The sequence below is a fragment of the Archangium lipolyticum genome (assembly GCF_024623785.1).
Lineage (GTDB): Bacteria > Myxococcota > Myxococcia > Myxococcales > Myxococcaceae > Archangium > Archangium lipolyticum.
Window position 1 is genome coordinate 1 of sequence record NZ_JANKBZ010000047.1, and the last position, 57,671, is coordinate 57,671.

General features: G+C 68.4%; 45 protein-coding genes and 6 tRNA genes (1 of these 51 running past the window's edge). 45 read left to right on the forward strand and 6 right to left on the reverse strand.

All coding sequences use genetic code 11. From position 1 onward, the window contains the following. Positions 1-166: 166 nt before the first annotated feature. From NR810_RS48370 to NR810_RS48400, 7 genes are all read left to right on the forward strand, one after another. The gene (locus NR810_RS48370; RefSeq protein ID WP_257462640.1) at positions 167-868 is read left to right on the forward strand and encodes a pilus assembly FimT family protein; all 702 of its coding nucleotides are present in this window, start codon (positions 167-169) and stop codon (positions 866-868) included. 15 nt (positions 869-883) lie between these two features. Continuing rightward, the gene (locus NR810_RS48375) at positions 884-1,501 is read left to right on the forward strand and encodes a type IV pilus modification PilV family protein (protein ID WP_257462641.1); all 618 of its coding nucleotides are present in this window, start codon (positions 884-886) and stop codon (positions 1,499-1,501) included. 10 nt (positions 1,502-1,511) lie between these two features. Beyond that, positions 1,512-2,705 carry a PilW family protein gene (locus NR810_RS48380; RefSeq protein ID WP_257462642.1) on the forward strand — a complete coding sequence of 398 codons (1,194 nt, stop codon included), beginning with the start codon at positions 1,512-1,514 and terminating at the stop codon, positions 2,703-2,705. A gap of 6 nt (positions 2,706-2,711) precedes the next feature. Then, on the forward strand, positions 2,712-3,218 hold the full coding sequence (locus NR810_RS48385) for a hypothetical protein (RefSeq protein WP_257462643.1): 507 nt from the start codon (positions 2,712-2,714) through the stop codon (positions 3,216-3,218). Positions 3,219-3,229: 11 nt separating this feature from the next. Further along, complete coding sequence (locus NR810_RS48390; protein WP_257462644.1) at positions 3,230-7,795, forward strand: pilus assembly protein; 4,566 nt, start codon at positions 3,230-3,232, stop codon at positions 7,793-7,795. A 148-nt stretch (positions 7,796-7,943) separates the two neighbouring features. Next, a complete protein-coding gene (locus tag NR810_RS48395) occupies positions 7,944-9,146 on the forward strand; it encodes a metallopeptidase family protein (protein WP_306819134.1) in 1,203 nt (400 codons plus the stop codon). 11 nt (positions 9,147-9,157) lie between these two features. Beyond that, positions 9,158-10,342, forward strand: coding sequence for a class I SAM-dependent rRNA methyltransferase (locus tag NR810_RS48400; protein ID WP_257462646.1), 1,185 nt, complete (start codon positions 9,158-9,160; stop codon positions 10,340-10,342). A gap of 21 nt (positions 10,343-10,363) precedes the next feature. Here the strand turns inward: NR810_RS48400 and NR810_RS48405 are convergent, their stop codons facing one another. Both NR810_RS48405 and NR810_RS48410 read right to left on the reverse strand, forming a co-directional pair. After that, positions 10,364-10,858 (reverse strand): caib/baif family protein, encoded by a 495-nt coding sequence (locus NR810_RS48405; protein ID WP_257462647.1) that lies wholly within the window; start codon positions 10,856-10,858, stop codon positions 10,364-10,366. After that, positions 10,852-11,472 (reverse strand): hypothetical protein, encoded by a 621-nt coding sequence (locus tag NR810_RS48410; RefSeq protein WP_257462648.1) that lies wholly within the window; start codon positions 11,470-11,472, stop codon positions 10,852-10,854. The genes NR810_RS48405 and NR810_RS48410 overlap by 7 nt, the downstream gene beginning before the upstream one ends. Before the next feature lie 34 nt (positions 11,473-11,506). Here NR810_RS48410 and NR810_RS48415 point away from each other — a divergent pair, with 34 nt between their 5' ends. The 5 genes from NR810_RS48415 to ftsH all read left to right on the forward strand — a co-directional run bounded on the left by NR810_RS48415 (position 11,507) and on the right by ftsH (position 18,214). Continuing rightward, positions 11,507-13,630 carry an ATP-dependent helicase gene (locus tag NR810_RS48415; protein ID WP_257462649.1) on the forward strand — a complete coding sequence of 708 codons (2,124 nt, stop codon included), beginning with the start codon at positions 11,507-11,509 and terminating at the stop codon, positions 13,628-13,630. Positions 13,631-13,773: 143 nt separating this feature from the next. Then, complete coding sequence (rplM, locus tag NR810_RS48420; RefSeq protein WP_204220898.1) at positions 13,774-14,220, forward strand: 50S ribosomal protein L13; 447 nt, start codon at positions 13,774-13,776, stop codon at positions 14,218-14,220. A 50-nt stretch (positions 14,221-14,270) separates the two neighbouring features. Continuing rightward, positions 14,271-14,672: a 30S ribosomal protein S9 gene (gene rpsI / locus NR810_RS48425; RefSeq protein WP_257462651.1), complete on the forward strand. Its 402-nt coding sequence runs from the start codon at positions 14,271-14,273 to the stop codon at positions 14,670-14,672. Positions 14,673-14,826: 154 nt separating this feature from the next. Beyond that, positions 14,827-16,224 (forward strand): type IV pilus twitching motility protein PilT, encoded by a 1,398-nt coding sequence (locus NR810_RS48430; RefSeq protein ID WP_257462652.1) that lies wholly within the window; start codon positions 14,827-14,829, stop codon positions 16,222-16,224. Positions 16,225-16,378: 154 nt separating this feature from the next. Continuing rightward, positions 16,379-18,214: an ATP-dependent zinc metalloprotease FtsH gene (gene ftsH, locus NR810_RS48435; protein WP_257462653.1), complete on the forward strand. Its 1,836-nt coding sequence runs from the start codon at positions 16,379-16,381 to the stop codon at positions 18,212-18,214. Positions 18,215-18,226: 12 nt separating this feature from the next. Here the strand turns inward: ftsH and NR810_RS48440 are convergent, their stop codons facing one another. Continuing rightward, complete coding sequence (locus NR810_RS48440) at positions 18,227-18,967, reverse strand: hypothetical protein (RefSeq protein WP_257462655.1); 741 nt, start codon at positions 18,965-18,967, stop codon at positions 18,227-18,229. A gap of 34 nt (positions 18,968-19,001) precedes the next feature. Between NR810_RS48440 and NR810_RS48445 the strand changes: the two genes are divergently transcribed. The 23 genes from NR810_RS48445 (at position 19,002) to NR810_RS48555 (ending at position 42,766) form a co-directional block, all read left to right on the forward strand. Further along, entirely contained in the window at positions 19,002-19,508 is a 507-nt protein-coding gene (locus NR810_RS48445; RefSeq protein ID WP_257462657.1) for a regulatory protein RecX, read from the forward strand. A 12-nt stretch (positions 19,509-19,520) separates the two neighbouring features. Continuing rightward, the gene (locus NR810_RS48450) at positions 19,521-20,300 is read left to right on the forward strand and encodes an outer membrane protein assembly factor BamD (protein ID WP_257462658.1); all 780 of its coding nucleotides are present in this window, start codon (positions 19,521-19,523) and stop codon (positions 20,298-20,300) included. Next, positions 20,297-21,016, forward strand: a complete 720-nt coding sequence (locus NR810_RS48455) for a hypothetical protein (protein WP_257462660.1) — start codon at positions 20,297-20,299, stop codon at positions 21,014-21,016. The genes NR810_RS48450 and NR810_RS48455 overlap by 4 nt, the downstream gene beginning before the upstream one ends. Before the next feature lie 112 nt (positions 21,017-21,128). Beyond that, the gene (locus tag NR810_RS48460) at positions 21,129-22,076 is read left to right on the forward strand and encodes a DUF4388 domain-containing protein (RefSeq protein WP_257462661.1); all 948 of its coding nucleotides are present in this window, start codon (positions 21,129-21,131) and stop codon (positions 22,074-22,076) included. A gap of 114 nt (positions 22,077-22,190) precedes the next feature. Further along, complete coding sequence (gene selD, locus NR810_RS48465; RefSeq protein WP_257462662.1) at positions 22,191-23,243, forward strand: selenide, water dikinase SelD; 1,053 nt, start codon at positions 22,191-22,193, stop codon at positions 23,241-23,243. A gap of 75 nt (positions 23,244-23,318) precedes the next feature. Next, positions 23,319-24,128, forward strand: a complete 810-nt coding sequence (locus NR810_RS48470) for an N-acetylmuramoyl-L-alanine amidase family protein (protein ID WP_257462663.1) — start codon at positions 23,319-23,321, stop codon at positions 24,126-24,128. An 83-nt stretch (positions 24,129-24,211) separates the two neighbouring features. After that, positions 24,212-24,928: a ribonuclease PH gene (gene rph / locus NR810_RS48475; RefSeq protein WP_257462664.1), complete on the forward strand. Its 717-nt coding sequence runs from the start codon at positions 24,212-24,214 to the stop codon at positions 24,926-24,928. 4 nt (positions 24,929-24,932) lie between these two features. Then, a complete protein-coding gene (rdgB, locus tag NR810_RS48480; protein WP_257462665.1) occupies positions 24,933-25,541 on the forward strand; it encodes an RdgB/HAM1 family non-canonical purine NTP pyrophosphatase in 609 nt (202 codons plus the stop codon). 64 nt (positions 25,542-25,605) lie between these two features. Then, a tRNA-Pro gene (locus NR810_RS48485) sits at positions 25,606-25,679 on the forward strand. 31 nt (positions 25,680-25,710) lie between these two features. Next, positions 25,711-25,784, forward strand: a tRNA-Arg gene (locus NR810_RS48490). Between the two features lie 290 nt (positions 25,785-26,074). Next, positions 26,075-27,097, forward strand: coding sequence for a 2,3-diaminopropionate biosynthesis protein SbnA (sbnA, locus tag NR810_RS48495; RefSeq protein ID WP_257462666.1), 1,023 nt, complete (start codon positions 26,075-26,077; stop codon positions 27,095-27,097). A gap of 16 nt (positions 27,098-27,113) precedes the next feature. Beyond that, positions 27,114-28,133, forward strand: coding sequence for a 2,3-diaminopropionate biosynthesis protein SbnB (sbnB, locus tag NR810_RS48500; protein WP_257462667.1), 1,020 nt, complete (start codon positions 27,114-27,116; stop codon positions 28,131-28,133). Beyond that, positions 28,115-30,001: an IucA/IucC family protein gene (locus NR810_RS48505; protein WP_257462669.1), complete on the forward strand. Its 1,887-nt coding sequence runs from the start codon at positions 28,115-28,117 to the stop codon at positions 29,999-30,001. The genes sbnB and NR810_RS48505 overlap by 19 nt, the downstream gene beginning before the upstream one ends. Further along, positions 29,992-31,863, forward strand: a complete 1,872-nt coding sequence (locus NR810_RS48510; protein WP_257462671.1) for an IucA/IucC family protein — start codon at positions 29,992-29,994, stop codon at positions 31,861-31,863. The genes NR810_RS48505 and NR810_RS48510 overlap by 10 nt, the downstream gene beginning before the upstream one ends. After that, positions 31,860-32,669 (forward strand): HpcH/HpaI aldolase family protein, encoded by an 810-nt coding sequence (locus NR810_RS48515; protein ID WP_257462672.1) that lies wholly within the window; start codon positions 31,860-31,862, stop codon positions 32,667-32,669. Before NR810_RS48510 ends, NR810_RS48515 begins: the two co-directional genes overlap by 4 nt. Then, positions 32,666-33,865, forward strand: coding sequence for a type III PLP-dependent enzyme (locus NR810_RS48520; RefSeq protein ID WP_257462674.1), 1,200 nt, complete (start codon positions 32,666-32,668; stop codon positions 33,863-33,865). The genes NR810_RS48515 and NR810_RS48520 overlap by 4 nt, the downstream gene beginning before the upstream one ends. Further along, positions 33,865-34,638: a ParB N-terminal domain-containing protein gene (locus NR810_RS48525; protein ID WP_257462676.1), complete on the forward strand. Its 774-nt coding sequence runs from the start codon at positions 33,865-33,867 to the stop codon at positions 34,636-34,638. Before NR810_RS48520 ends, NR810_RS48525 begins: the two co-directional genes overlap by 1 nt. After that, complete coding sequence (locus NR810_RS48530) at positions 34,626-36,458, forward strand: IucA/IucC family protein (protein ID WP_257462678.1); 1,833 nt, start codon at positions 34,626-34,628, stop codon at positions 36,456-36,458. Before NR810_RS48525 ends, NR810_RS48530 begins: the two co-directional genes overlap by 13 nt. After that, the gene (locus NR810_RS48535) at positions 36,458-37,675 is read left to right on the forward strand and encodes an MFS transporter (RefSeq protein ID WP_257462679.1); all 1,218 of its coding nucleotides are present in this window, start codon (positions 36,458-36,460) and stop codon (positions 37,673-37,675) included. Before NR810_RS48530 ends, NR810_RS48535 begins: the two co-directional genes overlap by 1 nt. Further along, positions 37,672-39,471, forward strand: coding sequence for an IucA/IucC family protein (locus NR810_RS48540; protein ID WP_257462681.1), 1,800 nt, complete (start codon positions 37,672-37,674; stop codon positions 39,469-39,471). Before NR810_RS48535 ends, NR810_RS48540 begins: the two co-directional genes overlap by 4 nt. A gap of 32 nt (positions 39,472-39,503) precedes the next feature. After that, positions 39,504-40,661, forward strand: coding sequence for a type III PLP-dependent enzyme (locus NR810_RS48545; RefSeq protein ID WP_257462682.1), 1,158 nt, complete (start codon positions 39,504-39,506; stop codon positions 40,659-40,661). A gap of 10 nt (positions 40,662-40,671) precedes the next feature. Continuing rightward, positions 40,672-41,502 (forward strand): siderophore-iron reductase FhuF, encoded by an 831-nt coding sequence (gene fhuF / locus NR810_RS48550; protein WP_257462731.1) that lies wholly within the window; start codon positions 40,672-40,674, stop codon positions 41,500-41,502. A 139-nt stretch (positions 41,503-41,641) separates the two neighbouring features. Continuing rightward, positions 41,642-42,766 carry a PepSY-associated TM helix domain-containing protein gene (locus NR810_RS48555; protein WP_257462684.1) on the forward strand — a complete coding sequence of 375 codons (1,125 nt, stop codon included), beginning with the start codon at positions 41,642-41,644 and terminating at the stop codon, positions 42,764-42,766. A gap of 130 nt (positions 42,767-42,896) precedes the next feature. Here NR810_RS48555 and NR810_RS48560 read toward each other — a convergent pair whose 3' ends face one another. Both NR810_RS48560 and NR810_RS48565 read right to left on the reverse strand, forming a co-directional pair. Beyond that, positions 42,897-45,104 (reverse strand): TonB-dependent receptor, encoded by a 2,208-nt coding sequence (locus tag NR810_RS48560; protein ID WP_257462685.1) that lies wholly within the window; start codon positions 45,102-45,104, stop codon positions 42,897-42,899. A 61-nt stretch (positions 45,105-45,165) separates the two neighbouring features. Further along, the gene (locus tag NR810_RS48565; RefSeq protein ID WP_257462732.1) at positions 45,166-45,384 is read right to left on the reverse strand and encodes a helix-turn-helix domain-containing protein; all 219 of its coding nucleotides are present in this window, start codon (positions 45,382-45,384) and stop codon (positions 45,166-45,168) included. Positions 45,385-45,650: 266 nt separating this feature from the next. Between NR810_RS48565 and NR810_RS48570 the strand changes: the two genes are divergently transcribed. Next, positions 45,651-45,724 (forward strand) — tRNA-His (locus tag NR810_RS48570). A 22-nt stretch (positions 45,725-45,746) separates the two neighbouring features. Continuing rightward, positions 45,747-45,820, forward strand: a tRNA-Arg gene (locus tag NR810_RS48575). A gap of 59 nt (positions 45,821-45,879) precedes the next feature. On the opposite strand, the gene bet is transcribed toward NR810_RS48575, so the two are convergent. Beyond that, positions 45,880-47,058, reverse strand: coding sequence for a phage recombination protein Bet (gene bet / locus NR810_RS48580; RefSeq protein WP_257462686.1), 1,179 nt, complete (start codon positions 47,056-47,058; stop codon positions 45,880-45,882). A 270-nt stretch (positions 47,059-47,328) separates the two neighbouring features. Here bet and NR810_RS48585 point away from each other — a divergent pair. The 8 genes from NR810_RS48585 to NR810_RS48620 form a co-directional block, all read left to right on the forward strand. Continuing rightward, a tRNA-Lys gene (locus NR810_RS48585) sits at positions 47,329-47,401 on the forward strand. Positions 47,402-47,507: 106 nt separating this feature from the next. Continuing rightward, positions 47,508-47,589, forward strand: a tRNA-Leu gene (locus NR810_RS48590). Between the two features lie 125 nt (positions 47,590-47,714). After that, complete coding sequence (tig, locus tag NR810_RS48595; RefSeq protein WP_257462687.1) at positions 47,715-48,995, forward strand: trigger factor; 1,281 nt, start codon at positions 47,715-47,717, stop codon at positions 48,993-48,995. A 35-nt stretch (positions 48,996-49,030) separates the two neighbouring features. Next, positions 49,031-49,648: an ATP-dependent Clp endopeptidase proteolytic subunit ClpP gene (gene clpP, locus NR810_RS48600; RefSeq protein WP_204220885.1), complete on the forward strand. Its 618-nt coding sequence runs from the start codon at positions 49,031-49,033 to the stop codon at positions 49,646-49,648. 207 nt (positions 49,649-49,855) lie between these two features. Further along, a complete protein-coding gene (gene clpX / locus NR810_RS48605; protein ID WP_257462693.1) occupies positions 49,856-51,136 on the forward strand; it encodes an ATP-dependent Clp protease ATP-binding subunit ClpX in 1,281 nt (426 codons plus the stop codon). 220 nt (positions 51,137-51,356) lie between these two features. Next, positions 51,357-53,432, forward strand: a complete 2,076-nt coding sequence (locus NR810_RS48610) for a prolyl oligopeptidase family serine peptidase (RefSeq protein ID WP_257462695.1) — start codon at positions 51,357-51,359, stop codon at positions 53,430-53,432. A gap of 198 nt (positions 53,433-53,630) precedes the next feature. Beyond that, the gene (gene lon / locus NR810_RS48615; protein WP_257462696.1) at positions 53,631-56,081 is read left to right on the forward strand and encodes an endopeptidase La; all 2,451 of its coding nucleotides are present in this window, start codon (positions 53,631-53,633) and stop codon (positions 56,079-56,081) included. A 263-nt stretch (positions 56,082-56,344) separates the two neighbouring features. Then, positions 56,345-57,671, forward strand: the 5' portion of a protein-coding gene (locus NR810_RS48620; protein ID WP_257462697.1) for a peptide ABC transporter substrate-binding protein. 332 nt of this gene lie beyond the right edge of the window; only the first 1,327 of its 1,659 coding nucleotides appear in the window; it begins with the start codon at positions 56,345-56,347; the stop codon falls past the right edge of the window.

Genomic DNA, 57,671 nt, shown 5'->3' on the forward strand with positions numbered 1-57,671 from the left:
CGACGGGCTCGGAATTTTTTGTGATTTTCCCATTCCCGGGCCCAGGTCCGGACATTGGGGTCCATTCTCCACAGGGTGTGTCGGATTTCGCTCTTTTGATGGGCTGGGAATAGTTTGCTTTTCTTGTAAACCGGAGTACCGTGTTCTTCCGTAGAGAGACGGCGGAATGAGCTACCTTGCAAATCCAGCGAAGAGGGAGCGGCGCCGGGGTGGCTTCACCCTCGTCGAGGTGCTGGTCGTGGTGGCCATCATCGGCGTGCTGTCCGTGCTGGCCATGGTGACCTACGAGTCGGTGGGCCGGCGTGGGGCGCTGCAGAACGCCGCGTTCGATCTGCAGGGCGTGTTGAGCACGGCGCGCACGAGGGCCTCGTCGACGGGCTACCCGGTGTGGGTCGTCTTCTATCCGAAGGGTGGACGGGGGACGTTGAACGCGGGCAAGGGCGCGTTCATGGTGGTGGAGGATCGCAACAGCACCTTCACGAGCAATGCGTACCGGCTCTTCTCGCTGCCGTTCAAGGTGGACGTGAAGGGCAACACCGGCACCGTGTCGGCGATCCACTACCTGGAAGACTACAGCAAGAAGGTGCGCTTCGGGGCGCTGACGCCCGGGCGCACGGACCTGTTCGGCGCGCCCTTCTCGGGGCTGCCAGTGCGGACGTGCAGCTTCTGCGCGGACACCGACAGCCCGAGCGGTGCCATCGGTTTCTTCCCGGATGGAGCCGCGCGCTTCGTGGACGGATCTGGCCGGTGGATCACCACCCCCAACCAGTCGCTCACCTTCAGCAGCGTGGAGGGGCAGGCCCAGTACCTGTTCGCCATCTCGGGCCCCTCTGGCTACATGGCCACCTTCTCACCGGACAAGACCTAGAACGGAGAAACCACCGTGGACTCCACTTCCCGCCGCCGTGTCCGCAGCATCCGTGCCTCCCAGCGTGGTGTGTCCCTCATCGAGGGGATGACCGCCTCGGTGGTGCTGCTCATCGGGTTGATGGGGGTGTTCCAGGGTCTCATCGTGGCCAGCCGGCAGAACTCGAGCGCCAACCATGCGACGCGCGCCTCGGGCATCGCCTCGCAGGTGCGCGGAGCGCTGGACACGCTGGGCAGGGATCGGGTGATCGGCGTCCCGGGGCACGCTGGCCTGCTGACCGGCGCGGCCTGCGCTCCCAGCTCGGAGGTCGCCGCGCTCACGGGAGGCCTGGAGAAGCTGAAGCCCGCCACCGGCGAGGTCTGGTCCGTCCACTGCATCTTCGACCTGGACGCCTACGAGCGCTCGGCCACGAGCGCCAACCGGCTGCTGCCCGGCTACGCGGAAGCGGACTTCGACCGCTACCGGCGCGTGCTGGCGATGATCGAGAAGCCGGACGAGGTCACGGGCGTGCCCATCCACCAGGTCATCATCGTGGTGTCGTGGATGGAGATGGCTCAGCGCCGCTACGTCCGGCAGTACGTGAGCTTCTACGACTCCGGTCCCTTCGGGAACGAGACCAACGTCGAGATCTGAGCTGTCAACAATGGCCCATTCCAAATCCCCCCTGGCCCACGCACCGCGCGGCTTCACGCTCGTCGAGCTGCTGGTGGGCGCGGCCACGACGACGATCATCCTCGCGGCCGTGGCCGCCGCCTTCGTGGGAGTGCAGGGGGCCTTCCAGCGGGAGTCGCGCGTCAAGGTGGCGGTGGAGGGGTTGCGCACGGCGACGGGCTTCATCGAGCAGCGGCTGCGCATGGCGGGTTACGGCGTGGAGCCGCGCTTCGCCTTCGACTTCAATGGGGACGCGCTCCCCTCGGGCGCCAAGTCCAACCACGTCCTGGCGTTCGGCGGCTCCGTCCCCAACTCCGTGACGGATGACCTGGCCTTCCGCTACCGGGACGCGGCGTGGATGCGCCGGGGACACCTGGCGGGCACCACCGTCGTGCTGGAGGACACCAAGAGCACGTTCGGCATGAGCTTCAGCAAGGGCCAGCGGCTGCTCGTGTCGTGCGTGGGGGGCAAGGACTACGTGGTGATGAGGGCTGGCGAGTCGGGGGTGTCGGGAGAGGGCAACACGGCCTCCAACTTCATCCTGGACGAGGCCTTGTCGACGGTGCCCATCGACGCCCCGTGTCTGACCCGGGCGGGGAACAACTCCCCCTACCTGATGCTTATCCACGAGCTGCGCATCCGCATCGTGGATCTGGACGGCCGCCCGTTCCTGATGGCCTTCCAGGGACTGGACGAGCTGGACATGTCCAGCGCGGTGCCGCTGGCCGCGGACGTGGAGTCCTTCCAGGTGGCCTACGTGATGAACCGGCCGGCTCCGGGCAGTCCCAACGCGGGGGCGCAGCCCGTGGACTTCAGCTCGCCGGTGTCCAACTGGGTGCTGGGGGACATCGGCAGCGCGGACGCGGACCGCGTCCCGGATCCGGACACCGCGCCGGTGCCCCTCTTCAAGCTGCCCTACGAGGATCCGGCCCGCTACAACCGGCACCCCGCCAACATCCGCGCCGTGCGCTTGAGCATCGGCATCCGCTCGACGAGCCCCGAGCCCAATGGGCGCCGCGCCTTCGAGCGCGTGGAGCTGGAGGACTCGGGTGAGGCGGGGCCGGCGGACGGCTACTACCGGACCAACATGACCACGACGGTGCGCGTTCCCAACATGCTGTCGCGCTCGACCTTCAATCCACCGGTGGGTGACGAATCCTCCGGTCTCAACGTGTGGGGAGGCTGATCCACCATGCACCTCAAGAAGAGGGCGCCGCGCGGCAATGCCCTCATGCTGACCGTCATCGCCATGGCGGTGCTGCTGCTGCTGGTGGGGGGGGCCATCCAGTTCACCAACTACAACCGCGAGGCCTCGTCGGAGAAGCTGAAGGGTGATCGCGTCGGGGCCTGCGCGGACGCGGCACGCCGTCACCTGCTCTCGCGCCTGAAGCTGTTCCGCGCGACCAGCGAGCTGCAGATCCTCGATACGAAGCTCATCGATGATCCGGATCCGAACGCGCGCACGCGCATCATGACCGGCCACTACGTCAACTCGAAGACGGACACCGCGCAGGCCACGGTGGTGGGCGTGGATCCGGTGCTGATGGGCGCGTCCGGCCGCCAGGTGCGCGACATCGCCAATACCGTTCCCGCCACGGGCGGTTTCATGGGCGGCCAGTACTACCGCGTGGTCGTCAAGTGCAAGGAGACCTCGGGCCGTGAGTCCGAGGTCGAGTTCCTCTTCCGGTACGGTCTGTGAGGATAGGCGCCATGTTCCGCAAGCTGACGCTCAGCTTCGTTGCCCTCCTGGTGGTGTTGTTGCGGGCGGACACGGCGGCCGCCATCGATCAGGCGGCCTGCTGCATGCCGACGACGTCCCGTCTGGACGCGTTGATGAACCCGGCCCGGGGCGGCGACGAGAAGTTCTTCTCGCGCCCGGGTGGGCCTCCCAACATCCTCTTCATCATCGACACCTCCTCGTCGATGCATGCCTGGCCCAAGGACTGGCCCGCCAACCCGCCGCGGGGCTGCTCGGACTCCTTCCTCAACGGCCTGGGCTACAACAAGGACACCCAATACGACCGGATGTGGACGGGCATCAGCAGCCAGTCCGACAACTGGTTCGCCAACTCCAAGTACTACGAGGCGCCCACGAAGGGGTACGGCGTCATCTTCGGCAACGCCCCGCAGAACACCTCCACCTGGGGGACCGCGGCCGACGCGTGCAAGTCCATCAACAACATCGGCGCCAAGGACCAGAACACCTGCCAGACCTGCCTCGAGACGCAGGGCTACTACCTCCACGACGGCAGCACGCGGCGGGTGAAGGGCAACTTCCTCAACTTCTACGCGCCGCGTGACTCGGGCGCCGTGAAGGTGATGGCCGACGTCATCCACGACCTGCGCGAGGTGCGCTTCGGCGTGATGGGCTTCCAGACCCGCGCGGCCAAGACGTGCTGGGGCAAGAAGTCGGGCACCAACGCCCAGTGTCTCTGCATCCAGCAACCCATGGGCCCGACGTGCGCCAAGTCCTACCCGCTGGACAACAGCTCGGTGGAGAACAACCGCAACTCGGTGCTCAACGACCTCACCAACGTCAACACCAACAACAACAACGGCCTGGACTGGGATGACTGCAACACCCCGCTCGCGGATGCGCTCTACGCGGCGGGCTACCTCTTCCAGTCCAAGAGCTCCCCCACGCCCTTCACCTCCTATCTGGGCGGCGGTCACCCGACGAGCTCCAACTTCAGCGCGGCGGATGGCGTCTGCTTCGAGTGCGGCTTCAACGCCGTCATCCTGCTGACGGACGGCGAGCCCTATGACGAGCAGAAGGTGGTCAAGATCCCCTCCGCCATCACCAGCGAGAACGTGCCGTGCGATGGCTGCTCGGACAGCCAGCTGCACAAGGTGGCCAAGTTCCTGTGGAACAAGGATCTGCGCACCGACATGTCGGGCGATCAGCGCGTGGCCACGTACACCATCGGCTTCTCCGAGGACGTGACGGACAGCAAGCTGCTGCAGGAGACGGCGCGGCTGGGTGGCGGCAAGTTCTTCGCGGCCCGCAGCACCAGCGAGCTCAAGCGCGTGATGCTCACCATCCTGGACGACATCAACGCGCGCAACACCGCCTTCTCCACGGCGGCCGTCAGCACCCTGCAGACGCAGGACGCGGCGCTGACGGCCATCGTCCCGCGCATGATGCCCGCCAAGGACAACACCTGGGCCGGCAAGCTGTACCGCTACGAGCAGTTCAACGAGTTCGTCGAGGACCAGGACAAGAACGGCGACGGCGACCGCAGCGACATCTTCCTCGTCGACAAGCAGGGGAGCATCGTCTCGGAGGACTCCTCGAGCGAGTACCGCAAGCTGCTGTCCGAGAACGGCGGGCCCAACGGCGCGCCCGTCTTCGGCGCTCCCGCCGAGCCCTACTGGGAGGCGAGCGACAAGCTCGAGGCGCTCGGTCATGCCAGCCGCAACATCTGGACGGTGACGGACAACGGCTCGGCGAGCGGTGGCGGGCTGAAGGACGGGCTGCTGACGCAGAAGGACGGGCTCGTCGCCTTCAAGCTCGACAACATCACCCATCTCCGCCAGTACCTGGCCGTGAGTGGGGATCCGCTGTGCCCCAGCGGTCTGGGCACCACCTACAAGCCGGGCCTCATCCTGAGCCGGATGCAGATGCCCGCGTACACGGACCTGGCCCTGAAGGCCGTGCCGCTCATGGTCGCCGCGGGCCTCAGGGGGCTGCCGAGCACCCTGACGACCCAGGACTCGTATGATCTGCTGTGCGCGGCGCTGCTCGTCCAGTACGTGCGCGGCCAGGACCTGTTCGACGAGAACGGCAACAGCAAGCGCGACGACACGCGGCCGTCCGTGCTGGGCGACATCTTCCACTCCTCGCCCATGGTGGTGGACCCGCCAGCGGACAAGTTCCTGTGCGACCTCGGGGTCTCCACCCAGTGCGTGCGTACCCTCTACGCCACCAAGCAGAAGATGGGCGTGGAGTCGACGCCGATGGACTCGCGCGGCGATCTGCCCACCTCCTGCAGCATCGCCACGCCCCTGCAGCGGGATGCCTACGAGGCCTACCAGTTCATCAACCGCAAGCGCGAGCGGCTCATCCTGGTGGGCGCCAACGACGGCATGCTGCACGCCTTCAGTGACGGACAGGGCCTGGAGGACAACGCGACGTGCAACGTGAGCTACCCGAGCACCGCGGCCGGGGGCGGTCTGGAGCGGTGGGCCTTCATCCCGGCGGACATGCTGCCGCGGCTGCAGGAGATGCTGCAGGGCCACTCCTACTTCGTCGACGGCGACATCATGGTCCGCGACATCTGGGCGGACGACAACGGCGATGGCCGCAAGTCCTGGGACGAGTACCACACGGTGGCCGTGGTGGCCGAGGGCCGCGGCGGCACGCACTACTTCGCCCTGGAGGTGCTGTGGAACACGAGCGGCAACGCGACGACCACCGCGAAGACGCAGCCCGGCTTCCGCTGGATGTTCCCGCAGCCTTGCACGGACGAGTCGCTGCGCTTCGGCAAGACGCTCTTCAGCCTCAGCCCCAAGGCGCCGCCCATCGGCCCCGTGCTGTTGAGCGCCTCCACCCAGGGGCAGAAGCGGCACGGTGAGGAGGGCCCGGCGAGCACCGAGCGCTGGGTGGCGATGCTGTCGGGAGGTTGGTCTCCCGGCGGCGAGAAGGGCCGCGGCATGTACATGGTGGACGTGTGGAACGGCACCGTGAACGGCCGCAACGACAACCTGCTGTGGAAGTGGGAGTTCTCCGAGTCCGCCTCCGGCAACACGGACGAGCCCCGGAAGTACATGACGTACGGCTTCGTGGCGCCGGCGGCCATGGCGGACTACGGCGCCAACGACAAGCCGCGCTTCGACGGCTTCTTCGACACCGCCGTGGTGGGAGACCTGGGCGGCCAGCTCTGGACGCTGCGCTTCTTCCAGCCGGGCGTGCTCGACACCTCCACGAAACTCATCGGCAATTGGAGTGGCGCGCGTTCCTTCTCGATGGACCGGGACGGTGTGGCCGCCTCCGACGCGCGGAGCATCCGCAACCGCTCGCCCATCTACTACCTGTCCTCGCTGGCGGTGCAGCCGGAGAACCAGGCCCTGCGCGCCTTCGTGGGCTCGGGCAACCGCTACTCGCTGCTCGAGACCGGCGCGGGCACCTGCCGCTTCGACAACCCGCAGGCGTGCTCCAAGCTGGGGTGCGGCCAGACACAGGCCACCTACAAGCTGACGCGCAATGGCACGGACTACCAGCGGATGAGCAACGAGTGGGTGGATCGGCTCTACTCGCAGGGCCGCTTCACGCCCTTCTCCAGCGCGGCGACCCCCGCCTCCAACTTCTGCAGCACGGCCGGAGACCTGGACTACCTCACCGCCGAGTTCGAGTCCCGCAACGCGAACACATGCCCCAGGCCCAGCGGCGGTGGAACGGTCAACTACGAGTTCGCCCGGACGAAGGTGGAGTGCGGTCAGAACGCGGCGGGGGTCTTCGACTGCCGCGTGCGTGACCCGGGCAACACGCTGAACATGAACGACCTGGACCTGAGCGCCTCCGCCACTCCCAGCTCGCTCGGCAAGAACCGCTTCTACGGAATCTGGGCCTATGGCGGCAAAGTGGAGCGCATGTTCGACGAGAGCGTGGGGGCGACGCCCACCTCGAAGAACATGGCCAAGGACTACGATGGGCGGCGGCTGACCGATACCGGCGGCACCGGGACTGGCAACCTCGTCGACGTGACGAACGTCCAGTGCGACACCACCGGGACGTGCGAGTGCGCGGCCGGCAAGGTGTGCCCCGGTCAGAAGCTGCTGGCGGGCGAGGAAGACTACGGCTGGTTCTACGAGTACGAGGCGCTGTCCCACAAGACGGCCGGCGGCGCGGCGGTGCTGGCGAGCTGCTCCATGTGGAATGCCATGTACCCGGCGCCCACCACCACCACCACCACCACGGCCTGCGCGGGCTCCAACAACAACCTGGCCCGCCTGCATCAGGCGGACTTCATCACCGGTGCCCCCAACTGCGCCGCGGGCTTCCTCGGCAAGGACGGGTACGCGCGCTACCAGACGCGCTCGGTGCTGGCGCCTCCGCCCGAGCCGGCCACGGCCATCCAGGTGTCGAAGACGGGTCAGGTGAAGTACAGCACCCTCTTCGTCGAGCCCGGCAAGTCGCAGGCCACCGAGACGCAGGTCTCCTCCGACACGGACGTGCTGCAGTACATCTACGAGCTGCCCGTGCCGCGCACCCTGCACACCTGCCGGCACGACCGGATGAACGGCGGCCCGGATGCGTGCGCCGCCTCGGACATGTGACGGAGGCACCGGGGCGTACCCCGGGGGCCCGTCCTCGCCACGCGGCGATGGCGGGCCCTGCCCGTGTTGTTGGTCGGAATGCAAGACCGGGCGAGCAGGCACCTGACATCTTCCCGTGGTCCGGGCGATGCCGTAGCCTTCGCTCCCCATGTCCCGGCGCGGTCCGTTCGCCCTCTGTCTCCTGATCCTCGGTGCCTGCCAGAGGACCTCTCCGCCGTCCGCACCGGCCGTGCCCGACGCCGGCGCCGTGGCCGTCCTGGCGCCCGCCGCCGCGCCCGTGCCCGCCGCCGTGCCCGTGCCCGAGCCGCTCACCCCCTGCAAACCGGGCGGTTCCAATCCGCTCGACGCCGCGTTGGACTACCTCGACGCGGGCAAGTACCCGGAGGCCCTCTCCTGCGCCGCCCAGGCCTCGGCCCTGGAGCCCGACTCGGCCTCCGCCCATTCCGCGCGCGGCGAGGCGCTGGCCGCCCTCGGCCGCACGACGGAAGCGCAGGTGGCCTATGCCCGGGCGCTGGCCATCGACCCCGAGCACCCGGACGCACTGCTTGGCGCGGCGCACCTCTACGCCGTGCAGCTGCCCTCCAGCCGCGAGTACGACGAGCTGGGGGCCCTCTACGCCGAGCGCGGCCTCTCCCAGCCCGACGTGTCCCCGGAGATGTTGCCCCGCTTCGCCCTGGTGGCCGCCATGGCGATGAACGACCTGGGGCAGGCCTCCGAGGCGCTCCAGCGGGCCTCGCTCGTCCTGGCGCGCGAGCCCAACAACCCCGAGGCCGCCTACGAGAAGGCCCTGGCCCTCTTCGAGCTGTGCCGCTTCGCCGAGGCCAGGACGGCCTTCACCGGCCTGCTGAACGATCCGGAGCGCGGCGCGCACGCGCACTACCACCTGGGCCTGTTGATGGAGCGCGAGGGCAAGTGGAAGCAGGCCCAGGCGCACTTCGACAAGGCGCATGCCCTCTCGCCTCGGGACTTCCCGGTGCCGCCCATGCCCACCGAGGCCGAGTTCCGGGAGGACGTGGCCCGCGCGGTGGCGGCCCTGCCCGAGGACATGCGGAGGGATCTCACCGGGGTGCCGGTGCGCGCCGAGGAGCTGCCCGCGAGCGAGGATCTGCTCTCCGGCGAGCCGCCCCTGTCTCCCGCCATCCTCGGCCTCTTCCGGGGCCCGCCGCTGAGCGAGCCTTGTGACGGCTCGGAGACGCCCTGCCGCTCGGTGGCCCTCTACCGCCTCAACCTCGCCCGCGCGGTGCGCTCCCGGGAGGAGCTGCGGGAGCAGATCAAGGTGACGCTGCTCCACGAGGTGGGGCACCTGCGGGGCGAGGACGACCAGGAACTGGCCGCCCGCGGCCTGGAGTGACACAAGAGTTCATGACCCGTACTTCCCAGCCCACCGCCCGAGTGAGTCTCAAGGGGGCCAAGGCCCTGCGCCGGGGCCACCCCTGGCTGTACCGCACCGAGTTGCTGGAGCCACCCCAGACGCAGGAGCGTGGCGCCGTGGTGTCGGTGGTGGACCCGCAGGGCAACCCCGTGGGCCAGGCCTTCTACGCGCAGCGCTCACCGCTGGCGCTGCGGCTGCTCACGCGCAAGGGGCCCGCCGAGGAGAAGGTGGACGAGGCCCTGCTGCGCCACCGCCTGGAGCTGTCGCTCGCCCGGCGCGCGCCGCTGCGTCAGCGCGATGGCGTGCGTCTGGTGCACGGCGAGGCGGATCTGCTGCCCGGCCTCTTCGTGGACCGCTATGGCGCGGGCCTCACGCTGCAGACGCTCTCCGAGGGCATGGACGTGCGCAAGGAGTGGGTGGCGCGCACGCTGGCCGAGCTCACCGGCGCCACGCACGTGGTGTGCCGCGACGATGCCTCCGGCCGCGACTTCGAGAGCCTGACGCGCGAGGTGCGGCTGCTGCACGGGCAGGGCGAGGCCCGCTTCACCTACCACGAGGGGGAGAACCTCTTCGAGGTGGACCTGCTGGGCGACATGAAGACGGGCGCCTTCCTGGACCAGGTGGACAACCACGTGCGCGCGGGCGAGCTGGCCCGGGGCGACGCGTTGGACCTGTTCAGCTACCACGGGGGCTTCGCGCTGGCGCTCAGCCGCACGTGTGACTCGGTGCTGGCGGTGGAGCAGGATCCGAAGGCCTCCGAGCGCATCCGCGCGAACGCCGCGCGCAACGGGCGCACCAACGTCTCGGTGGAGAACGCCAACGCCTTCGACGTGCTGCGCCGCTTCTCCGAGTCCAGCCGCCGCTTCGACACGGTGGTGGTGGATCCGCCGGGCCTGGCCAAGCGGCGCGAGGGCCTGTCCACCGCCCTGCGCGCCTACCACGAGCTCAACCTGCGTGCCCTCAAGTGCCTGCGCCCCGAGGGCCTGCTCGTCACCTGCTCGTGCTCCGGCAAGCTGTCGCGCGAGGCCTTCGAGGAGATGGTGCTGTCGGCCGCCGCGGATGCGAAGCGGCCGGTGCAGATCCTGGAGCGCCGGGGCGCGGGGTTGGACCACCCGATCCTCGGCGGCCTGCCGGAGACCGAGTACCTCAAGGCCTTCTTCGTCCGCGTGCTGTAGTCCCCGGGGGGCCCGGCATCCTCAGATGCCGAGCTCCTCGCGCAGCCGCTTCACCTGCTTGAAGTACTCGGTGCGGGGGAAGGGGACGTTGAGGATGTGGAAGTCCTTCTTGGAGAGCCCCACGCTGCCGAAGCAGTAGTTGCTGTCGGACATGTTGCGGCACAGCACCAGGTAGGCGCTGCCGGTGCAGTTCTCGCTCTGCACGCAGTAGGCGCACTGGTGGCACTGCTTGCAGTCCACGCAGTGCGAGCAGTTGTTGCACAGCTCGCACCGGGTGCAGTGCGTGCACTGGTAGCAGCTGTCGCAGTCGCGGCAGAACATGCAGTTGGCGCACCGCTCGCAGCCCTCGCAGGCGTAGGAGCCGGGGTTGCCCGGGTCCGCCGTATAGAGCTTGGCCAGCCTCTGGTACTGATCGAGGAACTCGCGCTTGCCCATCGAGCTCACTTCCTGGCGCGCCGCCGCCTCCTGCGCGAGCACGTCCGGTGCGTTGGCCCGCGTCCCTCTATCCTTCACCACGGATGCTCCTTTCCCTGGCGGTCCGGGCCGCCGGGCGGCTGGCTCAATCTCGCCAGCCCCTCGAGGTCGATACCACGCGCCACCCGGCGCACCTCCACGGTGCCCGGGAAACCGCGGCTGCTCACCGCCACCACGTAGCGGTTGCCCACCAGCAGGCTGGCCTCGGCCAGCCCATTCGTCTCGTCGTAGCGTACGAAGCCCACCGCCTCCTTGTCCTTCCAGAAGATGGGGGCGGTGGGATCATTCGGCGCGCGGGAGCGGCCCTCCTCGGCCGCGGAGCGGATGGCCTGCCCCAGTTTCTCCCCCAGGGTGGTGTCCACGATGCGCACCTTCACCTCCCGCTCCTCACCACGAGTGAAGCTGCGCTCGGCCTCGCTGACGGACACGTCGCCGTAGCGGCCGGTGGAGCCCCCGTCCTGGGTGCGGGTGAGGCCCTCCAGGGCCTCGGGGAGGAAGGGGCGCAGATCCTCGAAGTGGACGCAAGGAAAGGTCTTCGGGGCGTCAGCGGAGGCCGTCTCCGGGCCCCCCGGTGTCGTCTTTCCACCACCGGTGCAGGCGGTGCCCGCGAGGAGTGCGAGGAGAAGGAGCCGCCGTGGAAAAGAATAGTCGCGCACGGGGAGATCAAAGGGTATCCCCGGGCCGCGCGCAATGGACCTCTCGAAGCTCAACGCCCCGCAGCGCGAAGCCGTGCTCACCACCGAGGGCCCCCTCCTGGTGCTGGCAGGCGCCGGTAGCGGGAAGACGCGAGTCATCACCAACCGTATCGTCCACCTGCTCGACAAGCGGCCGGGTGGCATCCTGTCCCGCAACATCCTGGCGGTGACGTTCACCAACAAGGCCGCCACGGAGATGAAGGAGCGCCTGGTCCACATGGCCGGACCCCGGGCGCAGAACGTGCTGGTCTGCACCTTCCATGCCTTCGGCGCGGAGATGCTCCGCGAGGACATCTACCGGCTGGGCTGGCCCAAGAAGTTCTCCATCGCCGACCAGGGCGATCAGGTGGCCATCATCAAGCGGGCCATGCGGGACAGGCGCATCGACGACCGGGCCTTCGACCCGCGCAAGGTGCTCAACCTCATCTCCAAGGCGAAGAACGCGGGCAAGACGCCCGAGCCGCTCGGGGAAGGGCAGGGGGACGACTACGACATCATCGCGCACATGGTCTACGAGTCCTACCAGCTCGCGCTCAAGGCGCAGGGCTCGGTGGACTTCGATGATCTGCTGATCCTCCCGTCGCGGCTGCTGCGCGAGCACGCGGATCTCAAGCAGAAGTACACCCAGCGCTTCCGCTACATCCTGGTGGACGAGTTCCAGGACACCAACCAGGCCCAGTTGGATCTGCTGCAGCTGCTGGCCAGCGGGGAGACGCGCAACGTGTGCGTGGTGGGCGACGACGACCAGTGCATCTACAGCTGGCGCGGCGCCGAGGTGCGCAACATCCTGAGCTTCGACAAGTACTTCTCCGGGGCGAAGGAGGTGCGGCTGGAGCAGAACTACCGCTCCACCCAGGTGGTGCTGGACGCGGCCAACGCGGTGATCGCCAAGAACCCCGAGCGCAAGGCCAAGCGGATGTGGTCCGATCGCAAGGGCGGGACGCGCATCAAGGTGGTGACGGCGCCCACCGAGGAGGAAGAGGCCCGGTACGTGGCCCAGGAGATCTCCAAGCTGATGGCCGGAGGGATTCCGGCGGATGAGATCGCCATCCTGTACCGGGTCAACGGCCAGGCCCGGCCCATCGAGGAGATGCTGCGCGAGAAGGGCATCCGCTACGAGGTGGTGTCGGGCAGCGAGTTCTTCGACCGGCGCGAGGTGAAGGACGTCATCGCCTACTTCAAGCTGATCGCCAACCCGCGGGACGAGACGGCGCTGTTGCGCATCATCAACGTGCCGGCGCGAGGCATCGGCGACGTCACCATGGAGCGGCTGGTGGCGCACGCGCGGCGCGACAGCGTGTCGCTCTGGGGCGCCATGGAGCGCGCCGAGGGCTACGAGGACCTGCCCAAGGGCGCGGCCGAGAAGGTGAAGGAGTTCCTCCAACTGGTGGAGCGCTACCGGCAGTCGTACGAGCAGGGCCAGCTGGCGGCGGTGACGCGCAAGCTCCTGGAGGAGATCGGCTACAAGGACGACGCGCGCTCGCTGACGACCTCGCAGGCCAGCGCGGACCGGAAGCTCAAGTCCATCGACCAGGTCATCAACTCCCTGGAGGCCTTCGAGAAGCGCGAGGGCCCCAAGGCCAGCCTCCTCACCTACCTGAACCGGCTCAGCCTCGACACCCGCCAGGAAGAGGAGGAGGTCCCCGGTGGCCAGAAGGCCGTCACCCTGATGACCGTCCATGCCTCCAAGGGCCTGGAATACAAGGCGGTCTTCTTCATCGGCATGGAGGAGGAGCTGATGCCCCACAAGGGCATGCAGGGCGAGGCGCAGAACCTCGAGGAGGAGCGCCGGCTCTGCTACGTGGGCATCACCCGGGCCAAGGAGCTGCTCTACCTGACGCGGGCCGCCATGCGGGTGAAGCGGGGGAAGGAGGTGCCGCGCACCCCCTCGCGTTTCCTGGAGGACATCCCCCCCGAGCTGGTCGAGCTGGAGGACCTGGACGCCCCCCGGAAGGGCCCCCCCTCGGATCAGGAGAAGAACTTCTTCGCCAACCTCAAGGAGCGCTTCAAGGCCCAGGGAGCGGGCGGGAAGGCGCCAGCCCCCCCGGCCGGGGCGCCCATCCCCGGCGCGGCGGGAGCGGCTCCCTCTCCCACGGGAACGGCAGGTGGGACACGGTGAACGCAGTGCGACCTTGACTTGCCTCCCGCCCCCCTCTAAGACGGTCGGCCTTTCCGGGCCAGCCTGGAAGTTCTCAGGGTGGACCCGTGGTTGCTTTGGCTACAGGCGCTTCGGGCGCCAACCACGTTTTTGGAGTTCAAACAATGTCGCAGAGGACCTACAGCGCGAAGCCGGCGGACATCAAGCGCGATTGGCACGTCATCGACGTGAACGGCAAGGTGCTCGGCCGCGCCGCCAGCCAGATCGCCACCCTTCTCAAGGGCAAGCACAAGGCGATGTACACCCCGTCCATCGACACGGGTGACCACGTGATCGTCATCAACGCCGAGAAGGTGGTCGTGACGGGCACGAAGGAGCAGGACAAGATGTACTACCGGCACCCGCGTGCCGGTTTCCCGGGTGCGCTGAAGATCACCAACCTGGCCAAGCTGCGCCAGCGGCACCCCGAGGACATCATCATCAACGCCGTTCGCCGGATGCTGCCGCGCAACGCCCTGGGCCGTCAGATGATGACCAAGCTCAAGGTGTACGCCGGTGACCAGCACCCGCACGCCGCCCAGAAGCCGGTGGCGCGCGAGGTCGAGGCGTAAGCGCTCCTTTCCCTTCCCACTTTCCGCACCTTTTTTAGAGAAGAGACGACATGGCTACCGCCACCGAGAAGGGTTTCTATGGCACCGGCCGCCGCAAGGAGGCCACCGCGCGCGTGTGGATCCGCCCGGGCACTGGTGTTGTGATGATCAACGGCCGCGACATCAACGTGTACTTCGGCCGCGAGACGTCCAAGATGATCCTGAACCAGCCGCTGGACGTGCTGGAGCAGAAGGGCAAGATCGACATCGAGGTCAACGTGCGCGGCGGTGGTCTGAGCGGCCAGGCCGGCGCCATCCGCCACGGTCTGTCCCGGGCCCTCTGCAACTACAACCCGGAGTTCCGCCCCGCGCTGAAGAAGGCCGGCTTCCTCACGCGTGATGCCCGCGCCGTCGAGCGCAAGAAGTACGGCCAGCCGGGCGCGCGTCGCCGGTTCCAGTTCTCCAAGCGCTAAGCCGTCCTTCACGGTTTCGCTGGGAGTACCACCGCGGCGGGGGTTCCTTCGGGAGCCTCCGCCGTCGTGCTTTGCGGGCCTGGGCAGGCGGTCGACCTCGTCCCTGGGGGGGGCCTCTCCGGTCTGGTTTGGCGTGCTACCATCCCGACCATCCATGGAACTCAACGAGATCCTCCAGATTGCGCTCCGCGGCGGTGCCTCCGACATCCACCTGAAGGCGGGTCTGCCGCCGATGTTCCGTGTCGACGGCTCGCTGGTTCCGCTGAAGGACGGCAAGCGTCTGCCTCCCGAGGAGGTGGCGCGCATGGCCTTCGGCATCATGAACGAGTTCCAGAAGGAAAAGTTCAAGCAGAGCAACGAGGTGGACCTGGCCTACGGCGTCCCCGGGCTGGGCCGCTTCCGCGTCAACGTCTTCCAGCAGCGCGGTACCGTGGGCGCGGTGCTGCGTGTCATCCCCTTCAAGGTGATGACCATCAAGGAGCTGCTGCTGCCGCCCATCCTGGAGAAGATCTGCCTGGATGAACGCGGCCTGGTGCTCGTTACCGGCACCACGGGCTCGGGTAAGTCCACCACGCTCGCGGCGATGATCGATCACATCAACGCCACCGAGACGAACCACATCATGACGATCGAGGATCCGATCGAGTTCCTCATCCGGGACAAGCGCTCCATCGTGAACCAGCGCGAGGTGGGCGTGGACACGATGTCGTTCGCCCAGGCGCTCAAGAGCGCGCTGCGGCAGGACCCGGACGTCATCCTCGTGGGCGAAATGCGTGACCACGAGACGATCGAAACGGCGCTCGCGGCGGCGGAGACGGGCCACCTGGTGATGTCCACGCTGCACACGCTGGACGCCACGGAGACCATCAACCGCATCGTCTCGGCCTTCCCGCCGTACCAGCAGAAGCAGGTGCGCATCCAGCTGGCCAGCGTGCTCAAGGCGGTGGTGAGCCAGCGCCTCATTCCGCGCGCGGACGGCAAGGGCCGCGTGGCCGCGGTGGAGGTGCTGCGCTGCACCGCCCGCGTGAAGGAGCTCATCGAGGACAAGGACCGGACGAAGGAGATTCCGGACGCCATCTCCCAGGGCTTCGACACGTACGGGATGCAGACCTTCGACCAGTCGCTGATGTCGCTGGTGAAGCAGGGGCTCGTCACCTACGAGGAGGCCCACCGGCAGGCCACCAACCCGGACGACTTCGCGCTGCGCTTCTCCGGCATCAGTGCCACCTCGGATTCGAAGTGGGACAACTTCGAGGCCAATGGCGCCGCCAAGCCCGTGCCCGGCTCGGCCAGCTTCGGTCAGAACCAGCAGCCCACTCCGGCGCCCGTGGCGACTCCGGCCCGTGCGGTGCCCGCTCCGTCCGTGGGCCGCCCGGGAGTGCCCGCTGTCGCCCCCGCCTCCCGCCCGGGAGTGCCCGCCGCTGGCGTGCCCCCCACGTCGCGCGCGGGGATTCCGACGGTTGCCGCTCCTCGTCCCGCGGCTCCCGCGCCCGCCGCCGCGCCCAAGGCGCCCGCTCCGGCCGACGACGACTTCCAGATCGAGCGCTTCTAGCCCTCCGCCGCAATCCTTGCGGTGGGATGCTGTAGGCCCGCACCTCTTGCAGGCCCCTGACCCGGGGCCGTGGGAGGCGTGGGGCTCCGTGGGGTGGAATGGGGATTGCTCCTCGTCAGGTCCGAGGCCCTGAGGCCAGACGGAGACCCTGACGATGAGCCCCGAGTCCCCCGTGGTTCGTAACCCCTGGTGGCAGGCGCTGGTGTTCGTGGTGCTGCTGGCGCTGGGCTACCAGCTGATGGACCACGTGGAGCGGCCCCCCTCCTTCACGTACACCGACTTTCGCGAGGCCCTGGCGGCGGGGAAGGTGCGCGAGGTGAGCGTCTCGCCCGAGCGCATCTCCGGGACGCTGGCCCCCGAGACGGAGGGCGGTGAGCCCAAGCCCTTCAGCGTCGTCCGGGTGGAGGACGCGGACCTGACGCGCGAGCTGGTCGCGCACAAGGTGAAGGTGACGGGGACGCTGCCGGGCAGCCCGTGGTTGCGGCTCGGGCTCCTGCTGCTGCCGCTGGGGCTGATCTTCCTGCTGACGCGGGTGAAGACCTCGGCGGGGGGGCCCGGGGGCTACATGTCGGTGGGCCGCAGCAAGGCGAAGGTGTACGTGGAGAAGTCCATTCCCGTGCGCTTCTCCGACGTGGCGGGCGTGGACGAGGCCCGGGCGGAGTTGCAGGAGGTCATCGAGTTCCTGCGCTCGCCGGAGCGGTTCTCGAGGATGGGGGGCAAGGTGCCCAAGGGGATCCTCCTGGTGGGCCCGCCGGGCACGGGCAAGACGCTGCTGGCGAAGGCGGTGGCGGGCGAGGCCAACGTTCCGTTCTTCAGCATGAGCGGCTCGGAGTTCGTGGAGATGTTCGTGGGCATCGGCGCCGCGCGGGTGAGGGATCTGTTCGCCCAGGCGCGGCAGAAGGCGCCGTGCATCATCTTCATCGACGAGCTGGACGCGCTGGGGAAGGTGCGGGCCACGGGGCCCAACGCGCACGAGGAGCGAGAGCAGACGCTCAACCAGTTGTTGGTGGAACTGGACGGGTTCGACCCGCGCGTGGGCGTCATCCTGATGGCGGCGACGAACCGGGCGGAGATCCTGGATCCGGCGCTGCTGCGCGCCGGGCGCTTCGACCGGCACGTGCTGGTGGATCGGCCGGACCGGGCGGGGCGGCTGGCCATCCTGAAGGTGCACGCGCGCAAGACGCCGCTGGAGGACGAGAAGGACCTGGAGTTCGTGGCGGCGATGACGGTGGGGGCGGTGGGCGCGGACCTGGCCAACATCCTCAACGAGGCGGTGCTGCTGGCGGTGCGCCGGCAGAAGGAGAAGGTGGGGCGCGCGGAGCTGGAGGAGGCGGTGGAGCGGGTGGTGGCCGGCCCGGAGAGGCGCAATCGCGTGCTGTCGCCGGCGGAGCGCGAGCGCGTGGCGCACCACGAGATGGGCCATGCGTTGGCGAGCGTCCTGCTCGCGGCGGGCCAGACGGTGAAGAAGATCTCCATCATCCCCCGGGGGATTGGCGCGCTGGGGTACACGCTGCAGCTGCCCACGGAGGACCGGTACCTGATGACGCGCGGCGAGCTGGAGGCGCGGATCGCCGTGCTGCTCGGGGGCCGGGTGGCCGAGGAGCTGGTGTACGGAGAGGTCTCCACGGGCGCGCAGGATGACCTGCTGAAGGCCACGGACATCGCCCGGAGCATGGTGAAGGGGTACGGGATGAGCGACTCGCTGGGCCCGGTGACGTTCGACCTGGAGCGCCGCTCGCCGCTGTACGACGGGAGCGTGGGGGGCTCGCGTGGCGACTACAGCGAGGAGCTGGCGAGGCGCATCGACCAGGAGATCCGAGGCCTGCTGGACTCGCAGCACGCCCGGGTGACGCGGGTGCTCAACGAGCGCATCGACCTGCTGCGGGCGGGGGCGGCGCAGCTGCTCGCCCGGGAGGTGATGTCGGGCGAGGAGCTGGCCGCGCTGGTGGCGGGGGCGGAGACCCCGGACGAGTCCAGGGAGGCCGCGTAGAGTGGGGAGGCGCTACGCCTCCTCGTCCCCGAGCTGGGCCCGGAGGCGTGACAGCCGCTGGGGGCCGACGAGCCCCTCCCGGGCCAGCACCTGCAGGAAGTCCACGGTGGCGCGCAGGCCGGCCTCCAGCTCGGCCTCGGGCTTCTCGGAGAGCTCGGCCTCGTAGAGCGCTTCCATGTGCTCGGGGTTGATGGGGGTGGGGCCCTCGCCCCAGGCGGTGTTCACCAGGGCCCGGGCGATGCGGGCGCGGGTGTTCCGCTCCCCCTCGTCCTTGGCCGCCTTCTCGAAGCCGTAGATGAGGGCATCCACCTGCTCGCGGGTGAGTGCGGCCAGGGCCGGCACCTCGCCGAGCGCCTCCTGGACGTACGAGCGATCGAACGCCTCCACCTCCTCCTCGTAGCCGAAGGCCTCCTCCAACATGATGGAGGCGATGAAGGCATCCGTCTCGTCGGAATTGGCGCCCTCGCTGGTGAGCGCCTCGCGGGCCTTCGCGGTGGCGGCGGAGAGGGCCGGATCCTCGGCGATGGCGCGCGCGGCGGCGTAGGCGGCCAGGAAGACGACGGCCGCCTCCGCGTCCGAGGAGAGGTGGCGCTTGCCGGTGGTGCCCAGCAGCACATTGCGCTTGTCGGGGTGGGCGGCGGCGGTCTCGACGAAGAACCGCTCCTCGGGCTCGAGCGGCTCGCCGTTCTTCTCCTTCTGGAGCGTCTCGCGGGCGGCTTCGGGGCTGAGGTAGCGGGCGATGAGGGGGTGCATGCCGCGCCTGTTACCACATGCTAGAGAGCAGTCGATGGACTCCGAGGACTCCACCCCCGAGGAAGTCAGGCGCGCGACGGACGCGTGCCTGCGATTGTTGGCCATGAGGGCGCGCAGCCGGCACGAGCTGCTGACGGCGCTCGAGCGCAAGGGCTTCCCCGAGCCGGTGCGTGAGGCGGCACTGGAGAAGGTGAAGGGCTGGGGCTACCTGGACGACGAGCGCTTCGCGCGGGAGCGGGCGGCGGTGCTGCTGCAGCGGGGCAGGTACGGCCCCCAGGCGGTGCGGCAGCGGCTGCAGGCCCACGGGCTGAGCCGCGAGGAGGCCCATGCGGCGGTGTCCGCGGCCAGCGAGACGGTGGAGTTCGACGCGGAGGCCGCCGCGCGCCAGGTGCTGGAGCGGCGGGGGCTGCTGGGCCGGACGCTGGAGCCCAGGGAGAAGGCACGGGCCGGCCGGCTCCTGGTCAGCCGGGGCTTCTCCTCGGACGTCATCCAGCGGGTACTCGGTGACGGGACGCTGGAACCTTCGGGGCTGGACGATTAGCTTGCCCCTCCCATGCGTTTTCTTCGAGCCGTCTGCCTGACCGCCCTCCTGTCCTCCGCCGCTGGCTGCGCGGCACTCTCCACCGGCCAGGCCGGGGAGCCCGAGTACGCCAGCGAGGCCGATGCCAACATCCGTCTGGGCGACGAGGCCCTGGAGCGGAAGGACTACCTGCAGGCCGAGAAGTACTTCGAGCACGTCCGGACGAAGTACCCCTACCTCGACGTGGCCAACGAGGCCGAGCTGAAGCTGGCGGACCTCGACTTCGCCCAGGAGCGGTACGCCGAGTCGCGGGAGAAGTACCAGTCCTTCATCAAGCTCCACCCCACGCACCCCCGGGTGGACTACGCCGCGTACCGGGCGGCGCTGAGCCACTTCGAGGACATCCCCTCGGACTTCTTCCTCGTGCCGCCCTCGACGGAGAAGGACCAGACGGAGGTGCGGGCCGCGCTGGTCGCGCTCAACGACTTCGTCCGCCAGTACCCCAACTCGCAGTACCTGGGGGAGGCGAAGCAGAAGCTGGAGCAGACGCGCGAGAAGCTGGCCGAGCACGAGATGTACGTGGCCTCCTTCTACGCCCGGCGCGAGCGCTGGAAGGCCGTGGCGCAGCGGCTGGAGTCGCTGCTGAAGAACTACCCGGGCACGAAGCTCGAGGAGGAGGCCCTCTTCGACCTGCATGACGCCTATGTGCGGCTCAACGACGCGGAGCGCGCGAAGCAGACGTTGCAGCGGGTCATCGAGCGGTTGCCGGGGACTCCCGCCGCGGAGCGGGCCCGGCGGATGATGGGGTCGTGAGGAGCACCGACGACTGGGGCCGGTGGGGCGGTGTGCTCATCGCCATACTGGCCGCGGTGGCCGCGTTGTCGCTGGTGATGCCGCGTCTGCTGGGCGTGGCGGCGGGGCCGGAGGTGGAGATCATCACCGCCCTCAAGGCCACCGAGAAGGACGGACTGGAGCTGGCCATCCCCGGCGCGGGGACGCCGCTCACGTCCAAGGGGCACCACTTCGCGCGCATCACCGTCAACGTGGAGCCCGGAGGGAAGCGGGCCGTGGCCTGGGCGACCCTGGACTTCACGGGCCGGTTGGACCGCACGGAGGTCAGCTCGCTGGGCGTGGAGCGGGTGCCCTTCGTGCGTCGCGGGCGCGAGTGGATGCCGGAGGGTCTGGCCGCGCCCCGGCTGGCGGCGGTGGTCCGCGCGTTGGAATTCCGGCGCCGGGCCCTGGATTCGGGGGACGTGAAGGCCCTGGAGGCGTTGAGGGCCCCGGGCGCACAGGTGGATGGAGGGGGAGGGGAGGAGGCGGCGGAGGTGGAGAAGGTGCTGGAGCTGCGGCGGCGGCGCTACCGGGCCGAGGCGTGGTTCCTGCGGCTGGAGCGGGACGAGGCGGTGGCCAGCGAGATGTGGCGGTTGGAGGGAGAGCTGCCCTCCCGTCCGGTGGATGACCGGGGACAGCGCCGGTTATCGCTGATTCGTAGCGGAGAGGAATTCTTGTTTTCGCCCGGTCTCATGTAGTCTAGGCCGTCGTTCTCAGCGGGGTCCTGGTGGAGGGTTGGGAGGGGGAGCGGGCGAGGGACGGTAGAGGGCTGAGGCTCGAGGTACCACTCATCATCGAGGTCGTAGCACCGTGAGCACTCCGACGCCGGGCAAGACGTACGCGCTCAAGTTCATCTCCGGCAAGTACCAGGGCGGCGAGTTCCCGCTGAAGGCGGAGAAGCAGATCGTCATCGGCCGTTCGAGCGAGCTCGACATGGTGCTCGTCGAGGACATGGTCTCGCGCAAGCACGCGCGGATCGTCGTCAACGGGGCCGGGCAGATCTCCATCGAGGATCTGGGTTCGACGAACGGCACCTTCGTCAACGGCGAGAAGGTCAAGCAGGCAACGCTCAAGGAGGGGGACCGCATCCTGATTGGGACCTCCATCCTGAAGCTCATCCAGCAGGGGGCTGGCGTCGGCGAGGTCGACGACGCGATGGCCAAGCAGAAGCTGGAGGAGGCGGCGGCGGCGCAGGCGGCGCGCACGTCGACGAAGGCCTCGTCGATGACGGGGAAGATCGAGGAGATTCCGCTGCCGGACCTGTTGCAGCTCTTCCACACGTCGAAGAAGAACGGCGTGCTGGTGGTGAGCAACGAGCACGAGGGGAAGATCTACCTGCGGCAGGGCCGCGTGTACTACGCGGTGATCGACGAGAACCACAACCTGGGGCCGCAGAAGAGCTTCAACCGGATCGTGACGTGGGAGCAGGGCGATTTCGAGCTGCGTCCGGCGGATCCGCAGGAGTTCATGGTGGAGCTGGACTCGTCGACCGAGGCGCTGCTGATGGACGCGCTGAGGCAGCTGGACGAGTACAAGCGAATCCAGAAGGAGCTGCCGGCGATGGGGACGCAGCTGACGCTGGCGATGCCGATGACGGCGCCGCTGCGGGAGCTGGCGCCGGAGCTGCTGGACGTCCTGCAGCAGGTGCACAACTACGGTTCCCTGGGCGGGGTCCTGGACCATTCGGAGCAGGACGACGTGCAGGCGGCGGAGGCTGTGTTGCAGCTCATCAAGCGCGACTACGTGCGAGCCAGCTGAAGTCGCACGGCACCGCGCACCCCACCCCTCCTCCCTCTCCCTCTGGGAGAGGGTCGGGGTGAGGGTATAGAGGTCCACGAGTTCCACCCGTTCCACGAGTCGAAGAGGCCAACCGTGTCCGAAGAGCAGAAGCCGCGCCGGCTGACGGAACTGTCACATTGCGCGGGTTGAGCGGCCAAGATCCGGGCCGCGGACCTGGCGCAGGTTCTGCGCCAACTGAAGACTGCGAAGGACACGAGGGCGCTGGTGGGCTTCAACACCAACGATGACGCGGCCGTGTATCGAGTGGCGCCGGGGATGGCGCTGGTGAGCACGGTGGACTTCTTCCCGCCGGTGGTGGACGACCCGTACCAGTTCGGGGCGATCGCGGCGGCGAACGCGCTGTCTGACATCTACGCGATGGGGGCGAAGCCGCTGTTCGCGCTCAACCTGGTGGGGTTCCCGAAGGACCGGCCGCTGGACGAGCTGTCGCGGATTCTGGCGGGAGGGCAGGCGAAGGCGGACGAGGCGGGCATTCCGATCCTGGGTGGGCACTCGGTGCAGGATCCGGAGCCGAAGTACGGCCTGGCGGTGACGGGGCAGGTGCACCCGAAGAAGGTGCTGACGAACGCGGGGGCGAAGCCGGGGGACGTGCTGATGCTGACGAAGCCATTGGGCTCGGGCATCGCGACCACGGCGATCAAGCGCGGGCTGGCGTCGGAGGAGCTGACGGAGCGCGTGGTGGCGCTGATGTCGGCGCTGAACAAGAAGGCGGGGGAGGTATTCGCCTCGGGCAGGTTCAAGGTGAACGCCCTGACGGACGTGACGGGCTACGGGCTGTTGGGGCACCTGCTGGAGATGATGACGGGGGCGAAGGCGAAGGCCTTCCTGGACCTGGAGCGCATCCCCATCATCTCGGAGGTGCCGGAGCTGGCGCGGCAGGGAGTGGTGCCGGGCGGGACGAAGTCGAACCTGGCGCACGTGGGCAAGAAGGTGCGCTTCCCGAAGGGGTTGCCCGAGGACATCCAGTGGGTGCTCGCCGACGCGCAGACGAACGGGGGCCTGCTGGCCTCGGTCCCGGCGCGTGACGTGGCCAAGGCGTACCGGGCGCTGGAGCGGGCCGGGGTGGACGTGGCCCTCATCGGCGAGGTGGGCGAGGGCCGTACCGGCATCGAGGTTGTCGGATAGCGGGCCCCGCTTGGGGGGAGGGCACCGGGGCGGATTCGCCGCGGTGAGCCACCTCCGGTAGCATCCGGTGCTGGCATGAAGCTCCGTCTCACCGCCCTGGTTGGCCTCCTCGTCGTCCTGTGCCTGCCCGCGCCCTCGAGCGCGGCCGAGCGCCCCGCGCGCATCGTGGTGGATCCCGGCCACGGTGGAGCCGTGGGGGGAGCCCAGAGTCCCACGGGGCTGCTCGAGAAGGACGTGTCCCTGCAGGTGGCCCGCCGGTTGAGGACGCTCCTGGAGAAGGAGCTCGGGGCGCAGGTGCTGATGACGCGGGACGAGGACGTGGCGCTGCCCCTGCCCGAGCGGGTGGAGTTCGCCAACAAGCAGCGGCCGGACCTCTTTCTCTCCATCCACTGCAACGCGATGCCGACGAAGCGCACGCGCGCGCGGGTCCAGGGAATCGAGACGTACTTCCTGTCGGCCAACGCCTCCAACGCCACGGCGCGAGCGGCCGCGGACCGGGAGAACGCCGAGGCGCCGGTGGCCAGAGGGGCGCAGGGGGACTCGACGCTGGCCTTCATCCTCCAGGACCTGGCGCGCACCGAGGCGCACCAGGACTCCTCGCGCCTGGCGTACGCCATCCACCAGAAGCTCATCGCGAGTACGGGGGGCTCGGACCGGGGCGTGCTGCAGGCGCCCTTCTACGTGCTCAACGGAGTGGAGGCGCCCGCTGTCCTCATCGAGGTGGGCTACATCTCCCACCCGGAGGAAGGGGGCCGCCTGGGCCGTGCCGACTACCAGGAGCGGCTGGCCACGGCCATCACCGAGGGCGTCAGGGGCTTCCTCGCGGAGATCCGCAAGCGAGACGCTCCGAAGGGGCCCAGAGTGGCGGCTCCCGCCACGCCCTGACACTGGCCCGCAGTCGCCCCGGACAGCGGCCCCCCGCGTCTGGTAGAGAGGCGCCCGTCTTCCCCTAGCCGAGGAGCATCCCCGTGCGGTCCTTCAACCGTGGGGCGCTGGATCTGCGCCCCGTCACCCTCACCCCTGGTGTCACCCGCTACGCCGAGGGTTCCGCCCAGGTGGAGTTCGGCCACACCCGCGTGCTCGTCACCTGTTCGGTGGAGGACCGGGTGCCTCCGCACCTGCTGGGCAAGGGCAGTGGCTGGGTGACGGCCGAGTACGGCATGCTGCCGCGCTCCACGCACACCCGCTCCCAGCGCGAGGCCTCCAAGGGCAAGCAGACCGGGCGCACGCTGGAGATCCAGCGCCTCATCGGCCGCTCCATGCGCGCGGCGGTGGACCTGTCGACGCTCGGGGTACGCACCTTCACGCTGGACTGCGACGTGCTCCAGGCGGATGGCGGCACCCGCACGGCCTCCATCACCGGCGCCTACGTGGCCCTGGCGCTGGCCTTCCGCAAGCTGCACAAGGATGGCGTGCTCACGCGCATGCCCAAGCTCAACCCGCTGGCCGCCGTGTCGGTGGGCGTGGTGAAGGGCGAGGTGCGGGTGGACCTGGACTATGACGAGGACTCCACCGCCGACGTGGACCTGAACCTGGTGGCCACCGCGGATGGCCGCATCGTCGAGCTGCAGGGCACGGCCGAGCACCAGACGTTCGACCGCAAGACGCTGGACGCCATGCTGGATGGCGGGCTCGCGGCCATCCGCCAGCTCGTCGAGGCGCAGCAGAAGGTGCTAGGGGGTTGATGCCATGAAGCCTCGTCTGCTCTTCGCTACCTCCAATCAGGGCAAGCTGCGTGAGCTGCGCGGCCTCGTGGGGGACGCGGTGGAGGTGGTCTCCCTGAGCGACCTGCCCCCGGTGCCCGAGCCCGTGGAGGACGGTCCCACCTTCGAGGCGATCGTCGAGAAGAAGGCCCGTGAATACGCCGAGGCCACCGGGCTGCCGACGCTCTCCGACGACTCGGGACTGTGCGTGGACGCACTGGGAGGCCGGCCGGGTATCCACTCGGCGCGTTACGCCGAGGGCAGCGACCAGGCGCGCTACCAGAAGCTGCTCGGCGAGCTGTCTGGCGTCCCGGACGACAAGCGCACCGCCGCCTTCGTCTGCGCGCTCTGCCTGGCGATGCCGGGCGGGGGCCGCGCCGTCATCGAGGTGGGCCGCTGCGAGGGCCGCATCGGCCACGAGCCCCGGGGCTCGCACGGCTTCGGGTACGATCCGATCTTCGTCCTGCCCCAGGGAAAGACGATGGCGGAGCTGACGGCGGAGGAGAAGGCCGGCATCTCGCACCGGGGTGTTGCCTTCCGGAAGATGAAGCCCCACCTGTTGGCCCTGGTGGGCGGTCCGGCTGTCGGAGGGTGAGCAGGCGTCAGATACGTTTGCCTTGCACGTCCGTTCCGGATGGTTCAACAATGCTGGACTTTATCGGGGCGTAGCGCAGCCTGGTAGCGCACCTGCCTTGGGCGCAGGGGGTCGGAGGTTCAAATCCTCTCGCCCCGATATCGCAGTACCGCTGTACGGAGAGAACTGGGTGCCAGTAGCTCAGCTGGATAGAGCATCGGCCTTCTAAGCCGAGGGTCGTGGGTTCGAGTCCCGCCTGGCGCGACTCGGTAAGGGGCTGGAATCTTGGGGAATCTCCCCACCGATTCCAGCCCCTGTTTCTTGTCCCGAAGGCCCTTGCCAACACCTGGCCCACCCTGCGCCCTGCACGTGGTGTCGGCGTGTCCCCGGCGCGTCTCGGCTCGGTGCTCGAGCCATCGCCGCGCGTCCATACGCTTCTTGACAGTACCGCTCGAGCCGGGATACCCATCGCCGCGAATCGATTTTGAAAATCGTTATCAATATCAATTTCTGCTCGGCGCGAAGTGGTGCCCGGGGTCTGAAGGGAATCCGCTATGATCCATGAATCCGTGGCCAGTTGCATTGGCAAGACGCCGTTGGTCCACCTCCGCCGGCTGTTCCCATCCGAGCGTGGGCCCTCGGTCATCGCGAAGCTCGAGTTTCTCAATCCGGGTGGGAGCGTGAAGGACCGGCCCGCACGCTTCATCGTCGAGCAGGGGCTGAAGGACGGCACCATTCGCAAGGGGACGCACCTGGTGGAGAGCACGTCCGGGAATCTGGGCATCGCCCTGGCGATGGTGGCGCGCGTCCATGGGCTGACCTTCACCAGCGTGGTGGACCCGAAGATTTCGCAGACCAACCTGCGCATCCTGAAGTCCTACGGCGCCCGCATCGACATGGTCAGCGAGCCGGACGACCAGGGCGGCTACCTGAAGACTCGCATTCGTCGGGTGCAAGAGCTGCTGGAAACGATGCCCGGCAGCGTGTGGATCAACCAGTACGCGAACCAGCTCAACTGGCAGGCACACTTCCACGGCGCGGGCAGCGAAATCGTCCAGGAGCTCGACGCTCCCATCGACTACCTGGTGGCTTCGGTGAGCACCACCGGCACCATCCTGGGGCTCGCGAGGCGGCTCCGGAAGGAGTTCCCTCGGCTGCGCGTCATCGCGGTGGACGCGGTGGGCTCCGTCATCTTCGGCACGCAGCCGGCGCCACGAGATTTGCCCGGCATTGGCTCGAGCCGCGTCCCCGAGCTGCTGTGCAGAGAGGAAATCGACGAGGTCATCCTGGTCAACGACTGGGAGTCCGTCGAGGGGTGTCGGGAGCTGCTCACCCATGAGGGCATCTTCGCCGGTGGGTCCTCGGGGTCGGTTGTCGCCGCCATCCGCAAGCTCGCGCCCACGTTGCCCGCTGGCAGCCGGGTGCTGACCCTGTTTCCAGACAGAGGGGAGCGCTACCTGGACCTGTTCTCCGACGAAGCCTGGCTGTCGAAAATCCGCCTCCGCGCGGAGCAGCAGGTCCCCATGAGCGTCCCGCTTCCCCTGTCCATTCCCCCCCGCACGGCGCGATCCGCCTGAGAAGGACCGCTTCCTCATGACTACCCGCACGAAGGGGCTGCTCTACCTGAGCAAGTCCGACATCCTCCACCTGGGAGGCGACACCTCCGCCCTGTACATGGACGCCATCCACCATGCGCTGTCCCGCCACGCGGCGAAAGAATTCGTCCAGCCGCTGAAGCCATACCTGCGCTGGCGCGGCGCCGAGGGGCACATCGCCGACCGCATCATCGCCATGCCGGCCTACCTGGGCGGCGCGGCGCCCATGGCGGGGCTGAAGTGGATTGGCAGCAAGCACGACAACCCCTCCCGCCACGGACTGGAGCGCGCCAGCGCGCTCATCGTGCTCAACGACGCCGAGACGCACTACCCCATCGCCATCATGGAGGGCAGCCTCATCTCCGGGATGCGCACCGCCGCGGTGACCGCCGTGGCGGCCCGCTACCTCGCGCGCGAGGGATTCCAGCACGTGGCCTGTATCGGGTGCGGTCCCATCGCCCGGATGCAGCTCACGACGCTCCTCGAGCAGTTCCCTTCCATCGCCATCATCTCCCTCTTCGACCTCTCACCGGCCGCCTCCGCGCGGCTCCGGGAGGAGCTGCAGCCGCGCTTCCCGCGGGTGGAGTTCCTCATCGCCGCGTCCGCGGAGCAGGCCATCCGGCGCGCGGAGATGGTGGTGACCTGCACCGTCGCGGCCGAGCCGTACATCCCGTTCGAGTGGCTGGCCCCAGGCACGTTCATCAGCAACGTCTCCATCATGGACGTGCACAAGGAGGTGTTCCTCCAGGTGGACAAGGTCGTGGTGGACGACTGGGACCAGTCCAACCGCGAGAAGAAAACCATCAACCAGCTCGTGCTCGAGGGCCGCTTCTCGCGGGAGCAGCTCCATGCGGAGCTGGGGGAAATCGTCATCGGCCGGCGACCGGGGCGTGAGTCGGCGGACGAAATCATCCTCCTCAACCCGATGGGGATGGCCATCGAGGACATCGCGTGCGCCCAGGCCGTCTACCAGAAGGCCGTCGATGCCGAGGTCGGAACGTGGCTGAGCCTCGAGTGACTCCGCCCTCGCCAGCGCCGGCCATGGCCCCACGGCCCCCATCCGGGTACGCTCTGGCAGAACACGCTGCCACCGAGCGGCTGCTCAACAGCTATTTGCGCGAGACGGGCCTCACAGATCCTCGCATCACCCTGGAGCAACTGCGGGCGCTGTCCCTCCCCAGCGGCATCCACGAGGAGCTGTGCGCGGATGGCTGCCCGTTGCGTGTAGAGCTCCCCCGCACGGGGCGGCTCCTCCTCGGTACGCTGCGCCGCGGCTCGCCTTCGGGCCACCACCGGTACGGCCCCGTTCTCTGGCAATGCTCGGCAATGGGTGTGCCGGGCCGCAGGGTGGACGGTGCCCTGCACCTGGCGCGAATCCTCGTGGCTGAGCTGGCCAGCGAGGAGGCGGAGCCCGTGGTCCGCGAGCGGCGAATGGACGCCCTGCTTCGCCACATCCAGAACAGCGTCGACAAGACCGCGCTGTACCTGGACCGGAGCGCGCAGCGCGAGCCATGGCCGTCGGACGGCGAAGGCCCCAGTGCCTTTCTGGCCGCCGAACAGCGCATCCTCTTCGGACACCCGTTCCATCCGACTCCGAAGAGCTCGGAGGGCTTCACCCCTTCGGACCTGGAGCAATACGCGCCAGAGCTGGGTGCCACCTTCCCGCTCCATTACCTGGCTGCATCGCCGGAGCTCATCGAGGAGGACTTCCTGCCAGGGGCAGGGGAGAACGTCCTGCCGGCGGCGGTTCGTGAGGAGGCCGCCGCGCTGCTGACTTCCACCCGCGGCGGGTGGAGCCTGCTCCCGTGCCACCCCTGGCAGGTGCGTCACCTGCACGGCCTCCCCGGGTTCCAGCGGCTGCTCGAGGAGCAACGCGTGGTCCACCTCGGGCCTCTCGGGAAGAGCGTCCACCCCACCTCGTCGGTGCGCACCGTGCTCGCGGAAGGGCACCCCTTCTTCTTCAAGCTTCCGCTCGGCGTTCGAATCACCAACCTGGTGCGCGTCAACCCGCCGGAGCAGCTTCAGCGCAGCCTGGGCATCAGCCGCGTGGTGGCGCTGCTCCAGGCACGGGCGCCTCAGCCGGACTTCTCCATCCTCCTCGAGACGGGCTACCGCGCGCTCGCTCCCCGGGACTGGGCACCCGAGGAGCGGCACGCCCTCGCCGAGCACACGGCGGTGCTGTTCCGCGATGCGCGTCCCTGCGCCCACACACCCGCGCCCCTGGTGGTCGCGGCGCTGCTGGAGCCCTCTCCCGGCCACGGCGAGCCGGCCATCATGCGGGCCGTCCGGCGGGCCACGGGAGTCGCATCGGGCCCCTTGAAGCCCTCGGGCGTGGAGGCCTGGCTCCGGCGCTATCTCCACGTCTCCATGATGCCGCTGCTTCGGCTCTTCATCGAGGAAGGGCTCAGCCTCGAAGCCCACGTGCAGAACTCGCTGCTGACCCTGAAGGACGGGTGGCCGGAGCGCTTCCATGTGCGCGACCTCGAGGGAGCGAGCCTGAGCCGTGACCGCGCGGCGGCGCGGGGGTTCCACGACGCCGGTTGCCTGACGGAGACCCACTCGGCGCTCTACGACGACGCAGAGGCGTGGCAGCGGCTCGCGTACTACTTCTTCGTCAACCACCTGAGCCACCTGCTCGTGACTCTGGCCCTCCACGGCCCGAGTGACGAGCCCAGACTCTGGAAGGTGGTGCGGAACGTCCTCGAGAGCAACGCCCTCTCGCTCCGCGCGACGGGTGGCGCGCCCTACCTGGATGCGCTTCTCGACGGGCCCACCCTCCCGGGCAAGGCCAACCTGACCAGTCGCTTCCGGGAGCGCGGGGAGCGACCGCTCTACCTCGAAGTCCCCAACCCCATTCTCGAGCAGGAGGTGCTCCGATGGAGCTGACGGCACGCTCTCCCAGCGATGGCGCCGGAGTGTCACGTTTCCAGGACCTGTTGGATCTGGAAGCTGCTCTCCGGTCCGAGCAGTTCATCGAGGTACGGCGGCGCATCTTCCGGCAGTTGGTGGAAGCACTCCTCTACGAGGGCGCGCTTCAGCCGGAGAGTGAGCCGGACGGCGAGCAGCTGCGATTCCGGTTTCACGGGGAGGATGATGCGGGCAGTCCTGTCCGCTACGAGTGCCAGGGGCGGCGCCGCTGGAGCTTCGAGCGCATCCGACTCGGCCCCGGCCCCATCCTGCGTGTCCGTGGAGACGAGGTGGGCGAGGCGGAGTCCTTCGCGCGGTTCCTCTCGGAGCTGCGTGCGTCCCTCGGCGCGGACCCGGAGCGCCTGGCGCACTTCGTCCACGAGTTGGAGCAGACGCACCTCAAGGACACGCTCGCGCAGTACCGGCGGAGCCGCTCTGGCCGCACCCTGCGGAGCCTCCCCTACGACGCGCTCGAGGGCGAGCTGATGGACGGCCACCCCTACCACCCGTCCTACAAGTCCCGTATCGGCTTCGACGCCGTGGACCACCTCGCCTTTGGCCCGGAGTTCACGCCCGAGCTGCGGCCGCTGTGGCTCGCGGCCCACCGGGAGTGGACTCACAGCACGGCCTCCGCCGGGATGGAGCCCCGGGAGCTCCTCGCCCGCGAGTTGACGGAGGCCACGCGGACGCGCTTCCGTCGGATGCTCCTCGAGCGGGGCCTGGCCCCCGATGACTACGTCCTCCTCCCCGTCCACCCCTGGCAGTGGCGGGAGCATGTCCTCGCCACACTCTTCCCGGAGCTGCGGGACGCCCGCCTCGTGATGCTCGGGGAGGCGGATGACTTCTACACGCCCCAGCAGTCCATCCGGACCCTCGCCAACCGCAGCCACCCGGAGAATGCGTCCCTCAAGCTTTCGTTGAGCATCCTCAACACCTCCACCGCGCGCACCCTCGCGCCGCACACCGTGGAGAACGCGGCTCCCATCTCCGACTGGCTCTCCGGCATCGCTCGCGAGGACACCTACCTCCGGGACGAGCTGCGGACCGTCTTCCTTCGGGAGGTGCTGGGCATCTCCTTCGAAGCGCAGCGCCCGGAGCCGCTGCGGGCGCGGACCTCCGGCATCCTCGCGTGCATCTGGCGAGAGAGCCTCCATCCCTTCCTCGATGCCGGCGAGGAGGCGCTGCCCTTCACCGGCCTGTGTCACCTCGACGCCGATGGCCGCCCGCTGATTGAACCGTGGGTGCGGCGGTTCGGGCCGGAGCCGTGGGTGCGCCAGCTCCTGGAGGTGAGCGTCCTGCCGCTCATCCACCTGCTGTATGCGCATGGCATCGCGCTCGAGTCCCATGCGCAGAACATGGTCCTGCTCCACGCCGGAGGGCTCCCCCGGCGGGTGGCGCTCAAGGACTTCCACGACGGCATCCGCTTCTCGCCAGCCCACCTCGCCCACCCGGAGCGAAGGCCCGTGCTCCGCGCCACGCCGCCCTCCCACGCGCGCGTGAATCGCAACTCGTACATCCAGACAGAGGACCCGGCGGAGGTCCGCGACTTCGTCCACGACGCGTTCTTCTTCATCAACCTGGGAGAGCTCGCGCTCTTCCTCGCGGATCACCTCGGCTTCGAGGAGCGCCATTTCTGGGGGCTCGCGCGCGAGGTCATCCTCACATACCAGCGCCGCTTTCCCGAGCACCGGGAGCGCTTCGCCCTCTTCGATCTCTTCGCGCCAACCACCCAGGTCGAGCAGCTCGCCATGCGCCGCCTGTACCCGGACACCGAGGTGCGCATGCACTCCGTACGCAACGCGCTCGCGCCCCAGGAGGGCATGGAGGCGGTACACCGATGATTCGACCCAACAAGCTGAAGCAGGCGCTCGCGAAGCAGCAGGCCGTCTTCGGCATCTTCTGCTCCACCCCCTCGCCGATGGTGGTGGAGATGATTGGCTGCGCGGGATTCGATTTCGTCATCATCGACACCGAGCACGCGCTGGTGAACCCGGAGACGCTGGAGAACATGGTGCGTGCGGCGGAGGTCGTCGGGATGACGCCGCTGGTGCGGGTGTCGGAGAACGCCCCGGGACCCATCCTGCGGGCGCTCGATGCGGGAGCGCAGGGCGTGGTGGTGCCACGCGTGCGCGGGGCCGCGGAAGCCGAGCGGGCGGTGCGAGCGAGCCGCTACTACCCGGACGGCGAGCGCGGCATGGGGACCGGACGGGCGGCGCGCTTCGGAGGGGTGAACCTCCCGGAATACGTCAAGCAGGCGAACGCCGAGACGCTGGTCGTGGTGATGATTGAAGACCAGGCAGGGGTGGAGGACATCGACGCCATCCTCCAGGTGCCCGGCGTGGACCTCGTGCTCGAGGGCTCGGCGGACCTGTCGCAGTCGCTCGGCATCCCCTGGAGCACGCGCCATCCGCGGGTGCGCGAAGCCCTCTACCGGGTCCAGGCGGCGGCCCGCGCACGGGGCATCCCCTTTTGCGCCATCCCCAGGGCGATGGAAGACTCCGTCTCCTGGTGGGAGCAGGGTGTGCGGGCGTTCGTCGCGGGTGACGAGCGCGGCGTGGCGTTCCGAGCCCTCCAGGCTCAACTGCGGCCCTACCAGCAGCTATCGACGGAGCGTACGGAGCGTGACGTCACCGAGGGTGTGCCATGACAGAGTTCAGCAAGGTGGTCCAATCCCTGAAGGCGGAGCGCTCTCACCCCCTGTGCGCTTACATCTATGACCTGGGGCACCTGAAGCGGCATGCCTCCCGGTGCATCGAAACGCTGCCGGCCCCGTGCCGTCTCTTCTACGCCGTCAAGGCCAACTCGGAAGAGCCCATCCTGCGTGCGCTTGCCCCCATCGTGCACGGCTTCGAGGTCGCCTCGCTCGGGGAGGTGGAGAAGGTCCGGTCGGTGGCGCCGGATGCTCCCATTCTCTTTGGTGGCCCGGGAAAGACGGATGCGGAGATCGAGGGTGCCCTCCAGCACCGCGTCAGCCTGATTCACGTGGAGAGCGCGCATGAGCTCCGGCGGGTGGAGTACCTGGCGGGGAGGGCAGGGCGCGTGGCGGACATCCTTCTGCGCGTCAACCTGCGCGGTCCACTCCCCAGCGCGACGCTCTACATGGCGGGGAAGCCGACCCAGTTCGGCATCGATGAGGAGGACATCCCAGCGGTGATTGGACTGGCGAAGCGGTGCCAGCACGTGCGCCTGCGGGGGTTCCACTTCCACTCGATTTCGAACGACCTGGATGCGACGGGACATGCCCACCTCGTGGCACACTACCTGCGGCTCACCCGGACCTGGGCCGCTCGGTTCTCCCTGGACATTGCCTACGTCAATGCAGGCGGCGGGCTCGGGGTCAACTACCGCCAGCTCGACAAGCAGTTCGATTGGGAGGCCTTCACCACGGAGCTGAACCAGCTGCTCCCCGACGAGTGTCCACCCGGCGCGTCCATCCTCTTCGAGTGCGGCCGGTACATGACGGCGGCGTGCGGCGCCTACGCGGTCGAGATCCTCGATATCAAGCGAAACCACGGCAAGGATTACGTCATCGTCCGGGGTGGCACGCACCACTTCCGGTTGCCCTCCTCCTGGCAGCACAGCCATCCCTTCACGCTCGTCCCGTGGGAGGGGTGGACCTCCCCCATCGAGCGGCCGGAGCTGCGCGACGGAACCATCACCGTGGTGGGGCAGCTGTGCACGCCCAAGGATGTGCTCGCCTACGACGTCGCCGTGGAGCGGGTGCGCGTCGGCGATGTGATCCTCTTCCAGTATGCGGGAGCGTACGGCTGGTCTATCTCACACCACGACTTCCTCAGCCATCCACACCCCGAGCAGATTTTCCTGGAAGGTGGGGGATGCTGATGGCGGGGAAGTTGCCCGAGCTGCGGTTGATGCCCGTGGAGCGCGTGTGCATCCATGAAGGGCACGAGCCCAGCAGGCTCGACGAAACCTGTCGGGCCATCGCGGCCGAAGGTGTCCTTCGCCATCCCCTGCTGGCGACGCCGATGGCGGATGGGCGCGCCCTGATTCTAGACGGCGCGCACCGGACGCAGGCACTGCGGGAACTCGGCTGCGTCCGTCTTCCCGTCCAGTGGGTCGAGCCTCGAGCATTCAACCTCGAGGCCTGGACTCACCTCGTGCCCGAGGGCCCGTGGCTGACGGAGCTGCGGCGGAATCCTTCCCTCAGGTGGAGCCAGGAGATGGAGTGCGCGGGGCGCCTCATCGCCGAGGTGGTGGATGATGCCGGGGTGTGCCATCCGGTCCACGCGGCCACGCCGGAGCGGGACATCCTCTCCATCCTCCCGGCCTGGCAGCGCGTGGTCGAGGCCTACACGGACACGGGGGCGGTCCGGCGCGTGCCCGACGGAGCGGTCCATCGCCCGGAACCAGGCATGGTGCTGCTCCGCTACCCCGCGTGCTCGCTCGAGGAGGTGGAGTCCGTCGTCTTGGCGGGGAAGCGGATGCCTCCCGGCGTCACGCGCTTCGTCGTGCAGGGGCGATACCTCAATCTGCGCATCCCGCTCGAGTTGCTGCGCAGCCCCGCTGACACCGAAGCGGAATGGGAGGCGCTCGTGGCGCACCGGCTGGGGGCACTTCGTTTCTACGCCGAGGGAGTCTACCTGTGCGAAGCCTGACTCGCGCGGCCGGGGAACAGCAGGTGATGACCGACCTGGTGAACACGCTGCTGGCCGAGGACGTCTTCGGGCTTACAACCCGCGGCGAGCTGCATACCCGCGCCGCGGTGCCTTCCTCGGTCCTCGCCGAGCGCGATGAGGCCTCCACGCATCTCTTGCGCTTCTGGGTGGAGCCCGGCAAGCGGTTCCTCCTCATTCCCATCACACCCGCGGTCACACAGCCGTATCGCACCTCCTCCGGCGCGGTCATCGAAGTGGAGTGCGAGCCACATGTGGAGAGGCCGCTCTCCGCCGTCGACTTCCTGCAGACCCTGGCCAGCGCTGCTTCTCACGAGGGCTCCGTGAGTCGTCTGTGTGACGAGCTTCGGCTGGCAGCCGCGCAGGGGGAGCTCTCCAACGGGGCTCTGGACACCCTTCCCGCGCCGCGGCTGACCTCCCTGCTCGACCTCGAGCGCTGGGCGGCGTTCCGCGACAGGCCATTTCACCCCGTGGCCAAGGCGAAGGTCGGATGGAACGAGGCCGAGTACCGTTGCTATGCCCCCGAGTTTCACCGGGAGGTCACCCTTCGATGGATGGCCGTGCGGAGGGATCATCTGCTCCTCGGGCGGGAGGTTCAGGACTGGAGTCCCGCTGAGCTGCTGCTCCCGGAACCGGAGGTCAGGGCAGTCATGGCCGCCATGGAGCAGGCCGGCCTGAGTCCCGCGGACTACATGGCCTTGCCCGTCCACCCCTGGCAGATGGAGCGGACTCTTCCCCGCGAGCTCCAGCCGGAAGTGGCGGCCTCAATCTGTGTCCCGCTGCGGGTAGAGGCCGGAGGCTATGTCGCCAGCTCGTCACTTCGCTCCCTGGCGCCGGTCGGAGGGGGAGGCCGGCACGTCAAGCTGCCCATCGGCATCGAGTCGCTCGGCGCCATCCGCTCTCTCTCCGCCCTCTCCATGCGGAACGGCGAGCGGGGACAGCAGTTGCTCCACCAGGTCTTGGGGAAGGATTCCATTCTCTGGGAGCGCCTCCACCTCTGCGATGAGACGGTCTGGTTCGCCTTCTACCCACCGGGCAGCGACTGGTGGGAAGACCGGCCGCGGCACCTCTCCTGCCTCATCCGGGAGTACCCGGCGCGGCTGCTGAGCGACGGTCGAGTTCAGCTCGTCCCCATGTCCGCGTTGGCGCAACCCGGGACAGCCTCACACGCACACCTCTTCACGTCCTGGCTGGCGCGACGGGGCCAGGGCACCGCGAGCCGAGCGGAGGTGTTGGAGCTGTTCCGCTCGGTCTCCACGCGGTTCCTCGGCCTCGCGATGCGCCTGCTGCGGCATGGTGTCCTTCCGGAGATTCATGGCCAGAACGTCTTGCTGGTGCTGAACGACGGTGAGGTGGAGGGGCTCCTGCTGAGGGACCATGACACCGTGCGGATTCACCTACCCTGGCTCCAGGAGGCGGGCCTCTCGGACCCACACTACGTCGTCAAGCCGGGCCGGCCGAACTCGCTCTACAACGAGACCCCGGAGGCGCTGCTGGGGTACCTCCAGACGCTCGGGATTCAGGTCAATCTGTATGGCATCGCCGATGCGCTCTCCCGGAGCTACGCCATCCAGGAGGCCGAGTTCTTCCGCGTGATCGAGAGCAGTCTGTCCCAGGCGGTGGACAGCGCCGGCTTCTCCGCCGGTGCGCGAGCCGCGGTGGAGAAGGCGCTGTTCCAGGACCCGGAGTGGCCCGTCAAGATGGTGCTGGCACCGTTGCTGGGCCGTTCCGGTCCCGCGGGGAGCAGCATGCCGTCCGGGTGGGGCAAGACGGGGAACCCCTTCAGGCGGATGGCCCCCTGATGCAACTCGACGAACGGGAGCGCAACCTCCGGGTGCTCTGGTGCAGCCACTTTCTCTCCGTCACCAGTCTGTGCGTCATTGCCCCCCTGTTGCCGTTCTTTCTGAGGGAACTCGGAGCCACGAGTCAGACATCGGCCCTGACGTGGAGCGGCTTCGCGCTGGCGGCCCCCGCGGTCACCTATGCCGTGACAGCTCCGCTCTGGGGCAGGCTGGGTGACCGCTGGGGCCAGAAGTGGATGGTGGTCCGGGCGCTCGCGGGGCTCGCGCTGACGCTCATCCTCATGGGGTATGCCGAGACTCCGTTCCAGTTCTTCCTTCTCCGCCTGCTCCAGGGGGCGTTCGGCGGAGTGGTCAGCGCGGGCACGGCCCTGGCCAGCACGCAGGCCTCGGCCGAGAGCCGGGGGCGGGTGCTCGGAAGGCTCGAGAGCGCCGTCGCGGCCGGCTCGTTGGCGGGCCCCATCATCGGTGGGGTGCTCATGGACTGGTGGAGCTTTCGCCACCTGCTGATCCTCCTGGGAGGACTCCTCGCGCTCTCGGCGGTGGCCGCGGTGGGCTTGCTGAATAGGGACCGCCCGGTGGCGAGCGTCGCTCGGGCCGGCGTCTGGGGCACGTTTGGCCAGCTCCTGGGAGAGCGCCGCGTCCGGCGGTTCCTGCTGGCCGGCATTTGCGCCAACCTGGGCGTCTACGGGCTGGTGGCCATCCTCTCCGCACGGGTCAAGGAGCTCTCACCCCTGAGCACCCATGCGGCCACCTGGGTGGGCGTCATGCAGGCGGTCACGTGGGCCGCCGCCTTGTTCGGGGCCCCCTGGTGGGGGAAGAGAAACGACACCTCCCTGGTGGAGCGGAACTTCATCATCGCCTCGTTGCTCTGTGGGACTGGCGTCGCGCTCCAGGCCCTGCCGTTGGGCCTCGAGTGGCTCCTCCCCTGGCGTGCCTTGCAAGGGTTTGGCTTCAGCGCCCTGCTGCCCTCGGCCCTCCTCATCGTCTCGCAGGCGGCGCCCGAGTCGCAGCGCGGCGCTCACATCGGTGCCGCGAACAGCCTCCTGGTGGTGGGGCAGATCGGCGGCTCGCTCATGAGCGCCTTCCTCGCCCGGAGTCTCAGCCCGGCGTGGATTTTCGTCACCATGTCGGCCTGCTTCGTGGCCGGGGCCGCCGCGGTGTGGGTGCCCCAGAAATCATCGGACACTGTCGCGCGGGAAGGAGCGGTCCAGTCGTGAATGATGGCGTCGGTCGGGTGTTTCAGTCTCCCCAGCATGCCGTGGTGCGGCGGCGGATTTTCCGCCAGCTCGTGGAGTCGCTGGTCTACGAAGGGATTGTCGAGCCCCAGGTGCGCGCGCTCCAGGACGGGCTGCTGGAGTTCTCTCTGAGCGGGCGTGATGCGCACGATCAGGAGGTCCGCTACGCCTGCCAAGGGAGGCGAGCGTTTGGCTTCGACCGGGTCCGGCTCACCGCGCAGCCGGTGCAGCGTGACGGGGAGGAGGCTACCTCCTTGTCCACCTTCCTCCTGGAGATCTCACACCTGCTGAAGGCGGATTCACAGAAGCTCGCTGCCTTCATCGAGGAGCTCCATCAAACCCTGCTCAAGGACACCCTTGCCCAGGACGTCCGGTTCCAGCAGCCGCCGCTGCGGGAGTCGAGCTACGACGAGCTCGAGGGCGAGGTGATGGATGGTCATCCCTACCACCCGTGCTACAAGTCGCGGGTCGGCTTCGACCTGGTGGACAACCAGGCCTTCGGACCGGAGTTCAAGCCAAGGCTCCGGCTCGTCTGGCTCGCCGTAAGACAGGAAGAGGCCAGGACGGCGGTCGTCCCGGGCCTGGAACTGGATGCCTTCGTGCGGCAGGAGCTTGGCGCGGCCACCCATGCGCGCTTCGCCGACGCGGTGGCGCTCCGGGGGAGCACCCTGGGAGAGTACACACTCATCCCCGTTCATCCCTGGCAGTGGCGCGAAATCGTGTCGGGCGGCTTCGTGGATCAGCTTGGCGCGGGCCGGCTCATCTATCTTGGCGAAGGGGAGGATGAGTACCGTCCGCAGCAGTCCATCCGGACCCTGGCCAATGCGACCAGGCCCGAGAAGGCCTACGTAAAGTTGCCGCTGAGCATCGCCAACACATCGACGAGTCGCATCCTGTCTCAGCACACCATCCTGAATGCCCCTGCCATCTCGGGCTGGCTCGGGGGCATCCAGGAGCAGGATTTATTCTTGCGCGAAGAGTTGGGCCTGACGCTCCTCCGGGAGATCGTCGGAGTCACCTACCATCACCAGGGGCTTTCCGGCATTCTGGAGCCCAGGGTGTACGGGACGCTGGGGACCATCTGGAGGGAGAGCCTCCATCCCCACCTGCGCCCGGGCGAAGCGGCTGTCCCCTTCAACGCGCTCTGCCACGTCGCCACGGATGGGCGCCCCCTGATTGACGGGTGGATTCGGGAGCAGGGGGTGGAGGCCTGGACGCGCGAGCTTCTGGAGGTCGCCATCCTCCCGCTCATCCGCCTGTTGTATGCCCATGGTGTGGCCATGGAGGCGCACGCGCAAAACATGGTGTTGATACACAGGGCGGGCAGGCCGGCGCGCCTCGCGCTCAAGGACTTCCATGATGGCATCCGGTTCGCGCGGCCCTTCCTGCGGACAGGAGACGCTGGCCCGAAGACGCAGGGGCCACCCGCCAACCATCCGCGCGTGAACCGGAACTCCTTCCTCGAGAGGGACGACCCGTCCGAGGTGAAGGACTTCTTCCACGACGCGTTCTTCTTCATCAACCTTGGCGAGCTTTCCCTTTTCCTGCTGGAGCGCTACGGCCTGCCAGAGGAACGCTTCTGGGCGATGGCGGCGGACGTGATTCACGGCTACCAGAGACGGTTCCCGCACGAGGCCGAGCGCTTCACCGCCTTCGACCTCTTCTCGGAGCGGATTGCCATCGAGCAACTGACGGGCCGCAGGCTGTTCGCCGAAGCCGGCACGGGTGTCCACATGGTGAGGAATCCACTCGCCGCCTTCCGTACGGGAGCACGGTAGTGGAGCGAATCAAGGCAAGGATTGACGAACACATGCAGCGGGACGGGGCGCGCCCGTTCTGCGCGTTCCTGTACGACTTGAAGCAGTTGAAGGAGCACGTCTCCCGCACCATCGCCCTGCTGCCCTCCAGGTGCCGCTACTTCTATGCAATCAAGGCGAACTCGGATGCGGCGTTGTTGCGGGCTCTTGCCCCCATCGTTCACGGCTTCGAGGTTGCGTCGTTGGGGGAGGTGCTCAAGGTACGGGCTGTCACGGCGACCAGTCCCATCCTCTTTGGCGGCCCGGGGAAGACCGACGAGGAGATCGCAGGTGCGATCCACCACCGGGTCAGCCTGCTGCACGTCGAGAGCCTGAACGAGCTGCGGCGGGTCGAACGCATCGCCGCGAGCCATGGGACGGTCATGGAGCTCCTCTTGCGGGTGAACCTGCGGGGGCCGCTCCCGGTGGGCACCCTCCAGATGGCTGGCAGGCCGACCCAGTTTGGCATCGATGAGGCGGATGTACCCGCGGCAATCCTTCAGGCGCAGGCGTCGCCACATCTCCGGCTGCGCGGGTTTCACTTCCACTCGCTGTCGAACAACCTCGAGGTGGAGGAGCACCTGGGCATGGTCGAGCACTACGCCCGCAGGGTGCGGCAGTGGGCCGAGGAGTTTCACCTGGAGGTCGACTTCGTGAACATGGGCGGTGGCATCGGCGTGAACTACGGCGACTTGCAGGCCCAGTTCGACATGCCTGCCTTTGCCGCCAATCTGCCCGCCCGGCTTGAGCCGCTTCCTTCCGAACGCGTCTCGGTCCTGTTCGAGTGTGGCCGGTACTCCGTGGCGTCCTGCGGGTATTATGCGGCGGAGGTGCTCGACGTCCGGGAGATTCGAGGGAAGACGTTCGCAGTCATCGCCGGCGGGCTCCATCACTTCCTGTTGCCCGGCGCGTGGAAGCACAGCCACCCCGTCGAGCTCCTTCCGGTAGAGCGGTGGGCCTACCCCTTCGAGCGGCCGGAATGCGTCGACCGTCCCGTGACAATCGTCGGGAAGATGGACAGTCCCAAGGACATCCTGGCGCAGGATGTGATGCTGCCACGGGTGCGGGTAGGGGATGTGCTCGCCTTCCCCTATGCCGGCGCCTATGGCTGGGTCATCTCCGCGCATGACTTCAGCAGCCTGCCCCACCCGGAGCATCTCTACCTCGAGTAGGCACGTGTCGATGACGCTCGCCGCGATGGATCGTATCCTTCCGCTCCTGGCGCCCTATGAGAGCCGCCTGCTCCTGGGGGAGCACCTGCATGGACGGAACGTGGTGCGAGCCTCGGTGTACCTCGAGGACGAGCACCTGCTGGCCGCGGTGCGGCGGCTGATGGAGACGCTCCAGACGGGCGAGCTGAGGGCGGCCGCCTCGCTCTGGCACAAGCACTACAACGCGGCGCTGTTGTCGGGGTTCCTGGCGGCCATGACGCTCGCCGGGGTAGGGCTGGACGGCTCTATTTCGAACGTGAGCATGACCCTCTCCGAGGAGGGCCTGCCCAGGGCCGCTGTCCTGCACTCCCTCGCGGGCATCGTGGTCCATCCACCGCGGCTGAAGCTCGACATCTCAGCGCCCCGCGTCGGCTTGGATGTGCTTCACGGGCGGGTGCTGTCGAGCCTCTTCGCCAACCACCTGGCGCCCATTGTCGAACAGGTGCATCGCGTGACGGGCTTGCCGAAGAGAATCTTGTGGGGCAACGCCGGCAATCTGTGCGCGGATGTCTATGACGGACTGAGGGCCCGCCCCGAGGTCGCGGCGGCAGTCGAGGAAGACCGGCGAATCCTCCTGGAGCAACCGGACAGCCCGCTCATGCCCGGGCCGAACCCGCTTCACCAGTCGGTCCGCTATGAGGACCTGAGCGGATTCGGCCGTGCGTCTGTCGTCCGGGTCCGCAAGACGTGCTGCCAGCGCTACAAGCTGCCTGGCCTGCTCCATTGCTACACCTGCCCCATCTTGAAGGGCCACGAGCGTGTGGCGCTCCTGCGGAAGCTGGGCCTGCCCGAGCACACCTGAGGGAGCCCTCACGCGCCCGGGCGCCACTGTGGACTTGTCCTCCGTGACGGCGAGCCGCGCGTCCACGCCCGCTTGACAGCTTCCGGAATGGCGGATAGACGCAATTGATATTGATTCTCAACATCGCCTCCTCCATCCGATGACGTTCCGCCGGCTCCTCTTCCATGTGCACCTGTACGCGGGCCTCAGTGTGGGCGCGCTGCTGGCGGTGATGGGGCTGACCGGGGCCGTGCTCGTCTTCGGGGAGGAGCTGGATCGGCACCTGCAGCCCGAGGTGCGGCGGGTGGAGCCCACGGGCGAGCGGGTGCCGCTCGCACGGGTGGTGGAGGTGGTGACGGAGCGGCAGGGCGGCACGCCGCCGCGCCAGCTACGGATTCCCGAGCGGCCGGATGCCCCGCTCGAGGTCTGGATGAAGCCCCAAGGCGCCCTCAAGGTGTACGTGGACCCGTACACCGGCGCGGTGCTCGGCGCGCGCACGCCCGGGCAGAGCCTGGTGGGCACCCTGCGCGAGCTGCACGTGAGGCTCTTCGCCGGCGAGCTGGGCCATACGGTGGTGGGCACCGCCGGCCTCGTGCTCATCGCCCTGTGCCTCAGCGGGCTCGTCCTCTGGTGGCCGGGTCGTCGCAAGCTGGCCGAGGGCTTTACCCTGCGCCGGCCGCTGCGCTGGCGGCGGGCGAACTACGATCTGCACAAGCTCGGCGGGCTGCTCTCGCTCGCCTTTCTCCTGGTGGCCGGGCTCACCGGGGCCGCGCTCGTCTTCCCGACCCCCTTCGAGCGCACGCTCCAGGCCGTCACCGGCACGGGGCCGCGGAGCGCGCCCCCGAAGCCCGGACCCGCGACGGGCGAGCCGTTGCCCCTGGACGCGCTGCTGGCCAAGGCCGACCAGGCCCTCCCCGGCGCGCGCACCACCCGCATCGACCTGCCCACCTCACCCGGAGCGCCCCTGCGGGTGCGCAAGCGCTTCCCGGACGAGCCGCATCCCAATGGGATGAGCGTCGTGGACGTGGACTGCCACACCGGCGCGGTGCTGCGCGCGGAGAACGCCCTGGAGGCGCCACTGGCCGCGCGGTTGATGACCCTGCGCTTCCCGCTGCACATCGGCTCGCTGGGGGGCCTGGCCACGCGGCTGCTCGCGGTGCTCACCGGCCTCTTCCCCGCGGGCCTCTTCCTCACCGGCTTCTTCCTCTGGCTCGCCAGGACCCGCGCTGCCACGGCCCCAGCCCGGCGCGCCGCTCTCATGCCCTCGCGCGAGGGCACCAGTTGATGACCCCCCCTGGCTTCCGGCATCCCTGAGCCCCGGGTGGCACGCAGGGGGGGCGGCTCACCACGGACCTCCAGAGTCTCGATACGCGCTCGGGCGTTGCGGCGCCGGCGGACACCGGCGCCGCGGGGGCTCAGTAGCGCAGCGTGTAGCTCAGGCTGACGACCGCGCCGCGCGCGGCGGCGTACGAGTCGTTCCTCCGCGTGTAGAGCATCTGGCTCGCGCGCGGATAGTACTGCTGGTTGAGGAGGTTGTTCACCGCGAGCGTGGCGGTGCCCTTACCCACATCCAGGCTCGAGGTGAGGTCCACCGTCGCGTAGGGCGCGACCGGCAACTCGCCGAAGCCGGCGGTGCCCGCGGCCGTCTTCGCCTTGAAGCGGTTGCGGGAGCCCGAGACGGCGAGCACCACGCTGTTGCGCCAGGTGGGCAGCGTCTGGTGCGCCGCGGCGAGCGTCAGCTGCGGGGGCGGGATGCGGTAGCCGTTGAGGAAGCCCCACGCCCCGTCCCGCTTCAGGATGCCCTCGAGCCAGGTGAAGTTGGCGTCCAGCGTGAGATTCGCGAGGGGGCGCGCGCCGAGCGTGGCCTCGAGCCCGTACACGCGCTCGGGGGCGCGCACCGGCTCGACGCCGAGGCCGCCGGAGGAGGTGCCGAGCGCCGAGCTGTTGATGAACGCGCCGAGCGAGCCGTAGACCACCTCGAAGTTCGTGCGCAGGCCGGCCTCCACCATGTCCACCCGCTGCGGTGCGGTGTTCAGCGTGGCCACCGAGGCTCCCGGCCGGTTGGCGTTGCGCAGGATGAGGCCCACGTCCGGCAGCGAGTAGCCCTGCGAGAAGTTGGCGTAGACGCTCAGGGCCCGCAGGGGCTTCACCACCAGCCCCGCGTTGAACACCGTCGAGCGGAAGCGCAGGTTCGCGCCCTCCACCGGGTTGTCGATGAGCGTCACGTAGTCGTCCACCGAAAGCCAGATGCGCTCGTGGCGCACCCCGGCGCGCAGCGTGAGCCACTCGCGCGCCGCCCACTCCAGCTGCCCGAAGGCCGCCACGGTGCCGATGTCCATCGGCGGCACCCAATCGCGGTCCCCCACGGGGACGAACGCGAGCCCGCCGCTCGCGTCGTAGCGCTGCGGGTCCATCACCGTCACCGGCTGCGCGGTGCGCTCCTGGGCCGCGTCCAGGCCCCATAGCGCGTTGAGGCCCTCGAGGATGGGCGTGCCGATCTCCAGGCGCGCCCCTCCCTTCTGCGTCTCCAGCCGCGACTGCATGATGGCCTTGTAGGTGGCGACGGTGCGATCGTCGGACGGGAAGAAGTTGGTCCAGAAGTTCCGGTAGTAGAGCTGCGCGCGCACCGTGCTGCCGAGCACCGCGTCGTGGTCGTAGGTGAGCGAGAGCGTGGTGTTGCGCGTGGCCTCGGGCTGGCCGAGCTCGAGCCCCTCGAGCACGCGCGACTTGGAGCCGAAGAGCGGCAGCTGGTTGACGCTCGGGTCCGTGGTGAAGCGCGTGTCCTGCCGGCCCTGGAAGTGCGCGGCCGTCAGCTTCAGCCGCTGTTCTCTCGTGAGCTTCCAGGTGAGGGCGCCGGACAGGTCGTAGCGCAGCGACTCGGCGAGCCCGCCCTGGCCGTACGGGTTGGGCGGGATGCGGTCTCCTTCCGCGTCGTACTGGGCGGAGGTGCGCTCGATCGCGCCGGTGAGCGAGAAGCCCAGCGGGCCCACCGCCCCGTCCGCCGTCTGGGCGAGGCGCCCGCCCAGGCCGCCGAGCGGCTGCACCACGGCGGTGGTGGTCTCCAGGGTGGTGGAGAAGCGGGGCTGCCCGGTCCCGGTCGGGCGGGTGATGATGTTGATGATGCCGCCGGAGGCGCCCTCGCCGTAGATGGCCGTGGTGCCGCGGACCACCTCGACGCGCTCGACGGCCTCGGGGGACAGGGTGTGCAGGTCGTGTGACACGTTGCGCACGGCGCTCTGCGGGACGCCGTCGATGAGCACCAGCACGGTGCGGCCGCGCAGCGTCTGCCCGTAGGTGGACGAGGACTGGTTGCCCAGCGCGAGCCCCGGGACGAGCTTGCCAAGCGCGTCCGCGATGTTCTGGCCGCTCGCCTTGAACTGGGCCTGAAGCTGCTCGCGTCCGACCACGGTGACCGCTCCGGGCACGTTGGCGATGGCCTCGGGACGGCGCGTGGCGGTCACCACCACCTCCTCCGTGAGCTCCTCCTCGCTCAGCCGCTCCTCCTCGGGGATCTCCGCCAGCGTGGGGGCCGGCGCCTCCTGCTGGGCGAAGGCCGTGGGGGCGAGGGCGAGGCCGAGCGTGAGGAGCCAGGCGGGGGGGGGAGGCGGTCGGCGGGGCTTCATCGAGGGTTCCTTTTCGAACGCGAGCAGTGCCGGTGCGCGGGGGTTGTGAGCGCGCTGCGGCTTACCTGAGAACGATTCTCAAAGTCAAAGTTGCTTTCCCATTCCCCTGTCCCTTTCGCGCTTCGGACGGGTCGATGCGGAGGGCCCCGGACACGCGGATGAACCGAAGTAGCCCACGTGAACAGAGCGAGTAGACGGTCGCGGTGCGGACCGACAGCCGGGCGGCCACCTCCCGGACGGTGAGGAGCCGCGCTCCCGGGCCCGAGGCCGCACCTCGCAGCTAGGATGCAGCAAGAACCTTGGTGGACCCTGGAGCCGGGTGTGGCGGTTGGAAAGGCCCTGCTGCCGGAGCCTCAAATGGTTACGGGGGTTTGCGAAAGCCTGCTAACCGTTGGAGGATTCGCCCCTCCGCCTTCCAAGCCGAGGGTCGTGGGTTCGAGTCCCGCCTGGCGCGCCAGGCCTCCCGTTGTGACAAAGGGCTTGAACAGTGACGGTTTCCACGGTAGGGAAGCCGCCACGTTTCAAGGCGGTTGTTCGCCCATGACGGCGGCCATAGCTCAACTGGTTAGAGCGCAGGACTGTGACTCCTGAGGTTACCGGTTCGATCCCGGTTGGCCGCCCTTCTGAAACCCCCCGCTTTTTGCGCCCGTAGCTCAACTGGATAGAGCATTGGCCTTCGAAGCCAAGGGTTGGGGGTTCAAGTCCCTCCGGGCGCGCAGCAGCACCCCCTCTCGAGGGTGCCGCCACGCCGGGGAACTCTGACTCCCGTTGAAGCTCAGGCCTCGGAGCCGCTCGTCGTGGGGACGCGGCAGCGCAGCTCCGCCTCCGCCTCCAGCGCCGCGAGGTTCTCGCGCATCGCCCGGGCCCACTTCGCCTTGGGCTGCTCCATCAGCTTCTCGTGGGCCAGGTCGATCGTCTCGGCCAGGTCCTCGTCATTGAGCTCCGACACCGTCTTGCCCTTGTGCGTGCCGAAGGCCACCACGACGGACGAGCTCTTCAGCTTCGCTGGAGCCTCGACGGTCGGGGCGGGCGCGGGAGCAGGAGCGGGCTCGTGGGTCTCCTTGGCGACCACGGGCTCGCGGACCTCCTTGGCCGAAGTGGCCGCGGAGCGTCCCTTCGCCTTCACCGGCGCGGGGGCCGGCTCCGGCTCACGCGTGGGCTCCTTGAGAGCCTCCACGTGCTGCTGGGTCTGCACTGCTGGTGTGGGCTCCTTCTCCTCGCGGACCTCGCGCACTTCACGCGCGGAGGTCGTGGACGGGGGAGGGAAGGACGCCTTCACGGGGCCGGGACGCGCGCCCAGCACCTCGTAGCCACCATGGCTCGTCGCCGGGGCGGGCTCCGCCGCTGGCTCGAACTCCTCGGCCGGCATCTCCTCGCGCACGTACAGTCCGCCGAAGGCCTCGGGGTACGCCTTGCGCAGCGCCGCCACGCGGGCGCACTTCTCGATCATCGTCGTGGGAATCTTGGCCCACAGCGGCGTCTGCTGGACGTAGCCCGCGAAGTCCAGCCACACCACCACCGGCAACTTCCCATCGCGCACCACGCGCGACCAGGCTCCCACCAGGCTGCCCTTGCGCTTGGCCGGGTTGAAGCGGTGCACCACCTCGCCCCTGCCCTGATCCACGATGATCTCATCCTCGGCGTACACCGCGCTCGCCTGGATGCCCTTGAAGTCCGGGAAGCGCTCCGCTCGCGCCAGCATCCCCGCCTCGGAGGGCTGGAACTCGTAGCGCGTCACCCAGTTGGGCTTCTCCCGGTTGCCCGCGTTCTGTCTGCGAGCCACGCAGAAGGCCTCCTTCAGCAACGGGTCCAACCCGGAGCGCTTGCACTGCTCGATGAAGAGGGCGAACTCGTCTTCCCCGATGCCCTTGGGGCAGATGGTCCGCTTGATGAGTTCCACGCGCTCGGGGCTCCACTGGCCCGACGCCGTTTCCGCCTTGTTGTGTGCTTCCATGCCGCTGCTCTGTCTCCGCCTTCGACGAAAAGGGCGAACGACCTCCGTCCGCCCGCACCTCGGGGAAGATTCAACCCTGGAAGGCGCGCTTTGGCATCCCCACTACTGAACGGGTGTCCAGGCCCGGCAGGAGGGCAGGCGGGCTCGGGGAAACGGGTGCGGAGGGGTTGCGCCGGGGCTCGAAAAAAAGCATTTGACGTGGACGGCAAGGCCTCGTACAAGCCGTCCCCGTCAACGCGCGGTGACGAGCCGCCGCGGTGCACAAGAGTCGGGAGCGTAGCTCAATTGGCAGAGCAATGGACTCTTAATCCATAGGTTGTGGGTTCGATTCCCTCCGCTCTCACAGACCGGGGCTCTCTCAGCGATGAGAGAGCCCCGGTGTCTTTTGGGGTCCTGGATTCGCGTGTGCCGGACCCCGGTTTTCGAGGTAGAACGCACGGTGTGCGCCCGGGCGGGTGGCGAAACTGGTAGACGCGCCAGACTTAGGATCTGGTACCGCAAGGTGTGAGGGTTCGAGTCCCTCCTCGCCCATTCCGGCCATTTCGCGTTGACCGGATCGGACCTATCTCCTAAAGGCGCACGTCCCTAGTCTGCACTTCTTCACCCATTCGACACGCCGGCGTCGATGGCACGCCCGGCGCGAGCGAGGCATCCCCATGAAGGTCCAGGTCGAGGAGCTCTCTCCCATCGAGAAGAAGCTCTCCATCGAGGTCGACAACGCCCGCGTGGCCGAGGAGCTCACCCGGGCGTATACGGCGCTCGGCAAGCAGGTGAAGCTGCCCGGTTTCCGGCAGGGCAAGGTGCCCCGCCGCATCCTCGAGCAGCGCTTCCGGGAGCGGGTGGAGGACGAGGTCATCCAGCGCGTGGTGCAGAACGCCTGGCTGGAGGCCGTCCGGGAGCACAAGGTGGAGGCCGTGGCCCCGCCGCAGGTGACGAACAACTCCGGCCTCAAGGCCGACGCGCCCTTCTCCTTCGAGGCCCGCGTCGAGGTGAAGCCGAAGCTGGAGGCCAAGGACTACCAGGGTCTGCCGCTCACCCGCTCCGAGACGAAGGTCGAGGACAAGGAGGTGGAGGACCGCCTCACGCAGCTGCGTGAGAACATGTCCCGGCTGGATGCGGTGGAGGGCCGCGACGTGGCCCAGGCCGGTGACTTCGCCATCGTGGACTACGACGCCTCCGTGGACGGCAACACCTTCCCCGGCAGCAAGGCCGACGACGTCACCGTGGAGCTGGCCCCCGGCGAGCTGGTGGAGTCCAACGTGGCCGCCCTCGAGGGCACCAAGGTGGGCGAGACCAAGGAGATCGACTACGTCTTCCCGGCCGACTACCGGGTGGAGGAGGTCAAGGGCAAGACGGCCCGCTTCAAGTTCACCGTCAAGTCCCTGAAGCGCAAGGTCACCCCCGAGCTCAACGACGAGTTCGCCAAGGAGACCGGTGGGGCCCAGACGCTGGAGGAGCTGCGCACCCGCATCCGCACGGATCTCGAGACGGGCAAGCGCAACAAGGCCCAGGGTGAGGAGCGTGCCGCCCTCATCAAGGCCCTCATCGAGCGCAACCCCTTCGAGGTGCCGCGGTCCATGGTGGAGCGCACCATCGACAACATGCTGGAGAACCGGCTGCGCGCCATGGCCCGCATGGGAATGGATCCGCGCCAGCTCAACCTGGACTTCAACCGGCTGCGCGAGGACCTGCGCGAGGAGGCTGTCCTGGAGGTGAAGGGCGCGCTCCTCTTCGAGGCCATTGCTCAGAAGGAGAACATCCAGGTCTCCGACGAAGAGGTGGAGAAGAAGATCGAGGAGCTGGCCAAGGAGGCCAACCAGGCCGTCTCCGTCGTCCGCAAGTACTTCAAGGGCCCGGAGGAGCGCCAGGGGTTGAACCTCCGACTCCGCGAAGAAAAGACGATTGAATTCCTGAAGGGTCAGGCGAAGTATTCCTAGGAGTTCATCCTCCTTAGACCCTTCACGAGGTTGTCATGCCCTTCATGCCCGTTCCCTACGTCATCGAGCAGACCCACCGTGGGGAGCGCTCGTACGACATCTACAGCCGGCTCCTGAAGGACCGGATCGTCATGTTGGGAACGGAGATCGACGATGACGTCGCCAACGTCATCGTCGCCCAGCTCCTGTTCCTCGAGTCCGAGGACCCGGACAAGGACATCAACCTCTACATCAACTCGCCGGGTGGGTCCGTGACGGCGGGTCTGGCCATCTACGACACCATGCAGTACGTGAAGCCCCAGGTGTCGACGATCTGCGTGGGGCAGGCGGCCTCCATGGGGGCCGTCCTGCTGCTGGCCGGGGCCAAGGGCAAGCGCTACGCGCTGCCCAGCTCGCGCATCATGATCCACCAGCCGCTGGGCGGGGTGCGCGGCCAGGCCACGGACATCGAGATCCAGGCGAAGGAAATCCTCCGCATGCGGGCCAAGCTCAACGAGCTCATCGTCAAGCACACCGGCCAGTCGATCGAGCGAGTGGAGAAGGACACGGACCGCGACTTCTTCATGGGTGCCACCGAGGCCAAGGCCTACGGCATCCTGGACGAGGTCCAGAATCCCCGGAAGGTCCTGCTGCCGCCGGGCGAGCGCAAGTAGGGCCGGTTTCAAGGGAAGTGCACGGGCCGGAGCCGCGGGAATGCTGCACCGCGTCTCCGGCTTCTGCTTTCTGCGCCGGATGTTTTGGGGTGTTAAGTACCCCGCAGGCACGTGGACGCCCCGGAAGGGGACTGACTAGATTGGCTGTAGGCAGGGGGGCGGGCCGGTTGGGGAGCGCACCTCCAGGCAGTTGCAGCGAGGGCATACATGGCGGGTAAGAACGTGGAGAAGCGAGACAACCAGTCCCTCTGCTGTTCCTTCTGCGGAAAGTCGCAGAAAGAGGTGAAGAAGCTCATCGCGGGACCGACGGTCTACATCTGCGACGAGTGCATCGGGCTGTGCAACGACATCATCGCGGAGGAGATCGACCGCGAGGAGACCAAGGACACGAAGCTGCGCATCCCGCGGCCCAGTGAGATCAAGGCCATCCTCGACGAGTACGTGGTGGGCCAGGAGCGGGCCAAGAAGACCCTCTCGGTGGCGGTGCACAACCACTACAAGCGCATCGAGTCCAAGGTGGCCATGGACGACGTGGAGCTGCAGAAGAGCAACATCCTTCTGCTGGGCCCCACCGGAAGTGGCAAGACGCTGCTGGCGCAGACGCTGGCGCGCATCCTCAACGTGCCCTTCACCATCGCGGACGCCACGTGCCTCACCGAGGCCGGCTACGTGGGTGAGGACGTCGAGAACATCATCGTCAACCTGCTCCAGGCGGCGGACCACGACATCGAGCGGGCCCAGCGCGGCATCGTCTACATCGACGAGATCGACAAGATCGCCCGCAAGTCGGAGAACCCCTCCATCACCCGCGACGTGTCGGGCGAGGGCGTTCAGCAGGCGCTGCTGAAGATCATCGAGGGCACCATCGCGAACGTGCCGCCCAAGGGGGGCCGCAAGCACCCGCAGCAGGAGTTCCTGCAGGTGGACACGACGAACATCCTGTTCATCTGCGGCGGCGCCTTCGGCGGGCTCGAGCAGATCATCGAGCGGCGGCTGGGTGGCCGGAGCCTGGGCTTCGGCGCGGACATCCAGTCCAAGAAGCAGCGCAACCTCACCGAACTGCTCAAGCACGTGGAGCCGGAGGACCTGCTGAAGTTCGGCATGATTCCGGAGTTCATCGGCCGTCTGCCGATCGTCACGGCGCTCGAGGAGCTGGACGAGGCGGCGCTGGTGAACATCCTCAGCCAGCCGAAGAACGCGCTGACGAAGCAGTACAAGAAGCTCTTCGAGCTGGACGGCATCTCGCTGAAGTTCACGGACGGGGCGCTCAAGGCGATTGCCTCGGAGGCCATCCGCCGCAAGGCGGGAGCGCGCGGCCTGCGCTCCATCCTGGAGAGCGCGATGCTGGACGTGATGTACGAGCTGCCCTCGCGGAAGACGGCGCGCGAGGTCGTCATCTCCGAGGAGGTCATCCTCAAGAAGAGCGAGCCGGTGGTGCTCCACTCCCAGGACAACAAGGAGACGGAGCCCAAGAAGGAGAGCGCGTAGGCACGCCTACCCTCACCCCGACCCTCTCCCAGAGGGAGAGGGCCCAACCCGAGGATGTCCCCTCTCCCTCTGGGAGAGGGCCAGGGTGAGGGTATGGGGTCCTTTGGTTTGGACCCGTCGCCCCACCGCGCCTCATGGACGCCCCCGTCAGTCCCGCGTTTTTCGTGGGATGACCGGGGGCGTTGCCTTATCTGCTCTTCCACCCATGGAGACGAAGCGGATGAACTACCCGGCGACGCGGGCCGAGTCGGTGGTGGACACCCTGCACGGGGTGGCGGTAGCGGACCCGTACCGTTGGCTCGAGGACGAGAAGTCCCCCGAGGTGCAGGCGTGGATGAAGGCCCAGGATGCCTTCACCCGTGAGCACCTCTCCCGGTTCCCGGGCCGCGAGGCCCTGAGACGGCGCTTCACCGAGCTCTTCTACGTGGAGTCCGTATCCGCTCCCGCGGTGCGAGGTGACCGCTACTTCTACGTCCGCACACACAAGGACAAGGAGAAGGCGGTCCTCTACTGGCGCGAGGGAGAGAAGGGAGAAGAGCGCGTCCTGCTCGACCCCAACACCTGGAGCCCGGACGGCACGGTGTCCCTGGGACTGTGGGCCCCGTCGTGGGATGGTCGGAAGCTGGCCTTCACGCGGAAGCCCAACGCGGCGGACGAGGCCATCCTCCACGTGCTGGACGTGGACACGGGGAAGTGGAGCGAGGTGGACGTCATCGAGGGGGCCAAGTACGCCTCCCCGAGTTGGACGCCGGACAACCAGGCTTTCTATTACGAGTGGTTGCCCACGGATCCGTCCATCCCCGTGGCCGAGCGGCCCGGCTACACCGAGCTGCGGCTGCACCGGCTGGGTACGGACCCGAGGACGGACGCCGTGGTGCACGAGCGCACCGGGGACCCGAAGACGTTCCTCGGCGGAGGCGTCAGCCGGGACGGCAAGTACCTCTTCGTCTACATCACCCGTGGCTGGAGCGAGAACGACGTCTGGTGGAAGCGGGTGGGGGAGAAGGACTTCCGCCTGCTGGTGAAGGGGCAGGAGGCGAAGTACTCCGTCGACGTCTGGGAGGACACCTTCTACATCCTCACCGATGAGGGAGCGCCCCTGGAGCGCGTCTTCAAGGTGTCCCCCGAGCGGCCCGAGCGCTCGGCCTGGAAGGAGATCGTCCCCGAGGATCCCTCGGCCGCGCTGCAGGGCGTGAGCATCGTGGGCGGCCATCTGGCGCTGGCGTACCTGAAGGACGCCACCACCCGGGTGAAGCTGGTGACGCTGGAAGGCCAGCCGGTGCGCGATGTGGAGCTGCCGGGCGTGGGAGCGGCGAGCAACCTCTACGGGCTGGAGGACCGCGACGAGGCCTGGTTCGTCTTCAGCTCCTTCACGACCCCGCCGCAGGTCTACAAGACGTCCGTGTCCACCGGGCGCGTGGAGACGTGGGCCCGGGTGGACCTGCCCATCCTCCCGGAGCGCTACACCGTCGAGCAGGCCTTCTACCGCTCCAAGGACGGCACGCGGGTGCCCCTCTTCCTGGTGCACCGCAAGGACCTGAAGAAGAACGGCGACAACCCGGTGCTGCTGTCGGGCTACGGCGGCTTCAATGTGAGCATGCTGCCGTCGTTCCGCTCGAGCATCTACCCCTGGCTGGACGCCGGAGGCGTGTACGCGGTGGCCAACCTGCGCGGCGGTGGCGAGTACGGAAAGGCCTGGCACGAAGCCGGCCGCCTGCACCTCAAGCAGAACGTCTTCGACGACTTCCACGCGGCCGCCGAGTTCCTCGTGCGCGAGGGCTATACCCGGCCCGGCAGGCTGGCCATCTCCGGAGGCAGCAACGGCGGCCTGCTGGTAGGGGCCGTGATGACCCAGCGTCCGGAGCTGTACGGCGCGGTCGTGTGCTCGGTGCCTCTGCTCGACATGGTGCGTTACCACCTGTTCGGCAGCGGGAAGACCTGGATTCCGGAGTATGGCTCGGCGGAGGACCCGGAGGACTTCCGGGTGCTCCACGCCTACTCGCCCTACCATCACGTGCGGCCGGGCGTGCGCTACCCGGCCCTGCTGATGATGGCCGCGGACCACGACGACCGGGTGGACCCCCTGCACGCCCGCAAATTCACGGCCGCCGTGCAGGGCGCGGGTCATGACGCACCCGCTCTGATGCGCGTGGAGGCCAACGCGGGCCACGGCGGAGCGGATCAGGTGGCCAAGGCCATCGAGTCCAGCGTGGACCTCTACAGCTTCTTGTTCCAGGTGCTTGGCGTCCAGGCGGACGGAATTGCATCCGCTGCGAGCGCAAATCGGGGCCGCTAAAGCACCGGCCGGACACCCGATGGCCCCCAGGTGTTCCCTTGCTTGCAGGCCAACATCCCCCATCTTTCACGCGGGGAACGGCGGCCGGAGGGGCCGTGTTATAGAGACCGTCTTCACCCGTACGCACTCTGGGAGTGCGAGCGGGCAACATTCCAGGGGCTTGCAACCACGGGTGGCAAGCAGGCAGGTGGCGAATACATGTTCTTCGGACGAGACGACAAGAGGGATGCCCAGAAGCGTGGGAGCACGGTGCCGCTCCTTCCGCTGCGCGACATCATCGTGTTCCCGCACATGGTGGTCCCGCTGTTCGTCGGCCGGGAGAAGTCCATTGCGGCCCTGAAGGACGCGATGGCTCACAAGGGCCCCGACGACAAGGCCGTCATCCTCCTGGCCGCCCAGAAGAAGGCCAAGACGAATGACCCCACGGCGGAAGACATCTTCCACTTCGGGACCATCGGTCATGTCATCCAGCTCCTCCCGCTGCCCGACGGCACGGTGAAGGTGCTCGTGGAGGGCGTGCGCCGGGCGAAGGTCAAGCGCTTCATGCCCAACGACGCCTTCTTCATGGTCGAGGTGGAGGAGGTCGAGGAGCAGAGCGAGAAGTCCGTGGAGCTCGAGGCGCTCGTGCGCAGCGTGCACTCGGTCTTCGAGGCCTTCGTCAAGCTCAACAAGCGCATCCCCCCCGAGATGCTCATGCAGGTGGCGAGCATCGATGATCCGGCGCGTCTGGCCGACACCATCGTCGCGCACCTGTCGCTCAAGCTGAACGACAAGCAGGCGCTGCTCGAGACGGAGAGCCCGGCCAAGCGGCTGGAGAAGCTCTACGAGCTGATGCAGGGTGAGATCGAGATACTGCAGGTCGAGAAGAAGATCCGCACCCGCGTCAAGAAGCAGATGGAGAAGACCCAGAAGGAGTACTACCTGAATGAGCAGATGCAGGCCATTCAGAAGGAGCTGGGTGAGCGCGACGAGTTCAAGAACGAGATCCAGGAGATCGAGGAGAAGCTCAAGAACAAGCGGATGAGCAAGGAGGCCACGCTCAAGGTCAAGAAGGAGCTGAAGAAGCTCCGGATGATGAGCCCGATGAGCGCCGAGGCCACCGTCGTGCGCAACTACATCGACTGGATCATCAGCCTGCCCTGGTACGAGGAGACGCAGGACCGGCTGGATGTGGTCGAGGCCGAGCGGGTGCTCAACGAGGACCACTACGGCCTCAAGCGCCCCAAGGAGCGCATCCTCGAGTACCTGGCGGTGCAGCAGCTGGTGAAGAAGCTCAAGGGCCCCGTGCTCTGCTTCGTGGGGCCTCCGGGCGTCGGCAAGACGTCGCTGGCGCGCTCCATCGCCCGCGCCACCGGCCGCAAGTTCGTGCGCCTGTCCCTGGGCGGCGTGCGTGACGAGGCCGAGATCCGCGGCCACCGGCGCACGTACATCGGCGCGATGCCGGGCAAGCTCATCCAGTCGCTGAAGAAGGCGGGCAGCAACAACCCCGTCTTCCTGCTCGACGAGATCGACAAGATGTCCACGGACTTCCGTGGCGACCCGAGCGCGGCGCTGCTCGAGGTGCTCGACCCGGAGCAGAACCACAACTTCAACGACCACTACCTCGACCTGGACTACGACCTGTCCAAGGTGATGTTCATCTGCACCGCGAACACGATGCACAACATCCCCGGTCCTCTGCAGGACCGCATGGAGGTCATCCGGATCGCGGGCTACACCGAGCCGGAGAAGCTCAACATCGCCCGCCGCTACCTGATCCCCAAGGAGCAGGAGGCCAACGGCCTGGCGGACATGAAGATCGACGTCACCAACGAGGCCCTGCGGACCATCATCCACCGCTACACCCGTGAGTCCGGTGTGCGCTCGCTGGAGCGTGAGATCGGCGGCGTGTACCGGAAGATCGCGCGCGACATCCTCAAGAACGGCAAGCGCGACATCGTGGTCGACCGCAAGCAGGTGATGAAGTACCTGGGCACCCCGCGCTTCCGCTACGGCGTGGCCGAGCGCGAGGACCAGGTGGGCATCGTCACCGGTCTGGCCTGGACGGAGATGGGCGGAGAGATCCTCACCACCGAGGCCACGGTGATGCCGGGCAAGGGCAAGCTCATCATCACCGGCAAGCTGGGTGAGGTGATGCAGGAGTCGGCCCAGGCGGCCATGTCGTACGTGCGCTCGCGCGCCGAGCGGTTCGGAATCGACCGCAAGATGTTCGAGAACTACGACATCCACGTGCACCTGCCCGAGGGCGCCATTCCCAAGGACGGTCCGTCCGCCGGTGTCACCATGTGCACCGCGCTCGTGTCCGCGCTCACCCGCGTCCCGGTTCGCAAGGACGTGGCCATGACGGGTGAAATCACCCTGCGCGGCCGCGTGCTGCCCATCGGCGGCCTGAAGGAGAAGACGCTCGCGGCCCACCGCGCCGGCATCAAGACCGTCCTCATCCCCAAGGCCAACAAGAAGGACCTGAAGGACATCCCGAAGAAGATCCGCGCCCAGCTGCGCATCGTCCCCGTGGAGTTCGTGGACGACGTGCTGCGCGAGGCCCTGGTCCTCGAGAAGCCCGAGGAGTTCGGCCGCAGGGCGGAGTCGTCCAAGAACTCGGACGCCGCAGGTGCGGTGACCCCCGCTTCGGCCCCTGCTTCGGCGTAGGGGTTCCAGGTTGAACGGGTGAAGTGAATCGCGGGCCCCGGGGACTCCCCTGGGGCCCGTTTTTTTCGCGGTAGACCCTCACCCCGACCCTCTCCCAGAGGGAGAGGGACTCATCAGGTTCGTCACCGTGTATGTCCCCTCTCCCTTTGGGAGAGGGCTAGGGTGAGGGTGTTCCCTTGCTCGGTGGTCGCATGCTCCCTCTCTGACGCGATACAACCCACCCCCCGGTGGCTCCTCCCTCGCGCTCCTCACGACTCGCCTTGATGCTCGCCCTGGTCCTCGTGGCCGGAGGTTGTGGTCGCTGTGGCTTCCAGCCCGACCCTGGCGTCAAGGTCGTCGTCCCCGCGATGCCCACCACCCTCGACTGGAGCTACTCCGACCCCACCAGTTGGGCCAACTACCCCGTCATGCTCGCCAGCCAGCGCGGGCTCACCACCCTCGCGCCCGACCACTCCGTCCAGCCCGGTCTCGCCGAGCGCTGGGAGCGCTCCCGCACCGCCCACGGCCACGAGGTCTACACCTTCCACCTCCGGCGGGACGTGCGTTGGTCCGATGGTGTCACCCCCCTCTCCGCCCAGGACTTCGTCCTCGGCTGGCACCGCGCCCTCCAGGGCCGCGAGCGCGGGGAGCTGGCCGACCTCCTCGGCGCCGAGGAGGTGCTCTCCCTTCAGGACCAGGGTGCCCCCGCCGAGCGCCTCCAGGCCGCCCTCGCCCGCGTGGGCATCGAGGCGATCGATCCGCATACCCTGCGCGTCACCCTGGCTCGCCCCCGCAGCTACTTCCTCGCGCGGCTCGCCAACGTCTACCTGTTCTTCCCCGTGCCCTCCGCGGCCCTTGCCGGCAGGTCCGAGGAAGCGGTGCGCGACTACTTCGACCGGCCGCGCGAGGGCCACCCCCTGGCGCTCGGCCCCTACCGCGTCGAGAGCTGGGACCGCGCCGGCGAGCGCGTGAGGCTCGTCCACAACCCGCACTCCATCTTCCAGCCGCCGCTCGGCCCCGGTGAGCGCCCCGCGCCCGTGCTCACCCTCCTGAAGTCTGAGATCGGCCCCGCCCTCTACGAGCGCGGCCGGGTGGACTTCGTCTTCGTGGACAGCGCCGTGGCCCTCCAGGGCCGCCACCCGGAGGACCTCCAGCACGAGCCGCTCCTCTCCACCTACTTCCTCGTCTTCAACACCGAGCGCCCACCGCTCGATCGGCCCGAGGTGCGCCGGGCCATCTCCCGGGCCATCGATCGCGAGGCCCTCATGAAGGGCCTGCTGCCCGCGGCGCGTCCCAGCCACGTCCTCCTCCCGCCCGAGCTGCCCGGCGCCGCCACCCCCCAGGAAGCCGCGCGCCTGCCCCACTTCGAGCCCGAGCGGGCCCGAGCGGAGCTCTCCGGGGTGCCGGGAGTGGACCGGCCGCTGCGCCTCGTCTTCCGGGCGGGGGACTCCTTCGTGCCCGAGGCCGCCATCGCCGAGCGCCTGGCCGCGCAGCTCGCCGCCGTGGGCCTCCAGGTGACGCTGGACTCGCGCTCGGACTTCTCCGCCGAGGTGGCCCGCCGCACTCCCGAGGGCCCCCGGGCCTACGACCTCTACCTGCGCCGGCTGGGCG

What these genes read in the sequence shown, in the direction of transcription:
- rpsI (WP_257462651.1), top strand. Translation starts at nt 14,271, where the DNA reads ATGGCTACCGCCACCGAGAAGGGTTTCTATGGCACCGGCCGCCGCAAG.
- NR810_RS48385 (WP_257462643.1), top strand. Translation starts at nt 2,712, where the DNA reads ATGCACCTCAAGAAGAGGGCGCCGCGCGGCAATGCCCTCATGCTGACC.
- NR810_RS48430 (WP_257462652.1), top strand. Translation starts at nt 14,827, where the DNA reads ATGGAACTCAACGAGATCCTCCAGATTGCGCTCCGCGGCGGTGCCTCC.
- bet (WP_257462686.1), bottom strand. Translation starts at nt 47,058, where the DNA reads ATGGAAGCACACAACAAGGCGGAAACGGCGTCGGGCCAGTGGAGCCCC.
- NR810_RS48440 (WP_257462655.1), bottom strand. Translation starts at nt 18,967, where the DNA reads ATGCACCCCCTCATCGCCCGCTACCTCAGCCCCGAAGCCGCCCGCGAG.
- NR810_RS48380 (WP_257462642.1), top strand. Translation starts at nt 1,512, where the DNA reads ATGGCCCATTCCAAATCCCCCCTGGCCCACGCACCGCGCGGCTTCACG.
- NR810_RS48370 (WP_257462640.1), top strand. Translation starts at nt 167, where the DNA reads ATGAGCTACCTTGCAAATCCAGCGAAGAGGGAGCGGCGCCGGGGTGGC.
- sbnB (WP_257462667.1), top strand. Translation starts at nt 27,114, where the DNA reads ATGACTACCCGCACGAAGGGGCTGCTCTACCTGAGCAAGTCCGACATC.
- NR810_RS48395 (WP_306819134.1), top strand. Translation starts at nt 7,944, where the DNA reads ATGTCCCGGCGCGGTCCGTTCGCCCTCTGTCTCCTGATCCTCGGTGCC.
- NR810_RS48520 (WP_257462674.1), top strand. Translation starts at nt 32,666, where the DNA reads ATGACAGAGTTCAGCAAGGTGGTCCAATCCCTGAAGGCGGAGCGCTCT.
- lon (WP_257462696.1), top strand. Translation starts at nt 53,631, where the DNA reads ATGTTCTTCGGACGAGACGACAAGAGGGATGCCCAGAAGCGTGGGAGC.
- NR810_RS48610 (WP_257462695.1), top strand. Translation starts at nt 51,357, where the DNA reads ATGAACTACCCGGCGACGCGGGCCGAGTCGGTGGTGGACACCCTGCAC.
- NR810_RS48555 (WP_257462684.1), top strand. Translation starts at nt 41,642, where the DNA reads ATGACGTTCCGCCGGCTCCTCTTCCATGTGCACCTGTACGCGGGCCTC.
- NR810_RS48400 (WP_257462646.1), top strand. Translation starts at nt 9,158, where the DNA reads ATGACCCGTACTTCCCAGCCCACCGCCCGAGTGAGTCTCAAGGGGGCC.
- NR810_RS48470 (WP_257462663.1), top strand. Translation starts at nt 23,319, where the DNA reads ATGAAGCTCCGTCTCACCGCCCTGGTTGGCCTCCTCGTCGTCCTGTGC.
- fhuF (WP_257462731.1), top strand. Translation starts at nt 40,672, where the DNA reads ATGACGCTCGCCGCGATGGATCGTATCCTTCCGCTCCTGGCGCCCTAT.
- NR810_RS48415 (WP_257462649.1), top strand. Translation starts at nt 11,507, where the DNA reads ATGGACCTCTCGAAGCTCAACGCCCCGCAGCGCGAAGCCGTGCTCACC.
- tig (WP_257462687.1), top strand. Translation starts at nt 47,715, where the DNA reads ATGAAGGTCCAGGTCGAGGAGCTCTCTCCCATCGAGAAGAAGCTCTCC.
- rplM (WP_204220898.1), top strand. Translation starts at nt 13,774, where the DNA reads ATGTCGCAGAGGACCTACAGCGCGAAGCCGGCGGACATCAAGCGCGAT.
- NR810_RS48390 (WP_257462644.1), top strand. Translation starts at nt 3,230, where the DNA reads ATGTTCCGCAAGCTGACGCTCAGCTTCGTTGCCCTCCTGGTGGTGTTG.
- NR810_RS48560 (WP_257462685.1), bottom strand. Translation starts at nt 45,104, where the DNA reads ATGAAGCCCCGCCGACCGCCTCCCCCCCCCGCCTGGCTCCTCACGCTC.
- NR810_RS48525 (WP_257462676.1), top strand. Translation starts at nt 33,865, where the DNA reads ATGGCGGGGAAGTTGCCCGAGCTGCGGTTGATGCCCGTGGAGCGCGTG.
- NR810_RS48510 (WP_257462671.1), top strand. Translation starts at nt 29,992, where the DNA reads ATGGAGCTGACGGCACGCTCTCCCAGCGATGGCGCCGGAGTGTCACGT.
- sbnA (WP_257462666.1), top strand. Translation starts at nt 26,075, where the DNA reads ATGATCCATGAATCCGTGGCCAGTTGCATTGGCAAGACGCCGTTGGTC.
- clpX (WP_257462693.1), top strand. Translation starts at nt 49,856, where the DNA reads ATGGCGGGTAAGAACGTGGAGAAGCGAGACAACCAGTCCCTCTGCTGT.
- NR810_RS48545 (WP_257462682.1), top strand. Translation starts at nt 39,504, where the DNA reads ATGCAGCGGGACGGGGCGCGCCCGTTCTGCGCGTTCCTGTACGACTTG.
- rdgB (WP_257462665.1), top strand. Translation starts at nt 24,933, where the DNA reads ATGAAGCCTCGTCTGCTCTTCGCTACCTCCAATCAGGGCAAGCTGCGT.
- NR810_RS48445 (WP_257462657.1), top strand. Translation starts at nt 19,002, where the DNA reads ATGGACTCCGAGGACTCCACCCCCGAGGAAGTCAGGCGCGCGACGGAC.
- NR810_RS48450 (WP_257462658.1), top strand. Translation starts at nt 19,521, where the DNA reads ATGCGTTTTCTTCGAGCCGTCTGCCTGACCGCCCTCCTGTCCTCCGCC.
- NR810_RS48515 (WP_257462672.1), top strand. Translation starts at nt 31,860, where the DNA reads ATGATTCGACCCAACAAGCTGAAGCAGGCGCTCGCGAAGCAGCAGGCC.
- NR810_RS48535 (WP_257462679.1), top strand. Translation starts at nt 36,458, where the DNA reads ATGCAACTCGACGAACGGGAGCGCAACCTCCGGGTGCTCTGGTGCAGC.
- ftsH (WP_257462653.1), top strand. Translation starts at nt 16,379, where the DNA reads ATGAGCCCCGAGTCCCCCGTGGTTCGTAACCCCTGGTGGCAGGCGCTG.
- clpP (WP_204220885.1), top strand. Translation starts at nt 49,031, where the DNA reads ATGCCCTTCATGCCCGTTCCCTACGTCATCGAGCAGACCCACCGTGGG.